Source organism: Pseudaeromonas sp. HNCC25DJ180 (assembly GCF_055413345.1).
The window spans coordinates 1-57,671 of record NZ_JBVAYF010000010.1; the positions used below are offsets into that span (position 1 = coordinate 1).

Below are 57,671 nucleotides of genomic sequence, written 5' to 3' on the forward strand. Positions count from 1 at the left end.
ACCGCAAGGTCAGTCAGCGAGAGTAGGAGACTACTTCGCAGACACCCAATTCAGATATACGGTCAGACCGGATATCGCACGAGATACGTGCTGATATGGCTCAGTTGGTAGAGCGCACCCTTGGTAAGGGTGAGGTCCCCAGTTCGACTCTGGGTATCAGCACCACGAAAAGCAAAACCCCGCTTCGGCGGGGTTTTTGTTTTTCTGTTTTTGGGTGTGCCACCGAGGCAACACTCTTTATCGTGTCATCACATTAGCAGTCCGCTGTAGCGTCTCATAAGCACCAAGCAGAGCGTCGCCATTTAGATAACGTCTAAGCATGTCTTGGGCCGCGAAGGCGATGATCCCTTGGCGTAGCGTGGGATTTTGGATCCCGACCTTGAGCGTCTGCGCCGTACCCTGCTTCCCATCCCACAAGGCGATAGAAATGCCGTGCTCTGTTTCCGGACCGACTGCCAACGTTAGTTGCTGTTCACCTTGGATATGCTGTAGCAGTGGCCCAGCGTCCCCTGGCAGTGGCTCAAATCGGCCTATCAACTGAGGTATTACCATGGCCAGTGAGTGGAGCAACAAGCCGGCCGAACCCTGCTCATAGAGCGCGAGTGGCCGTGATCCGAGTTTGCCGGCCAATTCAGCGGGCAGATCGAGTTCGTCCCTGGCGACCAAGAAAGGGGTGATGACGTTTAGCAGTTGCTTCTCTGCCGTTGCAAAGTCGGTTTGTTCGGCCTGCTGACTAATCAGCTTCAATTCAATGATGGGCATGGACGAGCGATAACCCAGATCGATATGCTCCGGCCAAGGCAGGGTATCTAGGCTATCACTGAGCGATGATTCAGATATGCCAAAGGTGAAATAGCGGCGCACTTCTGTGTTGCCTTTTTGATGGCTAGTTGCAAGGTCGGGGATGATTTGCTCATCCACCATCACCTTGAACTCAGAGGGCACCCCCGGGGTAAAGTAGCAGCGGGCTTTGCCGATCCGCATGTGAAACCCGCAGGCTGTACCAATCGGGTTGGGGATGAGGGTTGCCCCGCTTGGCAGGCAGGCTTGCTTCTGGTTGCTCTCCGGCATGATACGACCGCGACCGGCGTAGCGCTCCAGCAACAGTTGTAGCCACTCTTGACGTAGCTCTAGTTCCACTCCTGCCGCCAAAGCGGCCGCTTCTGTGGTTTTGTCATCTGAGGTTGGGCCCAGGCCGCCATTGATGATGATCACATCGGCGACCTGGCCTCGTTCCTGAATAATGTCTACCAGATCATCCATGCGATCGCCGACCGTATGGCGGCGGCGAACCTGCCAGCCTCGCTCCAGGAGGCGTTGGCAGAGCCAGGCAGAATTGGTATCAAGGGTAAAACCGGTGAGAACTTCATCTCCGGTGGCGATAATTTCGATGATCATGAGCGGGTTCCCTGTGTAGCCGACAATCTGAGTGCTTTGATCTGAGCTGACCTGGTTGCGGCAGCCGATGTCATGCCCCCAGATTAAGGGGGGCTAGGAGTCATGCACAAGGTTATTTATGGGCGGATACGTTGCTGTGATCGAAATAGAAGCTGATGCGGGTGCGAGGATTCAGATATTCGAACACGGGAGCAGGTAAGCGAGAGGGGGTGATCACTTTGCCAATGGAGAGGCCGGCTTCTTCCAAATCAATAACAGCGGCTTCTTGGCGGGGGATCGCGGGATCATAGACCAGCACGCTGGGATAGAGCAGGCGCTTGGAGTTGACGGACATGACCAAGCCCACCTGGCCATTGGAGAGTTGCACCACACTACCAGGGGGATAGATGCCCAGCTGTTTGACCAATAAACCTATGTAGTCCTTGTTCAGTTGCTTGGTGCGGTTCTTGAACAGAAATGAGAGCACCACATGGGGCACTTTGGCTTTAGCCTGATCCTGGGGATGGCAAAGCTCATCGTACTCGTCCACCACGGCTACCATCTGGCTCAGTTTATCGATTTGTGATCCTTTTAGCCCCTCCGGGTAACCTGAGCCATCCTGGCGCTCATGGTGACGCTGCACCACAAACTTGGCTTCAACCGGGCACTCCTTGGTGAGTTCCAGTAATTCCAAGCCGTAGCGTGGATGTTGCTTCATCAGATTAATTTCGGGGGTGGTCCGGGGTTCCGTTTTGCGCAGTATCTGAGTGGGGATACGCAGCATGCCGATGTCATGAAACAGGGCGGAAAAGCCAAGCAGCTTGATCTCGGCCTCGGTGAAACCGGCCTCCTTGGCCAGTATCATGCTTAAGATCGAGACGTTGAGCGAATGGTAATAGATGCTCTCGCCTTCCGGGCAGTCGGCCATCAGATGGAGCACCATATCTTCTGCCTTGAGTAACTGATCGGCTATGCCATCCACCAATTCGCGGGCCTCGGCCATGGCGGTCAGGGGGCGGGTTTGCACCTTATTCATCAGGTTACGCAGTTGGCTCAGGGAGCGCTCGAACGATTTCTCGCTGCGCTGCAAGTTGCGACGATACTGTTTAAGCAGCTCGATACGCCGTTCTTTTTCGGCCGTCAGTTGACTCTGTAAACTATCCAGATTGTCACTGCTCTCATCTGATTTATCGCTGCTACCCTCTTCTGCCAAGGGCTTTGGGGGGGCGTCGGAGCGATCGGGAAAGATCATCACCTGCTTCAGGCCAAGACGCCGAATGAGATCGATCTGCTCCTGGTTCTTGATCATGAAACTGGAAAACAAGAAAGGGTGTTCCTTCCAAGTTAATGGCAGCTTGACGTAATTCCCTACCTGCAGTCGATCGACCGAAATCTTGATGCCAGCCATTAGTCTCTTATTGTTATTCAGCTACACGCTTATGCTAGTCAAAGGGGCGGTGAAATTAAAGCAGCAATATGAAACCGACATCAGATTACCGCAAAGGATGACAGGCGTTGCCGCTTGGTGTAGATTTCTGGATGTCCAGACGTTTTTACCGATGTAGTACAGGAAGTGCACCATGCCCATCAAGATCCCAGACGGCCTGCCAGCCGCCGATGTGCTTGGCGAAGAGAATATCTTCGTCATGACCGAGAGTCGCGCCTTGCACCAGGACATTCGCCCACTGCGTGTACTCTTGTTGAATCTGATGCCGAAAAAGATCGAAACCGAGATCCAGTTGATGCGTATGCTCTCCAACTCGCCGTTGCAGGTGCATGTGGATTTGCTGCGCATCGATGATCGCGAATCAAAGAATACCCCTAAGGCGCACCTCGATACCTTTTATCAGGACTTCGCCCAGGTGAAGCATAACCGCTATGATGGCCTCATCATCACGGGGGCACCGCTGGGACTGACGCAATTCTCGGATGTGGTCTACTGGAATACTCTGGTGGAGATCATCGAATGGTCCCATCAACATGTCACCTCGACTCTGTTTCTCTGTTGGGCGGCACAGGCGGCGTTGAAGGTTTTATATGGCCTGGAGAAACAGACCCGCGAGGTGAAGCTCTCCGGTGTCTACGAGCACTGTCGGTTGGTGGAGTTGGATCCGCTGGTACGCGGTTTTGATGATAACTTCCTGGCGCCCCACTCCCGCTATGCCAGCTTCGAGGGAGCGTTTATCCGCGCCCATACCGATCTGCGGGTGTTTGCCGAGTCGGAAGAGGCTGGAGTTTACTTGGCGGTGAGCCCGGATTGTCGTCAAGTCTATGTGACGGGCCACCCGGAATACGATGCTGACACTCTGCACAACGAGTATCAGCGTGATACCAGCGCCGGGATCAATCCACAGTTGCCGAAGAATTACTATCGCAACGATGATCCATCGACTGAGCCGAGTGCCACCTGGCGTAGCCATGGCTACCTGCTCTTTTCCAACTGGCTCAACTATTACGTCTATCAGAATACGCCCTTTGATCTGCACAAGCAGGGGTGAGGCTTTACCCCTGCCAGCCGTAACGGCACAGATCCAGCGGTGCGGAACCATCCAGCCCTTCGGCGCTCAGCAGCGCTTGCTGTTGTCGCCGCCCCTCGTCTTGCAATGAAGAGGTGCCAAAGCGGTTGACCACTCTATGCCAGGGCAATCGGCTATCGGCCGGTAGCCGGCAGAGTATGCCGCCCACCTGACGAGCGACCCGCGGAGAGCCTGCCAGGCGTGCGATCGTGCCGTAGGTGGCAACCTGGCCATAGGGGATGGCTGCCACCACCTGGTAGACCCGTTGTTGAAAGCTATCCGTGGCGTGAGCGGGTGAGGGTCGCATACTCATCTTCCGATTTTTTATCCTGACCCCCTTTCTAGCGCGGGCGAGTCAGGTTGTCGAGCCGACCTTCAGGTATGATGAGGGTCATGCTCAACCCAATTCAATAGGCCAGGCCCTCGAGGGCTGGCATCGCAGTAAAGAGGACCAGCCAGTGGCACTACATGCGCAAGGAACGCCCATTCATACTCAGCTCACTCAATGTTTGCAGGAGCGCATTCTGCTCATCGACGGTGGCATGGGGACCATGATCCAGAGTTATGAGCTGAAAGAGGCCGATTACCGCGGCGAGCGTTTTGCCGCTTGGCCTAGCGACCTCAAGGGCAACAATGACCTGTTGGTACTCTCCAGGCCCCAGGTCATTCGTGAGATCCATGAGGCTTATCTGGCCGCTGGCGCCGATATTCTCGAGACCAACAGCTTTAATGCCACTCGTATCGCCATGGCTGACTACCATATGGAAGATCTCAGTGCCGAGATCAACCGCGAGGCGGCGCGGTTGGCGCGTCAGGTGGCCGATGCGTGGACGGCCAGGGATCCAGCCAAGCCGCGTTTTGTCGCCGGTATTCTCGGCCCCACCAACCGGACCTGCTCCATCTCGCCGGATGTGAACGATCCCGGTGCCCGTAACGTCACCTATGACGAGCTGGTTGCTGCCTATATGGAGTCCACCCTGGCGCTCATCGAGGGCGGGGCTCATCTCATCATGATCGAGACCATCTTCGATACCCTGAACGCCAAGGCGGCGGTCTTTGCGGTGGAGAGCGTCTTCGATAAGTTGGGCCATCGCCTGCCGGTGATGATCTCCGGCACCATTACCGACGCCTCCGGGCGCACCCTCTCCGGCCAGACCACCGAAGCCTTCTATAACTCGCTGCGTCATGCCCAGCCCCTCTCCTTTGGTCTCAACTGTGCGCTGGGCCCGAAGGAATTGCGCCAGTATGTGGAGGAGCTCGCCCGCATCAGCGAGACCTATGTCTCGGTGCATCCCAACGCCGGTCTGCCCAACGCCTTCGGTGGCTATGATCTGGAAGCCGACGAGATGGCCGACCATATTCGCGAGTGGGCCCAGTCCGGCTTTCTGAATCTGGTAGGGGGCTGCTGTGGCACCACACCCGCCCATATCGCCGCCATGGCCAAGGCGGTGGCCGGTTGCCCGCCTCGCGCCTTGCCCGAGATCCCGGTGGCCTGTCGTCTGGCGGGGTTGGAGCCGGTCACCATCAGTGCCGATACCATGTTCGTCAACGTGGGCGAGCGCACCAACGTCACCGGCTCGGCCAAGTTCAAGCGCCTCATTCGCGAAGAGAACTACGACGAGGCGCTGGATATTGCCCGCCAGCAGGTGGAGAGCGGCGCACAGATCATCGATATCAACATGGATGAGGGGATGCTGGATGCCGAGGCCTGCATGGTGCGCTTCCTCAATCTCATTGCCACTGAGCCGGATATCTGCAAGGTGCCCATCATGGTCGACTCTTCCAAATGGGAGGTGATCGAGGCGGGGCTCAAGTGCATTCAGGGTAAGCCGATAGTCAACTCCATCTCCATGAAGGAGGGGGAGGAGAAGTTTATTGCTCAGGCCAAGTTGGTGCGTCGTTATGGCGCCGCCGTCATCGTCATGGCGTTCGATGAGCAGGGCCAAGCCGATACCCGGGCGCGTAAGTTCGAGATCTGCCAGCGCGCCTATCGCATCCTGGTGGATGAGGTGGGCTTTCCGCCGGAAGATATCATCTTCGATCCCAATATCTTCGCCGTGGCCACCGGTATCGATGAACACAACAACTACGCCATGGACTTCATCGAGGCGGTCAAGGACATCAAGAGCCAACTGCCTCATGCCATGATCTCCGGTGGCGTTTCCAACGTCTCCTTCTCCTTCCGCGGTAACGAGCCGGTGCGCGAGGCGATCCACTCGGTCTTCCTCTACTACGCCATCCAGAACGGCATGGACATGGGGATTGTCAACGCCGGTCAGCTGGCCATCTACGAAGACATCCCCGCCGAGCTCAAGGCGGCGGTCGAGGATGTGGTGCGCAACACCCACGCCGGTGCCACCGAGGCGCTGCTGGCCATTGCCGAGAAGTATCGCGGCGGGGCGCAGCAGGTGGCGGATCCGCGCGAGCAGGAGTGGCGCAGCTGGCCTGTGGCCAAGCGATTGGAGCATGCGCTGGTCAAGGGCATCACCGACTTTATTGATGAAGACACAGAACTGGCTCGTCAGGAGTGTGCTCGTCCCATCGAGGTGATCGAAGGGCCGCTGATGGCGGGCATGAATGTGGTGGGCGATCTGTTCGGCGCGGGTAAGATGTTCCTGCCCCAGGTGGTGAAGTCTGCCCGGGTGATGAAGCGTGCCGTGGCCTATCTGCAACCCTATATCGAGGCTGGAAAGTCCGGCAGCAGCAGCAACGGCAAGATCGTCATGGCGACGGTGAAGGGCGACGTCCACGACATCGGTAAGAATATCGTCGGCGTGGTGCTGCAGTGCAACAACTTCGAGATCATCGATCTGGGGGTCATGGTCTCCTGCGAGAAGATACTCCAGACCGCCCGTGAGGTGAATGCCGACATGATAGGCCTCTCCGGCCTCATCACTCCCTCCCTGGACGAGATGGTGCATGTGGCCAAGGAGATGCAGCGTCAGGGCTTTACCATACCGCTGCTGATCGGCGGGGCCACCACCTCCAAGGCCCATACCGCGGTGAAGATAGAGCAGAACTACGATGAGCCCGTGGTCTATGTCTCCAACGCCAGTCGTGCCGTCGGGGTGGCCCAGAGTCTGCTCTCACCCGAACTCAAGCCCGCCTTTGCCGCCCGTCTGGCCAAAGAGTATGACGCGGCCCGCGAGCAGCACAGCCGTAAGCAGCCGCGTACCAAGGCGGTGTCGCTGGCAAATGCGCGCGCCAATGGCTGGTCCTGCGACTGGAGTGCCTACCAGCCGCCCAAACCGGCCAAGCCCGGCATCCATGTGCTGCGCCAGGTACCGATTGCCACGCTGCGACCTTATATCGACTGGACCCCCTTCTTCCTCAGCTGGGAGCTGGCGGGCAAGTACCCGCGCATCCTCGAGGATGAGGTGGTGGGCGAGGAGGCCAAGCAGTTGTTTGCCGATGCCCAGGCCATGCTGGATCGCCTCGAAGGCAGCGGTGAGGTGGAAGTGACCGGCATGCTGGGTCTTTTCCCGGCCAACAGCGTCGGGGACGATATCGAGGTCTATACCGACGAGTCGCGAAGCGAAGTGAAGCAGGTGTTGCGCGGCCTGCGCCAGCAGACCGACAAGCTGAGCCAGGCCCGTGACGGTAACGTCTTCCCCAACTACTGCCTCTCCGACTATGTGGCGCCCAAGGCCAGCGGCGTCGCCGACTGGGTCGGTGCCTTTGCGGTGAGTGGTGGCTTTGGCGAGTCCGGGATCGCTGAGGCCTACAAGGCGGCGGGGGATGACTATAACGCCATCCTGGTGCAGGCGGTCTGCGATCGTCTGGCCGAAGCCTTTGCCGAATACCTGCACGAGCAGGTGCGCAAGGAGTATTGGGGTTATGCCGCGGACGAAGATCTCTCCAACGAGGATCTGATCCGCGAGAACTACCAGGGCATCCGTCCGGCACCGGGCTACCCAGCCTGCCCCGAGCACACCGAGAAGGGCACCCTCTGGCAACTGCTGGGGGTGGAAGAGGCCATCGGCATGACGCTCACCGAATCCTATGCCATGTGGCCGGCGGCGGCGGTCTCCGGTTGGTACTTCAGCCACCCGGAGGCCAAGTACTTCGCCGTGGCCGGGATCCAGCAGGATCAGGTGAAGGATTACGCCGAACGCAAGGGAATGACCCTCGAAGAGGCCGAACGCTGGCTGGGCCCGAACCTGGGCTATCAGCCGGAGTAATGGCGGCGTAGGCGGCTTAGTATGGTATCGACAGGCCCTCCCCGGTGGAGGGCCTGATTTTATCTAGCATTATCTTAATTTGGTTGTCGGGAGAGGCCATGTGGCAGCAAAAGGAGAGCCGCTTGCAGGCGCGGGAGTGGGGCTTTCATCTGGTGACGGAGGAGAGAATGCGCCAGGATTTCGAGAGCGTGTTCCATTGCCTGGTGCCGCAGGATGAGCCCTCCTCTCTCCACACCCCCTATTATCGCCACAACGATGAGGGGAACGACGATCTGCCCGCCCATATCAAGAGCTGCCTGCTGCTACCCATACGCCAAGGCGCCCTGGCGCTGGGAATCTGGTAGGGAATCTAACTGGGCGAGCTCCGGGATCACGGCGCTCGCCGCCGGTTAATCATCACCCTGCAGGGAAGTCGCCGACCTAGCGCAGATAGGATCCGCCGTTGATATCGATACAGCTGCCGTTGATATAGTCGGGAGCCTCGGTGGCTAGCCAGCCTATGGTATTAGCGATCTCGCCAGCTTGAGCAAAACGGCCGCTGACCACGCTCTTTTTGAACTCGGCCTTGCGTGCCTCGGGAATGGTGCTGAGCATATCGGTATCGACCGGGCTGGCGGCCACGGCGTTGATCTGGATGCCATGGGGGCCGAGCAGCTTGGCGTAGCTCTTGGTGGCATTGAGCAGTCCGGCCTTGGTGATGCCGTACCAAATGTCGGGATGGCCAATGTGCCCGGCAATGGAGGCGTTGTTGACTATGCGTCCGGCGCCCCGCGCCATCATCCCCTTGGCCACGCCATTGATAAAGGCCACCGGTGCCTCGATGTTGATCTTCAGAATATGGGCGATCTGCTCCGGTGGGTAGTGATCATAGGGCAGCGAAAGCATGATACCGGCATTGTTGACCAGCACATCGACGGGGCCGACCTCCGCCAGTAGCGGCGGGATCTGGCCCGTATCGGCAAGATCAAAGGCCATGGTGGTGAGCCGCGGATGGCCTGCCAGTTCGAAGGAGGAAAAATCCCGCGCCACTACCGTGACCTGATACTCCCTCTGCAGAAAATAGCGGGTCACTTCTAGGCCTATGCCTTTATTGCCCCCGGTGATCAATAGATGTGGCATGGTGTTCTCCCTGAGATGCATGCGCAAATAGTCTAATAGGTGGTGCGTAATAGCGAGCCTGTCATGCTGTATTGCGGGATAGAGAGCCGGCTTCTCAGACGTGACGCCTTACTTTTTCTCGGTTTTTGCCAAAGCCCTGAGCCAGTCACAGCAAGGTGATATGCTTACGGGAATAATCGGGCTCTTATGGCTGTGAATGAATTTAAGGAAGCATTATGCGTTATGTAGTCGGCCTCTGTGCCTTGGGGTTGGGAATGGTCAGTGTTGGGGCCTGGGCGAGTAGCGCTGGCGCGATCAAGCCTGCGGCACCACAGGAAAAAACGGAGGTCCAGGCTACGCCCACTCAATCCAAAGAGAATGCGGCCGCCTATAAGGAGCTGCTGGCCCAGTTTGATGAGCTCTCGCGCCAGCAGTCGCCTCTGGCATATGCCACCTTGGTCAGCAAGCCGCTGATGAGTCAGAGTGGCGATGCCATGTTCAAGCACTACCAGGCGCTGCTGCAGCCCCATATTGCTGAGGAGCCCAAGGCCGCGCTGCTCTATGCCGCCCTGCTGGCCACCCAGGCGCGCAAGCCCATGCTGCAACTGCCTGGGGAGGGGATGACACCCCAGCGGGAGGCCATGTGGCTGCAGTTGCCGTCCAACCCTCTGTTTCAGGAGGCCAACCGCCTGCTGGTCCAGTTGTGCGAAAAACAAAATCTGCAGGCGTGCATGGCGCACTTCTATGAGCTGTTCGATGCCGGTACGCCCGTAATGATGGGCCATGATCGCAAGGAGCAGGATGCCTTCGTGCGCGTGCTAATCGAAGCGGAGAATGAGGTGCGACGTATCGCCATCATGAATTACGCCAAGCAGCCGACGCCTGGGCTCGCCGGTTTTGTCGCCACCCTCTATACCCGCGGTTTGACGCCCTTCCCGGCCGAGCAGGCCAAGGGGATGGGTTTTGTGCGTGATGCCGACAAGGCTGCCCGCTGGCAGGAACAAGCCGGTCTCTAGCTGTTACCTCAGGCCGGAGAGCTGTCCGGCCTGACCCTCCTTCGTTTACCTCGCCGTTTTGCCAGAACAGTGGCTGCCTGAAACATTGACGTGTATATTTATCCAGTGCCATCGATATGATGACAGCCAATGCCTCTCTCTGTTCCTCTCTTTGAGCTGTCTGCTGTTTCTGCTGTTAAGGAGTGCCATGAACTCATTTCCCCCCGTTACCCCGCTGGTCGTATTGTTGATTGCCCTGGCGGCGCTCCTGCTGGGGGGGCTGCTGACCTGGTGGCGTGGTCAGCCGCGATCTGGGCTGCTGGCGCTGCAACGGCAGCAATCTCAGGAGGAGGCCGCAGCCTTGCGTCTTCAGCTGAACACATTGCAACAGCACAATCAGCGGCTGACCGAGCAGAAGGGGGGGCTGGAGGTGCAGTTGGGGCGGCTGGATCAGGAGTGCATCAGTCTGGATCAACTCCTGCTCCAGAAGCAGCAGGAGCTGGAGCGGTTGCAAACCACCCTGAGCCAGCACCATGGCGTACAATTGGCCGAACGTGAGCGGCGACTCCAGCAATTGGAGCAGGAACTGGATGGTGAGCGCCAGCGACACCAACAGACGGCCCAGCAGCTCATTCAGCGCGAGCGTGAATATGCCGAGCTCAGCACGTCACTGGCGGAGAAGCAGCACCATTTCGCCGCCCAGCTCCAACAGCTGGGCGAGAGCCGTGAGCTGCTGAAAACCGAATTCGAGCAGCTGGCCAACGAGATCCTCGAGCGCAAGGGGCAAGCCTTCAAGGCGCTGAACCAGGAGAGCGTCACTCAACTATTGCGCCCGGTGCAGCAAGAGATGCAGGGCTTCCGCCAGAAGGTGGAGAGCATCCATGTGGAGGAGCTCAAGCAGCGCAGTGAGCTGAAAAATGAGCTGGAAAACCTGCAGAAACTCAACCGAACCATCACAGAGCAGGCCGAGCGGCTGACAACTGCCCTGCAGGGGCAGAAGAAGACCCAGGGCAACTGGGGTGAGCTGATGCTGGAGAATGTGCTGGATGGCTCAGGTCTGCGGTTGGGCCAAGATTACCGCCGTGAGGTCTCCTTCAATACCGAGGAGGGGCGGTTGCGGCCCGATGTCGTGGTCTCCCTTCCCCAAGGCAAGCAACTCATCATAGATGCCAAGACGTCGCTCAGCGCCTACACCCGCTATGTGAACGCCGAGGAGGATCTGGAGCGGCAACAGGCGCTGGTGGAACATGCCCAGGCGGTGGGGGCGCGGATCCTGGAGTTAGCCGAGCGGGAATACCACAAGCTACCCGGCCTCAACTCCCCCGAGGTGGTGATCATGTTTATTCCCATTGAGTCAGCCTATGTGGCGGCGCTGCGTCACGATCCAGCCCTCTACCAGCGGGCCATAGAGCGCAATGTGCTGGTGGCGACTCCCACCACCCTGCTCACCAGTCTCAACATAGTGCGGCAACTCTGGCGCTTTGAGGATCAGAACAAACACACAGCCGAGCTGGCTAACCGTGCCGAGCGCTTCTACAACAAGCTGCACGCCTTTTTAGTCAGCATGCAGGAGGTGGGTAAACAGTTGGATCGGGCCAAGGGCAGCTACGACAAGGCGCTGGCTCAACTCTATTCCGGGCGTGGCAATCTCATCAAACAGGCGGCCGAGTTCAAGGAGTTGGGGGTCGCGGTGCAAAAAGAGTTGCCTGGTGAGCTGGTGGAGCGAGCCGAGTTGGAGCTGGGCGAGGGGCTCAATCTGGAGCTGGGCGAGGGGCTCAATCTGGAGTGGGGTCAGTTGGCCGATGGGAGTGAAGTGAGTGTGCTCTAGCGGCCGCGCGGCTTCTGCGTTGCCGATAGCCCCAGAGCAGGGCGACCAGCAGCGATAGGGCGCTGATCAACTCTCCGGCCAGCTCCTGCGGTAGGGGCGTCAGTGCTAGGTTCAGGCGATAGGAGCCTGCGGGTATGGCAAGTTGCAGCAGGCCGTTGGCATTGGGCCCCAGCGGCAGTCGCGTCCCCTCGGCCAAGCTGGCTTGCCAACCCGGATAATAGAACTGGTGCAGTGTCAGTTGGCTGGCCGTGGGGGCGGTCACTTGCACCGCTATGGCTCTGGGTTGCCAAGCCAGTAGTTGCCAGCGAGTGTCACTCTGCAAGCTCTGGATCTTGGCTGTATCGCTGGCGAAGTGGCCAATCTGCTGAAAGCTGAAGAGTTCGGGGGGAACCCAGCGGGGGCGATACTCCAACGGGCTGCGGGAGGTTAACAGCGATTGGCGAGAGGTCTCTTCGCTGACCGGTTGCATAAACATGGGCTGGATCCCCACCAGCAGTTCACTCAGCAGCAACAGGCCCAGTACGGCCCAGCCACAGGTTGCGGCCTTGGCATTGATCTTTGCATCCACTCCCGTGCTCGCCAGGGCGATCAGGGCGACGGTGGCCAGGGCCAGCACACCGCCGAAACGCCAGGGGAATTGCACCTTCTGCACTATTGGCAGCCAATCCCACACAGGTTTGCTGATGGGCCACATCATATAGAGCGCGCCTAGGGCAACCAGCAGCCAGAATTTATGCTCCCGTTGCCAAGCGGGGGCTGAGCGGCTTACCCACCAGGCGCAGCCACCCAGCACAGCCGTCAAGACCGAGATAAAACTCAGATAGCGGCGAAAGCTCCAGCCATTTTGGAAGTTGGGCCAACTGTCGAGAAAGCTGTTGGCATAGAAGAGAAAGCCCGTATACATGCTGGGCATGGAGACATGCTGCTGGGTGGTCATGGCCGGTAACCAGTAGAGGGCCGCGAGCCCCACCCCGAGCGCGCAGGCCAGGCCATGGATCAGCAGAGAGTGCACTCTATGTCGGGCGGTCGGGACAAACAGGGCGTGTCCTATCACCACAGGCAGGAAGAGGATGAAGCTGGGCAGATGAGTGAGGATGAGCAGCGCCAGGGCGAAGGCCAAGCCGATGGCGCTGCGGGCGCCCAAAGCCAGATGGCGGCTGTAGTAGAGGATCAGCGGCATCCAGACGAAGCTCCAGAACTCGGCGAAGGCAAAACGCATATAGAGATCGACCAGCAGGTGATAGGGCAGTGCCATATAGATCAGGGCGGCCAGCAGGGCATGGCGAGGGAGGCAGAAACTCTGTAACCAGAGATAGGCGGTGAGCCCCGAGGCGATGAGGGCCAATGTGGCACTGATCGCCAGTGGTTGCGTGCTGATGCCCTCTATCCAGAGGGGGGGCGAGAGCAGGGCCGTCACCCAGAAGGGCAGGGGGGCGTAGAAAAAGAAGACGGGGCTGCCGAAGCCGCCATTCATGTTCTGCAGCCAGCGCGGGTAGAGCTCCCCCTGCCAGAACTGTGCGGTGAAGTGATGGCTGAAGATGAGGTGGTGCAGTATATCGTGGCCGCGGGGACAGCCATTGAGCAGCAGCGGCAGTGCCAGCAGCAAGCCAACCGCAGCTATGATGGCCAGCCTGGGCCAATGGCTCGCCTGTGCTGTGTGCTGTGATGGCTGCATGGCTTTCCTCCCTGGAGTGCCGCCTGGCGCTACTAGCCCTGCCTGTGTGGTCAAGAAAGAGCAACGCGAGGTTCTCTTCTATGCAAAGCGTAGTTCAAATGGGAGGGAGAGGGGGTGGGCTGTGGATGTGCCAGCTAAAACAGGCGACGAAGCGTGTGGGCTTCCTGCCGGCGCACAAAAAACGAAAGGCTCACAGATTTCTCTGTAAGCCTTTGATTTATTTGGTGGCCCCTCCCAGGTTTGAACTGGGGACCAAGCGATTATGAGTCGCCTGCTCTGACCGCTGAGCTAAGGGGCCGAATGTGGGGAGGATTATAAAGATCCTGTTTCAGATAGTCCAGATATCAACGGGTTAGATGCTTATAAAAGCAGCAACCCGTTGCATCTAGACGCTCTCTGCGGGCTACTCGTCCAGGAAGCTGCGCAGAACCTCGGAGCGGCTGGGGTGGCGCAGCTTGCGCAGCGCCTTGGCTTCGATCTGACGGATCCGCTCGCGGGTCACATCAAACTGTTTGCCGACCTCTTCCAGGGTGTGGTCTGTGTTCATGTCGATGCCGAAGCGCATGCGCAGGACCTTGGCTTCACGGGCGGTGAGGCCAGCGAGAACATCCTTGGTGGCTGCCTTGAGGCTTTCTGCGGTGGCCGCATCAGCTGGCAGTGCCAAGGTGGTGTCCTCGATAAAGTCGCCAAGATGGGAGTCTTCATCATCACCGATGGGGGTTTCCATCGAGATAGGCTCTTTGGCGATCTTCAGTACCTTGCGGATCTTGTCTTCCGGCATACCCATGCGGCTGGCCAGCTCTTCCGGGCTCGGCTCGCGCCCCATCTCCTGCAGCATCTGACGGGAGATACGGTTGAGCTTGTTGATGGTCTCAATCATGTGCACCGGGATACGAATGGTGCGTGCCTGATCCGCGATAGAGCGGGTGATGGCCTGACGGATCCACCAGGTGGCGTAGGTTGAGAACTTATAGCCGCGGCGGTATTCGAATTTATCCACGGCCTTCATCAGGCCAATGTTGCCCTCCTGGATCAGATCCAGGAATTGCAGACCGCGGTTGGTGTACTTCTTGGCGATGGAGATCACCAGACGCAAGTTGGCTTCCACCATCTCTTTCTTGGCACGGCGGGCCTTGGCCTCACCTATGCTCATGCGACGGTTGATATCCTTGATCTGGGAGATGGAGAGACCGGTCTCTTCTTCCACCTGTTGCAACTTGGCAACGCCGCGTTCCACATCTTCGGAGACGTCGTTGAGGGCGGTAGACCAGGACTTGCCGCCACTGCGTGCCTGTTCAAACCAGGCCAGATCTGATTCTTTGTTGGTGAACAGGGAGACGAAGTTTTTCTTCGGCATCTTGGCCCGCTCGACGCAACACTTCATTATGATGCGTTCCTGGACCCGTACGCGCTCCATCATCTCGCGCATGTTGTTGACCAAACGGTCAAACTGCTTTGGCACCAAGCGGAATTGACGGAATACGTCGGCCAGTTTGGTGATTTCAATCTGGGTCCGCTTGTCTTCACGGCCGTGGGCCTTGATGGAAACGCGGGTTACTTCAGACTGGGTGCGCAGATCGCCGAATTTTTCACGGGCCAGTTCTGGATCGGGACCACCGTCATCATCGCTATCGTCGTCTTCGCTCTCTTCGTCTTCCTCTTCATCATCGTCTTCATCGGCCAGCTCATCTTCGCTGAGCTCGGAGCCGATGTGAGTGGCGGTCGGAGGCAGATCGTCTTCGTCCAGATTGACGAAGCCGGCTATGATGTCGCCCAGGCGAATTTGGCCTGCTTCGTACTTGTCATACTGATCGAGCAGATAGGTGATGGCCTCAGGATACTCGGCGACCGAGCTCTGTACCTGATTGATACCATCTTCGATGCGCTTGGCGATGTCGATTTCGCCTTCGCGGGTGAGCAACTCAACGGTACCCATCTCGCGCATATACATGCGGACGGGATCCGTGGTGCGGCCAATTTCTGACTCCACCGAGGCGAGCACCTGAGCGGCGGCTTCGGCTGCATCTTCGTCTTGGGCCGTTTCGGTCATGATCAGGTCATCGGCATCCGGGGCGCTTTCCACCACCTGGATACCCATGTCATTGATCATCTGGATAATGTCTTCAATCTGATCCGAATCAACGATATCTTGTGGCAGATGATCGTTCACCTCGGCATAGGTCAGGTAGCCCTGTTCTTTACCTTTGGCAACGAGGAGTTTAAGCTGCGACTGCGGGGTATGCTCCATAGAACTCATCCGGTTGGTGATGCGAGATTGCGCCAGAGTGCGCGGTATTGGCGCGCGAACCGCCGATCATACTAAAAATCGACCAGTTTTGCACGTTGACCCTGATGAATGCGTAAAAAGACCGTTGCCCAAGGCATTTGGCTGGGCTGAGCGGTCGGTTCAATTCTGTTATCTTCAATTTCTGGTGATAGTTCCCGTTAACCGGGCGTGGGGTATGGTATAGGGCCTGGCGGCCGGAATTGCAAGTCTGGATCGCATTTTTGCCCATTATTTTGTTATTTGCTCTCCGTCAGTAGCAACAGTAGCTCCTGCTTCTCCTCCTGACTCAGTCCTTCAGCTGAGGCCTTGTTCTGTAGATCCGTGACTCGTTGCTGCAAGAAGCGATCGATGAGGCGGGCGCAGGTGTCTTCCATCTCCTGCAGTATATTGTCGCCCACCGCTATCTCTTCCAGCATCGCCAGTCGTGCTAATCCTTCGCCCTCCTTGGTGCCACGCCAGTGCTCGAGCAGTTGTCCGGTCGTCATGGGCTTGTCGTGCAGCAGTTCGAGCAGTTGCAACAAAAAGCCGACACCGGGCTCCCGCAACCCTAGTAGCGCCTGGGGCAGCAGCGGCAGTTGTGCCGCGACTTGGGGGTGTTGTACCACCAGGGCTATGGTGCGCCGCACCAGGGTCAGCTTCATCTTGTTCTGTGTCGGGCGGCCAGCGGCTTGGCTCTGAGGCGCTTCGCTCTCCTGTTTTTCCTGACGCGCCATGATGTCTCGCAGGCGGCGCTCATTCTCGCCCCAGCGCAGGCGCTGGGAGAGTTTGGTGATAAGCCCTTCCCGGGTGAAGCCCTCTGGCACTCGGCGGATCAGCGCCACGGCTTTCTGGGCCAGCTCGTTCTGCCCCGCTTCGCCGGAGAGGTTAAGATCCCGGGTCAGGCGCTCAAACAGGAAGTCGGCAAAGGGCTGGGCTTCTGCCAGCTGCTGTTCGAAGACCTCACGACCATGAGCGCGGACGAAGGAGTCAGGATCATGCTCCGGGGGGAGGAAGACAAACTTCAGCTCCCGGCCATCCTGCAAGCCAGGCAGGGCATTCTCCAAGGCGCGCCAGGCGGCCTCGCGACCGGCATTGTCGCCGTCATAGCAGCAGACCACTTCCGGTGTGGTGCGAAATAGCAGGTGCATGTGATCGCTGGTGGTGGCGGTGCCTAGAGAGGCTACCGCATAATCGATGCCATACTGGCCTAGCGCCACCACATCCATATAGCCCTCCACTATCAGGATGCGGCTCGGGTTACGGTTCGCCTCCTTGAGTTCATAGAGACCAAACAGCTCCTTTCCCTTGTGAAAGATGGGGGTTTCTGGCGAGTTAAGGTATTTGGGGGTGCCATCTCCCAGTACGCGACCGCCAAAACCTATGATGCGGCCTCGACGATCGTGGATGGGAAACATGATGCGATCGCGAAATCTGTCATAGCTGCCCCCCTGATCCTTCTGGATCAACATGCCCAGGGTGATGAGTTGTTGTTCCAGCTCCCGATTGCGAGCCAGCAGTTGGCGCAGCCCATCCCACCCTGCTGGCGCGTAGCCGATGCCAAACTTCTTCACAACCTCGCCGCTGAGCCCACGCCCCTTGAGATAGTCGATGGCGGCGCTGGAGTTGCGCAACTGGCCTTGAAAGAAGCGGCTGGCCTGTTCCATCAGCTGATAGTGATCCGCACTGATCATGGGGGCGGATCCTGACGATCCACCCTGACCATTCTCTTCGCGCGGGACAGGTACCCCCAGGGTGCCCGCCAGCTCTTCGATGGCATCGGGGAAATTGAGGCCGTCATACTCCATCAAAAAGCCTATGGCATTGCCATGGGCACCACAGCCAAAGCAGTGGTAGAACTGCTTCTCCGGGCTGACCGAGAAGGAGGGGCTCTTTTCGTTATGGAAGGGGCAACAGGCCTGGTAGTTTTTGCCGGCTTTTTTCAGCCGCACACGGCCATCGATCAGGTCGACTATGTCGGTTCGGGCCAGAAGATCTTCGATAAAGGATTGCGGGATCTTGCCTGCCATGTCTGGATCTACTCGTTGGATGGGGGGTGACGCGCAGGGGAGCCATGGAGCGGCTACCCGAGTTTCAGACAGTAAGGTCGCACAAATAAATAAGCCGCGCCATCATAGGATGCGCGGCTTACTGGGATCGTCACGAATGGGTTAGGCCAGTCGCGCCTTGATCTTGGCGCTTACGACGCCCATATCGGCTCGCCCCTGGAGTTGGGGACGAAGTGCATTCATCACCTTGCCCATCTCCTGCATACTGGTTACAGAGAGTTGGGTTACGGCGTGTTCAATCAGAGCATCGATCTCGGCCTCGCTCAGGGGCTGAGGCAAGAAGGCTTGCAAGATCTGGATCTCGGCAGATTCAACATCGACCAGATCCTGACGACCAGCAGCGGCAAACTGGCTGATGGAATCCTTGCGTTGCTTGACCATCTTGGTCAGCACGGCAAGGATCTCGTCATCAGAGAGTTCGGTACGGGTATCGACCTCTTTTTGCTTGATCTCGGCCATTAACAGACGAATAGTTCCGACGCGCACCTTATCTTTGGCGAGCATCGACGTCTTCAATTCACTCTTCAGTTGTTCCTGTAGAGACATGACCGAGTCACTCCGTCAACGCGATTAGTACAGACGATTACGACGTGCGTTTTCGCGAGCCAGTTTCTTGGCATGACGCTTTACGGCAGAAGCCTTGGCGCGCTTACGAATAGTGGTTGGCTTTTCGTAGAATTCACGGCTACGAACGTCAGCCAGAACACCGGCTTTTTCGCAAGAACGCTTGAAGCGACGCAGGGCGACATCAAACGGCTCGTTTTCACGTACTTTAATTACTGGCATGTGCCTCTCACCTCAGAGATATTTTACGGCTGACCGCAATATGGTCCGCCCGACTAAAAATGGTGCGAAATTCTAATCTGATCGGGCGAGCAAAGTAAACCCTTATCAGAAGAGACTGGTGTAAAAAACGGGCGGAGGGTAACATACCGACCTCGATTTGACAGTGATTTTTTCCCTCCATGCGTGTTTTAGGTATTGAAAGCTCCTGTGACGAGACCGGGATCGCGATCTTCGACGATCAACTTGGGATCCTCTCGCACCAATTATATAGCCAGGTCAAGCTGCATGCCGATTACGGTGGGGTTGTGCCGGAACTGGCCAGCCGTGATCATGTCCGCAAAACGATCCCCTTGATCCTTGAGGCGCTGGCCGAAGCCCAGTGTGATCCTGACTCGATCGACGGCATCGCCTATACCGCAGGCCCGGGTCTGGTGGGGGCTCTGTTGGTCGGCGCCACCATAGGGCGCAGCCTGGCCATGGCTTGGGGCAAACCGGCAGTGGCCGTGCATCATATGGAGGGTCATTTGCTGGCTCCCATGCTGGAGACGCACGCCCCCGAGTTTCCCTTCGTCGCCCTGCTGGTTTCCGGTGGTCACACCCTGCTGGTGCGGGTGGATGGCATAGGCCGCTACCAGATTTTGGGTGAGTCGGTGGACGATGCGGCGGGTGAGGCCTTCGACAAGACGGCCAAGCTGCTGGGACTCGACTACCCGGGGGGGGCACGTCTCTCCAAGCTGGCCGAACAGGGGACGCCGGGGCGCTTTCTCTTTCCGCGCCCCATGACGGATAGACCCGGCCTCGACTTTAGTTTCTCGGGTCTGAAGACCTTTGCCGCTAACACCATCCATGCCCAGGGCAGTGATGAGCAGACCCGGGCCGATATCGCCCATGCGTTTCAGTGTGCTGTGGTGGATACCCTGGCCATCAAGTGCAAGCGTGCGCTCAAGGCGACCGGTCTCAAGCGTCTGGTGCTGGCCGGGGGCGTCAGCGCTAATCGCCAGTTGCGGGAGCAGTTGGCGCAGATGATGGATGAGCTCAAGGGTGAGGTCTTCTACCCGCGCCCGGAATATTGCACCGATAACGGCGCCATGATCGCCTATGCGGGCTTGCAGCGATTGAAGGCGGGGCAGAGTGTGGGGTTGGAGGTGTCGGTCAAACCACGCTGGAGCCTGGAAGAGCTGCCGCCCCTGTGAGTCATTGGGCGTGATGGAGAAATTCAAGGGCGGTGATCACTCACCGCTTTTTTTATCTTCACCTGTGGTGAGTTTCGTCTGCCGGCGTTGCGCGCGAGCCTTGCGGCGCCAGATCCTGTCCTCCTGACCATTGAGCAGGCGGTGGATATTCTCATGGTGCCGGTAGATGATGAGGCAGCAGAGCATGGATACCGGCAGGGTATATTCGGGTTTGAGCCAATAGGTGTAGAGCGGGGCCAGCAGGGCGGCGATCAGGGCAGCCAGTGAGGAATAACCCGTTCCGACCAGCACCAGCAGCCAAGTGGCCAACATCATGGCCCCCATGTCCAGGCCAATGGGCATCATGGTGCCTAGGGCGGTGGCGACGCCCTTACCTCCGCGAAAGTGGAAGAAGAGCGGGTACATGTGTCCCAAACAGGCGGCCACGCCTATGAGGCCCAGCGTGAAGGGGGGAAGTCTCAGATACCAGGCTAAATAGACCGGCAGGGTGCCCTTGAGCATGTCACACAGCAACACCCACAGGGCCGCGGTGCGACCACCCAGTCGCAGCACATTGGTAGTGCCGGGGTTGTGAGAACCATGTTCCCTGGGGTCGGGCAGGCCATAGAGCCGACTCACCAGTACGGCGCTAGAGATGGAACCGCCCAGATAGGCGAGAATGATCATGGCGAGACTGAAGGCTGTCATGGGCGCTCTAGGTTTGTCTTCCGGGTTTGCTGGAGTAAGATCCCGGCTCTGTCCCTGATCATAGGCTCAAATGAGCGGTAGAGGTATCCGACCTCCTGCCTGGGTGACAAAATCAGTCAAGCTGGCGAGATCGCTCGGCTCCAGACTCAGGGGAACTAGGCGCGAAATTACTCCGCCTGAGAGTACTATGTTTTAGAAGACGATGCGCGCCCGCTCCATGGGATGAAAGAAGCGTAGCGACAGATAAAAAATTAAAGAGGGTGAAATGGATAAGGTATTTATCTCCGGTTTAGAAGTGCTGTGTACCATTGGCGTTTATGAGTGGGAGAAGGGCATCACTCAGCGGCTGATCTTCGATCTGGAGATGGATTACAACACGCGTCCAGCGGGTGAGCAGGATGACCTGGCGCTGGCTCTGGATTATGCCTATGTGGCCAATCGGGTGACCGAGCTGGTGCAGGCTTCTCCGGTCGAGCTGGTTGAGACCATGGCTGAGCGCGTGGCGGCGCTGATACTGCAGGAGTTTGCTGTGCCTCGGGTCAAGGTGAGGGTAACCAAGCCCACCGCCGTGGTGACGGCGCGTGGTGTCGGGGTCGAGATAGTGCGGGAGGCGTGATGGCGCGTATTTACATCGGTCTGGGGAGCAACATAGAGCGGGAGCACTATCTGCAGCGTGGTCTGCAGGCCTTGGCTCGCCACTTTCCCGGTCTACATCACTCCACCGTCTATGAGAGTGCGGCGGTCGGTTTTGTCGGCTCCAACTTCTACAATTTGGTGGCGGGGGCCGATACTGAGCTGGAAGTTGAGCAAGTGCAGGCCCAATTGCGTGAGATCGAGTATGCCCATGGTCGCACTCTGGAGGCCAAAAAATTCTCACCCCGCACCCTAGATCTGGATCTGCTCACCTATGATCAGAGGGTGATGAGTACACCGGTGCAACTGCCGCGGGCGGAAATTCTGACCAACGCCTTTGTGCTGCGCCCCTTCGCCGAACTGGCCCCTGATTATTGGCATCCGGTCGTGGGGCAGACCTTGGCCCAACTTTGGCAGCAATATGACGCCAGTTTGCAGCCTTTAACGGCGGTAAGTTGGTAAAACTGCCCCAGCAGTTCTCAGTTAGTTAGCGGCGTTTGCGCTGGCTGGCTCGTATTTCATCCAAGGGAGCAATATGTCTGATTTACACGTACTGGTGTTGGCCTTGATCCAGGGCTTCACCGAGTTCCTGCCGGTTTCCAGCTCTGCCCATTTGATCCTGCCCTCCAAGCTGCTTGGCTGGCCAGATCAAGGGTTGGCCTTCGATGTCGCTGTGCACTTGGGGACCTTGGCCGCCGTACTGCTCTATTTTCGGCGTGATCTGCAAACGCTGACGTCGGCCTTTATCGACTCCCTGCATACCAAGCGCATGAATGAATCGGGTCGCCTGGCCTGGTGTCTGTTGCTGGCCACAGTCCCTGCGGCCTTGGCGGGTCTGCTGTTTAACCAACTGCTCAGCTTTTACCTGCGCTCCTCCTTGGTCATTGCCTTCACCACCATCAGTTTTGGACTGCTGATGTGGGTGGCGGATCGCTACGGTGACAAGCGTGAGGAGCTCCATAGCCTGACATTAAACCAGGCCCTGTTGATCGGTCTGGCCCAGGCGCTGGCACTCATTCCTGGCACCTCCCGCTCCGGTATCACCATGACGGCGGGTTTGTTGTTGGGGCTCAAGCCCCAGGCGGCGGCGCGTTTCTCCTTCCTGCTCTCCATCCCCATCATCTTGATGGCGGGGGGCTATGAGGGCATGAAGCTGCTGAATTCGGCTGCCGTGGTGGAGTGGCGTCAGGTGATCCTCGGCATGGGCATCTCGTTTCTGAGTGCGCTCCTGGTGATCCACCTCTTTCTCAAACTGCTGGCCCATGTGGGCTTGTGGCCTTTTGTTCTCTACCGGTTGGCACTTGGTATGGCCCTGTTGGTGTTTGTGGTCTGATGGGGCCTCCCCACGGCAATAGGAAGGCCCTGGAGTCGGTCATGCTCATCAGATAAAGCAGGGAGTGTTCCCATTGAGTCAACCGTTGGCAGCAAGGATGCCGCCATCGAGCCCCCAGGGATGGGTTTACGGCGTGTTGGCGAAAGGGAATACCCCTGCTTTTGTCTTCGATTACCCCGGAGTCAGTACTTTTGGTGATGTCTGTTCAGGGCGGTTAGCGCTCCAACCAGCGATCCCGCACGGCACGGATGGCCAGTTGGCGCTCGCGCCCCAGCTTCTGGCGGATGGCTTCGCCCTGGAAGCCCGCGGCTATGATGGGCTGGACCGGCACCGCTTGGGCGGCAGCAAAGGCCTCGGCGACATAGGTGGGTTCCGGATACTCCTTGTCGGCAAAACCCAGGCGACCATGAAAGTCAGCCCGACAGCAGGCCAGCAGTTGGGCGATGCGCTCCGGTTTGCGCCAGCCATCCGCCTTGTCGAAGAACTTGAGCAGGGTCGAGGTGCGCAACTCCAGGGCTATGTGGATGATGCTGTGGTATTCACTCACCAGCAGGGCCAGATCCCTATACTCGTTCGGTACCCGATAGCGCTGGCAAAAGGCACGGATGAGGGGGAGGCCCCGCTCGCCGTGACCATGATGGCTAGGCAGTATGGCGGCTGGGGTCAGCCCCTTGCCGAAGTCGTGACAGAGGGTGGCAAAGCGCACCGCCAGCTCCGGGCTCAGGAGGGCGGCCTGCGCTATGGCCATCAGGACGTGAATGCCAGTATCCACTTCCGGGTGCCACTGGGGGCGGGCGGGTATGCCAAACAGCCGATCCAGCTCGGGGAAGAGTACCTGCAGGGCACCGCAGTCGCGCAGCACCTGAAAGAAGATGTGGGGGTTGTCGCCGGTCAGCACCTTCTCCAGCTCCTTCCAGACCCGCTCCGGGGTCAGGTGTGCCAGCTCGCCACTGTGGCTCAGTTCGCTCATCAGGGCTTGGGTCTCCGGGGCGACACGAAACCCCAGATGGTGGAAGCGGGCGGCGAAGCGAGCCGTGCGCAGCACCCGCAGCGGATCTTCGCTGAAGGCAGGGGAGACATGGCGTAGCCACTTGGCTTGCAGATCGGCCTGGCCCTGATAAGGATCATGCAGGGTGCCATCCGCGGCCTCGGCAATGGCGTTGATGGTCAAATCCCGGCGCAGCAGATCTTCGTCCAGCGTCACCTCGGGCGCGGCGTAGCAGGCAAAGCCCGTATAGCCGTGGCCCTGTTTGCGCTCGATACGCGCCAGGGCGTACTCCTCCTTGCTGGTGGGGTGCAAGAAGACCGGAAAGTCGCGCCCCACGGCCACGAACCCTTGGGCCAGCAGCTCTTCGGCACGGGCGCCGACCACCACATAGTCCCGCTCCGTGACCGGGAGCCCCAGCAATTTGTCGCGCACGGCGCCACCCACCAGATAGATTTGCACACTCACCTCGTTACGATTCAGATCCGCCAGGCCCAATGCATTACGACTGGATTCTGGCCAAGGAAAACGACGACCGAGCCGTCAAGCCGGCGCTCGGCGTAAAAAAGCAGCAAGCGATGCAGTTTGCTGCCCGATGCGGCTCCCTATTGTCGCGAAAGTATATCTGCTTTGACATCCCTCTGTGCTGGCTTTAACCTGCCGCCTAGTCAGGAGATCGACCCGCAGCCGTAGTGGCTCTCATTCGTACCCTTGGGGGCGAAAAGCCCGCGCCAGGTGCGATCTCTGCAGGGAGAGGCAGTATGTACAAAGCGTTTTTTGGCCTGAAGGAGAGTCCCTTCTCCATCTCGCCCAATCCCAAATATCTTTACATGAGTGAGCGCCATACTGAGGCGCTGGCTCATCTTAACTATGGACTCCATGACGGCGGTGGCTTCGTGTTGCTCACCGGCGAGGTGGGCACCGGCAAGACCACTGTTTCCCGTTGCTTGCGCCAGCAGCTGCCTGCGGACAGTGATCTGGCTTTGGTGATCAACCCAACCCTGACCGAGCGTGAGCTGCTGGCCTCCATCTGCGATGAGTTCAAGCTGGGCTATGGCCCCGAGGCGGGCATCAAAGAGCTGTTTGATCTGCTGCATCAACACCTGCTGGCCAACAAGGCGGCAGGGCGCAAGACCTTGCTGCTGATCGATGAGGCCCAGCATCTCTCTCCTGAGGTGCTGGAGCAGTTACGCCTGCTGACTAACCTGGAGACCGATGATGCCAAGCTGTTACAGGTGGTGCTCATAGGTCAGCCCGAGTTGCAGCAACTGCTGCGCCAGCCCTTGTTGCGGCAGTTGGCCCAGCGCATCACGGCCCGTTATCACTTGCTGCCGCTCTCTCGGGACGATGTGGACGCCTATGTGCGTTTTCGTCTCCAGGTGGCGGGCTGTGTGCAACCCCTCTTCACCAGCGGCGCCATCCGCGCCCTGCACCGCCTGAGCGGCGGCATTCCCCGCATCATCAACCTCATCTGTGAGCGGGCTCTGCTGGGTGCTTTTGCCGAGGGTAAGCCCAAGATAGCCGAGAAGTTGCTGATCCAGGCGGCCTTCGATGCTATGGGCATTCGGGATCGTGACAATGGTAAGTTGGGGGCGGTGGCCTTTGCCCTCTGCGGCCTCTTGATGTTGCTGGCGGGTTGGTTTGGTTGGCAGAAGTGGGGTTTCTTCCCCGAACAACAGGTGACCCGCATCGAGGTGCCCATCAAGTTGCCACCCGATGCCAAGGTGATGAAACGCTTTGCCAAGGCGATTCAGCAGGCCAGTTATCAGGATGAGGCCATGGTGCAGCTCTATCGCATCTGGGGCTATGAGGCCATGCTGGATGAAGCTAATTGTGCTGCGGCGACGCGGGTTGGGCTGCTCTGTCAGCAGGGGAGTGCCAAGCTGGCTGATGTCGCCGCCATTGACCACCCGGTACTGATCCGGTTGTTCGACGAAAACGCCCAGGAGTTCTACGCCGACCTGTTGCGCCTGGACGACAAGCGTGCCGACCTGCTGATCGATGGCGAGAGCTGGAGTGTGGATCGTAGCTGGCTGGAGCAGGCCTGGGGCGATGAGTACACCCTGCTCTGGCGCTTGCCCAAGAGTGGCAGCCGTCTCATCACCCCGCGCAGCAGTGGCGCCGATCTGCAGTGGCTGGAGAATGCCCTGAGTCAGGCCTTCAAGGAGCGGCCGCGCAAGGTTAGCAAGTTTGATGGCGCGCTGGCTGACAAGCTCAAACGCTTCCAGCAGGCCGAAGGCTTGCAAGCCGATGGGGTCGCCGGGACTCAGACGTTGATCCGTCTCAATGCGCGTAGTCATGAGGTGATGCCGCGGCTGGATCGCCCCTTATCGAGCGATGAGGAGCCAGCGGATGAGCCCGGTTTAAGTCATGAAAGTGGCGTTGCAGATGAAGGGAGTGCCAGCTGATGTCGATTTTACTCTCCGCCAAGCGGCAAGCTGACAAACCCGGCAGCGCCTTTGAGGCCAGCTTAGGGCTCGGTGTCGAACGTGAGCGCAACTGGCTGGGCACCCTGCTCACCTGGGCTTTGGGCTTGCCGCTCTGTCTACTCTTGGGGGCGGCCAGTAACTATGGCTGGCACTGGTGGAACAACCACCCCCGCGAGGAGCGTATCGAGGTCAAGCAGCTGACCGCTTTGCCCTATGGTTTGGCCAGCCGCCAATATGAGTTCAACACTCAGCCCCTGCCGGTACCCGAGATGAGTGAGCCCGAGGTGATACTGCCGCCGACCACCACAGTGGCCGCGCCTACCCAGAGCGAGCCCAAGCGCAACCCCGAGTTGGATAAGCTCAACCTGGATGGGGTCTCCCCGACCCTGGCCAAGCGTTTCATGCAGGCGCTGGAAACGCCGGCGGGTGATAGCTCCATGCCGGAGATCCAGCCGCCCCAGGCTGAGACGCCGGCGCCTTCCGCTGAGCCGCTCTCCGCCCTGCCTGCCAGTGTCAGCGGCAAGGTGCCGCCACTGCGCTATAGCTCCCATGTCTACTCCTCGACCCCGGCCAATCGCACCATCACGCTCAATGGCCGCGATTACCATGAGGGGGCCGAGGTATTCCCTGGGTTAAGTTTGTTGCAGATCCAGTCTGATGCCAGCATCTTTCGCATCGGCAGCCAGAGCTTCAGCCTGCCCGCGCTCACTGACTGGAATGGTTTGGGCCGCTGAGCGAGAGCAACACGCATAAAAGCAAAAGGCCACTCTTCGGAGCGGCCTTTTGCGTACTTGGGGTTGTCACCTATTTCACGCTGGTGACCGGCGCTGGTTTCCGGCCATTCAGATCGTCATCGGGCCAATATTTATAGCCCTGAGCCGTGGCTTGCAGGGCTAGGCCGGCATTGGTCAGCTGGTAGACCTTGATCTTCTCATACTCAGGATGAGCGGCTTCGGAGAGGGCAGCCCCTTTCTTGCCGGACTTGGCTGCCGCATCGGCCTGCACATTGGCATCCCACCCCTGCTCCAGGAACTGGGTGAAGGCGGCTCTATCCTTGAACAGGATTACGGCCTGGAAGTCCTTGATGCCCAGTCCCAACCCTACCCCGACGCTGGCCATCTTCATGTAGGTATCTTTGCCGCTGCGATTGTCGTGGGCGACGCCGTAGCCGTTGCCACTGCTGACAAAGAGTAGATTATTGTTGATGTTGGAGAAGACGGCATAGCCCGCTGCCGAGCGGATCTCTTTGCGCACCTCGGGCTTGAGTTTATACAGTTTGCCCAGGGTATCGCTGCGCATGGCCTGGATGGCGCCGCGCTGTTGGCTGGGGGTATCCCCAGGGGCGGCGCAGGCGGTCAACAGGCTCAGCAGCAGGGGTAGGCAGTAGGCTAGTTTCATCCTCTTCTCCACTCGTCATTATGTTGGTTTAGGGTGTGCCGTGAACTCTCAGTTTAGCCAACGATCCTTCTGTCGGCGGCGAGGGCGGGGCAAATAGGGTACCAGCAGGCCAATCAACAGGCCGCCACCGGCAATCAAGCCGCCCTGGCGTAGCCAGTGGAACAGCTGATCCCGCTCCTGAGTGCCCAGGCTGGCCTTGAGCTCCTCATTCTCCTGCTTCAGTTGGCTCAGGATCTTCTCCTGGCTCTCCAGTTGTGAACTCTGCTGCTGCAGTTGGGCTTCCGCCTGACTCAGGCGCTCGCTCTTGCTCTTCAACTCCCGAGCCTGGTCAGAGTCTACGTTATCCAGTTGGTGTTTCAGCTGCGCCACCTCTTGCTGCAGGCGTTCGCTCTGCAAGCGAAAGCTCTCCTGGCTCTGCAGCTCTTCAGCCAGGATCCAGCCGGTGCGCTCTTTGCCATCACGCACCTGGGCATACTTGCCCTCCGGGCTCATGGCCAGTAGCTCGACCGCTTCTCCTGCCTTGATGCTGCCGAGGATACGGAACTGTTTGCCAGCCCCGGTGCGCAGGAAGGTGTAGACCTCATCGGAGACATAGCGAGTATCGGCGGCATGGGCCGACATGGCAGGGTACTGGCTCAATAGCAGGGTCAGCAGCAGGGGGCGGTACAGTGATTTCACACGAATGGTCCTGTCGAGATAAGAGTCTGCAGCATAGGGGGAGCGGCGTGTTAGGACAACCGAAAAAGTGCCCTGCCTAGGCAAGGCACTCGGTTAGTTATGCGTATAACCACTGCAGCAGATAGAAAATGACAATGGCCAGTATGCCGCCTGCCGGCAGGGTGATGACCCAGGAGATGACGATATTGCGCACCACGCCCAGGTTGATGGCGGCGATACCGCGGGCCAGGCCAACCCCCATGATGGCCCCCACCAGGGTCTGGGTGGTGGAGATGGGCAGGCCAGTGCCAGAGGCGATCACTACGGTACTGGCGGTGGCCAATTGAGCGGCAAAGCCGCGGCTGGGCGTCAGCTGCGTGATGCCGGTGCCGACCGTGGCCATGACCTTGTGGCCCATGATGGCCAGCCCCAGCACTATGCCGATGGCCCCCAGGGGCAGTACCCACCAGTCGATGTGGCTCTTGGCCGCGATCTCACCGGCGCTGCTGACGGTAGCGACCACGGCCGAGAGGGGGCCGATGGCATTGGCCACATCATTGGAGCCGTGAGCAAAGGCCATGGCACAGGCGGTGACCACCATCAGTACGGCAAAGACCTTTTCCACATTGGTGTAGTGCATATGGCGGTCGGCCTGGGGATTGAAGTTCAGACGATGGATAAACCACCAGCCCAGGGCGCCACACAGCAGGGAGATCACTGCGGAGAGCAGCAGGCTCTCCTGGGTGCTCATGGCTAGACCAACATGTTTTAGCCCCTTTTGCAGCGTGACTATGCAGATCACCAGCGCCGTCAGAAAGATATAACAAGGGGCAATGCGCTTGGCGCTTTGCAGGGGATTGGGGGTATTGAAGATCAGGCGCTGGACGCTGATAAACAGCAGGTAGGCGATCACGCCGGAAAGGGCAGGGGTGAGCACCCAGGAGCCGACTATGCCGCCAAACTTGTTCCACTGTACGGCGTCCGGCCCCACGCTGACCAAGGAGAAGCCGACTATGGCCCCTATGATGGAGTGGGTGGTGGAGACGGGCCAACCATAGTAGGAGGCCAGCACCAGCCAGATGCCGGCGGCCAGCAGGGCGGCTATCATGCCCAGCACCAACTGCTCAGGGTGTTGGGTAAAGGCCGCGGTGGAGATGATGCCGTCCTTGATGGTGGAGGCCACTTCGCCTCCCGCCAGATAGGCCCCCGCAAACTCGAAAATCATGGCGATGAGGATCGCCTGACGTATGGTCAGGGATTTGGTCCCCACCGAGGTGCCCATGGCATTGGCGACATCATTGGCACCAATCCCCCAGGCCATTAAAAAGCCGAAAGCGGCCGCAATCAGCACCAACTGGGTGCCATATTGGGAAATAATATCCATCTTTACTCTTACTCTTGTGGTCGGCGTTAACGGGCCAGCATCAGCTCAAGGCGGGCTCCGACACGGTCGGCTTGATCGGCGAGATCGCCCATGGTCTCCAGCACCTTGTAGAGAAACAGGGCGTCGATAGCACAGAGTTCGCCTTCTCGGGCGTAGAGTTGTTGACGCAGCGAGACTTGCAACTGGTCGGTATCGTCTTCGATCTCGTCCAGTTGATGCACCATCTGCTCGACCAGCTCCAGTTCGCGACCACGAAAGCCGGTCTCCAGCAGATCATCCAGCTCACCAATGGCGCTGGCGGCCAGCGCGGTGGCGTCCAGACAGCGCTCCAGATAGGCGATAAAGTCAGGGCCGAGATCGGCTGGCATGGCCAGTCGCCGCCCCAGCATTAAACCGGCGATATCCTTGGCCCGGTCCGCTATCTTGTCTTGCTGGGTCAAGAGCTCCAGCAGATCGGTTCGGGCCAGCGGCATGAATAGGCCTCGGGGCAGGCGTAGACGGATCTCGCGCTTGAGTGCATCGGCTTCACGCTCCAGCCGGGCTATCTGTAACTGGTGCTGTTCCGCGGTTTGCCACTCTCCAGCCTGGACGGCCGTGATGAAGGGACGTAATTGGCAGCAGCAGTTGTGAACTGTGGCCATATGTTTCTGCAAGGGCTTGATGGGAGACTTGGCAAACAGTCCCAATATGGTATTTACTGGCATTCATGCAACCTATGTCGGTGAATTTGTGTGCGTCCAGCTCTAGTGTCGGCGCATCGTAGCCGAAGCCATAGCGGGAAAGAACCGAGTTCCCTAATAGGCAGTCTAGCTGTTTAATACTCATTCAGCTTCCGACGCCCTACCCTGAATATTCCCTAGCGGACTTGTCTGATGACCACTGAAGTAGAACTAAAATTCCTGGCCAATCGCGATATTTCTGCCGAGTTGGCCGAAAAACTCTCCTCATACACCCTGTTGTCTCGCAGCGATCGCCAACTGGCCAACAGCTATTTTGATACCCCGGATCAACGGCTGCGTAGCTGGCGATGCGGCTTGCGCATTCGCAGCCAGGATGGTCAGCGCGAGCAGACCATCAAGTGTGGCGGGCAGGCTGTGGCCGGCCTGCACCAGCGACCTGAGTACACCACGCCGCTGAGTGGCGACTGGCCCCAACTGGCGGATTTTCCTGCCACCATCTGGCCACAAGGCACGGATGTGGGGGCGCTGCAGAATGAGCTACGCCCGCAATTTCGCACCGACTTTCGTCGTCAGGCCTGGAGCCTGCTGCTGAAAGATGGCAGCGAGATAGAGTTGGCCTTTGATCAGGGAGTCATAGCCGTAGACGATCGTCAGGAGCCCCTGTGCGAGCTGGAGTTGGAGCTGTTGCAGGGGAACCCTCAGAGTCTATTCACCCTGGCTGGCGACTTGCTGGCGTTGGGCGGCTTGCGGTTGGGCAGCATCTCCAAGGCCCAGCGCGGTTATCGCCTGGCGGGCTTGTCGCCCGAGCCCGAGGTGCAGCGCATGAGCTTCGCCCCTGTAACCGTGGCGCAGAGCGTGCGCGCCGCGCTATTTACCGTACTCAATTACGGTGTGGCTCATTGGCAATACCATGAGCAGCTCTTCATGGAGCAGCCCTCGCTGGCGGCCTTGAGTCAGCTACGCAATGGCATTGCTTTGCTGCAACAGGCGCAGCTGCTCTTCGGTGACGAGCTGATGATGTTGAGCCCGCGTCACTGGCAAGAGGATCTGAGCTGGTTGGAGCGCGAGCTGGCCTGGTTGGATGAGGCTCACGCCCTGGAGCGGCTCACCGCCGAACGGGGCCATTACTTCAAGGCATTGAAGGGGCATGATGAGTTGCTGCGGGTGTTGTTGATACGGCAGCAAACCCTACCCGGTTGGGCAGCCTTGCAGGCGCTATTCAGCTCACCCCGCTATGGTCGTCTGATGCTGGCATTGAGCCAGTGGCTCTATACCGAGCAGCTCAAGCCTGAGCGTGCCGATGTGGCTAGCGAGTCGCTGCTGGGTTATGCCCAGGCACAGTTGGAGCAGAGCTGGGGCGAGCTGCATGACGAGGAGATGGTGGTGCCCAGCCTGGATTATGCCCGCTACCTGGCCCTGGTGGGGCAACTGCGCCGCAACCTGTTGGCCGGGGTCAGCTTTGCCGCCCTGTTCGATGGCCAGCTACAGGAGGGGTTCCGCCTGCCTTGGCTCAATATCTTGCGCCACATGGAAGAGCTGGAGCTGTTCGAGGTACTGGATGGTGTGGCTGGTTCCCTCTCGACCTCGGCGCGCCTGGAGTTGGGTGACTGGCTGACGACCCGGCTCGAACCCCGACTCATAGAGCTGGATCAGGCGCGGCAGCAGGCCCTGACCATGGTTCCCTATTGGCGCCAAGTCGGCGATGACGTTGACACCCTCTAAGACCCCTTGATTAACCCGCACCTAGAGCGGCTTGGCTGTAAGAAGGATATGTGATGTTGCAACTACCTGCTCCGCTTCTGGAACTGGCCGAGCGCCAATGGCAAAGGCTGTGGGCCCGGCTGTCGGAGGCGCAGCAGAGCCTGCTGGCGCCCCATGAGGCCGAACTGCGCCTGATCTTTGGCCTTTCGGATTTTATTGCCGACTCGGCGGCATTGGCGCCGGATCTGCTGGTGGAGATAGTGACCTCAGGCTGGCTACAGCAGGCCAGCCGGCAGCAGGAGTATGGGTCGCGCCTGGCGGAGATGCTGGCCCCTATGCAGAGTGAAGAGGAGCTGAAAACGGCGCTGCGTCGCTTCCGTCGTCAGCAGATGATGGTCATCGCCTGGCGTGAGCTGTTGGGACGGGCCGAGGTGGAGGAGAGCTTTGTTCATCTCACCACGCTCGCCGATGAGCTGATCAGTCAGACCCTGGCCTGGCTCTATGCCAAGGCGTGCCGCGAGCAGGGCGTACCGACCAGTATGGATGGCCAGGCGCAGACCCTGCAGGTGTTGGGCATGGGCAAACTGGGGGGCGGTGAGCTCAACTTCTCCTCGGATATCGATCTCATCTTCTGCTATGCCGAAAATGGCGAAACCCAGGGTGGGCGCCGCAGCCTGGATAACCAGAGCTTCTTCATCCGTCTGGGCCAGCAACTCATCAACGCCCTGCATCAGCCCACGGCTGATGGCCAGGTGTTTCGCGTCGATATGCGGTTGCGCCCCTTTGGCGAGGCAGGCCCGCTGGCGGTGAGCTTTGCCGCCATGGAGGATTACTATCAGCACCATGGCCGGAACTGGGAACGCTATGCCATGGTCAAGGCCAGGGTGCTTGGCCCAGTGAGTAGAGAGGGAGCCGAGCTGCAACAACTGCTCAAGCCCTTCGTCTACCGCCGTTACATCGACTTTGGCGCCATTGATGCCCTGCGCAAGATGAAGGGGATGATAGCGGCCGAGGTGCGGCGTAAGGGGCTCAAGGAGAACATCAAGCTGGGGGCCGGGGGCATCCGCGAGGTGGAGTTTATCGCCCAGGTCTACCAACTTATTCGCGGCGGGCGTGAGCGGGCCCTGCAGATCCGCCATCTGCCAGCCGTCTTGGCCGAGCTGGATCGCAGCGGCGCCCTGGAGCCTGGTGTGGCGGAGGCGCTTACCGCCAGTTACCGTTTCCTGCGGCGGGTGGAGAATGTGCTGCAGGAGATAGGCGATCAGCAGACCCAGACCCTGCCCGAGTGCGAGCGGGATCGGCTGCGCCTCATCACAGTGCTGGGCTACCCGGATTGGGCCAGCTTCCACCAGGCGCTGGATCAGGTGATGAACCAGGTACACAGCGAGTTCGTCGCCGTCATAGGTGAGGAGCAGGGGGAGCAGGATGATGTGCCGCAGATCTGGAACGATCTCTGGCTCACCTCCCTGACCCTGGAGGAGAGCCTGCCCCTCTTCACCCCCCTGTGTGCCCAGGATCCCGAGACCCTGGCCCGCCACTGGCAGAGTTTTCATGAGGCGTGCCAGAAGCGAGCCATCGGCCCGCAGGGGCGCGAGGCGCTCAACCGCTTGATGCCACGCCTGCTGCAGGCGGTTTGCAACCATGCGCGTCCGGCGCCACTCTTTGAGCGAGTCCAGGCCCTGCTGGCGCAGATCATTACCCGCTCGGCCTATTTGCAACTGCTGGTGGAAAACCCCGGCGTACTCAACCAGTTGCTGCAGTTGTGTGATGCCAGTGAGGTGGTGGCCCAGCAATTGGCCCGTTACCCCATACTGCTGGATGAGTTGCTGGATCCCAAGCAGCTCTACCACCCCACGCCACTGGATCAGTACCGGGAGGAGCTGCGCCAGTACCTGCTGCGGGTGCCGGAGGAGGATGTGGAGCAGCAGATGGAGGCGCTGCGGCAGTTCAAACAGATCCAGTTGTTGCGGATCAGTGCCGCCGATATAGTCGGCGCCCTGCCGCTGATGAAGGTGAGCGACCATCTGACCTGGCTTGCCGAGGCGATCCTGGATGAGGTGGTGACTCAGGCCTGGGTGCAGCTCACCGAGCGTTATGGTCTGCCGCCGCATACGGTAGCGACAGGCGAACGCGCCTTCTGTGTGGTGGCCTATGGCAAGCTGGGAGGGATAGAGCTGGGCTATGGTTCGGATCTGGATCTGGTTTTCCTGCATGGCGGTGACCCGAATGGGGTCACCAACGGCATTAAACCGATAGATGTGCGCCAGTTCTATGTGCGTCTGGCGCAGCGCATTCTGCACCTCTTTGGCACCCGCACCCCCTCCGGCATCCTCTACGAGGTGGATATGCGCCTGCGCCCCTCCGGCGACTCGGGGCTGCTGGTCTCCTCCCTGCATGCCTATGAACACTATCTGCAGCAGGAGGCGTGGACTTGGGAGCATCAGGCGCTGGTGCGGGCCCGGGCCGTGGTGGGTGAATCGGCCATCACGGCTGAGTTCAACCGTATTCGCCAGGCTGTGCTCAGTCGCCATCGGGAGGCGGCACTGCGCGAGGAGGTGGTGGCCATGCGCGACAAGATGCGTGCCCACCTGCTGCGCGGCACCGCCGAGCAGTTTGATCTCAAGCAGGGGGCGGGGGGCATGACGGATATCGAGTTCATGGCTCAATACCTGGTGCTGGCCCATGCCGAGGCGCATCCGGCTGAGTTGACCCGCTGGAGCGACAATGTGCGCATCTTCGATGAGTGTGTGCTGTGCAGCCTGTTGAGCCAGGAGGAGGCCAAGCAACTCAAGCAGGCGTATCTGGCCATCCGCGATATGGCCCACCGCTGCACGCTCTCCGGCCAGAGCCGAATTGTCGAGGGGAACGAGCTGGTGGCAGAGCGCGGCTGGGTGAGTGCCCTGTGGCAGCGGTTGTTGCTGGCTCCGGCTGTCTAAGTCGGTGTGGTCTGAGTCGGTGTACCAAGTGGTCGCCTAGAGAAACGAGGTAAGAATGCGTGGTGGTGCGATAGGCCTGTGGACTCTGTTCCTGTTTGTCTTGTTACTGGTTGCCGGTGTGGGAATGGGCTTCTGGCCCTGGGTGCTGCCTTTGGGCTATCTGCTGCTCAGTCTGCTCACTTTCGGTGTCTATTGGCGGGATAAGCGGGCAGCTATACGCGGCGACTGGCGCACCCCCGAACGCACCCTACAACTGCTGGGGCTCTTGGGGGGCTGGCCCGGCGGTTATCTGGCCCAGCGCCTGCTGCGCCATAAGAGCAGCAAGCGCTCCTTTCAAATCGAGTTTTGGCTGAGTGTGGTGCTCAATGTGCTGGTGTTGGTCTGGTTGCCCAGCAGCACAGCGCAACGGCTCGTCACCCAGCTCCTTTAAACTACCATCTTGATATGCCAGCCTCTGTGGCTCTCTCTTGCACACAGCGTTGACCATTTGCTGAAAAAATGTGTGGGGGGGAGAGGCGCCTTCCCTTGAAAAACGAGGGAGCCGCTATTGCCAGTCCGTGCGCAGAGATAGCCATTTGAGCCAACCGTTGGCGGCAGGGATGCCGCCATCGAGCCCCCATGGAGGGGTTCACGACGCGTTGGCGAAAGAGGCTATCTCTTCTGCGACGCTGGCCTCAGTAGAGGCTGGCTTGCCCCTCTGGCCGGGTCTTGAAGCGGCGGTGTAGCCACATGTACTGCTCCGGCGCCCGGCGTACGGCGGCCTCTATCACCTGATTAGAGCGACGGGCATCCTGCAGCTCATCGCCCGTGGGGTAGTTCTCAAGAGGGGCGCCTATCACCAAGCGATAGCCCCCCTGCGGTAGCCGCAGGTTGTAGCAGGGGAGGACCACACAGTTTTTGACCCGCGCCAGGGTGGCGGTTCCGGTTATGGTGGCCGCCTGCTCCACGGCGAAGAAGGGCACGAAGACGCTGGCGTGGCGGCCATAGTCATGATCCGGGGCATACCAAAGCACTTCGCCCTGGCGCAGGGCCTTGATCATCCCCTTGATATCCTTGCGATCCACTAGCCCGTTAGTGCGAGTGCGACCGCGCACCTGAATATACTCCAGCACCGGATTGGTATTGGGGCGATAGACACCTGAGCCCGGTTGCAGCAGGCCAAACATCCGGGTATTGAGCTCCAGCGTCAGGAAGTGGCAGGAGAGCAGCAGCATACCTTGGCCCGCCGCCACAGCGGCGCGCACATGCTCCTCTCCCTCGACCTGCATCAGAGCGCGGATGCGGTGATCCGGCCAAAACCAGGCCATTCCAGTCTCAAACAGGGCGCAGCCCACGCTCTCGAAGTTGCGCACTAGGAGTTGTTCACGCTCCTGGTAGCCAAGGTCGGGGAAGGCGAGTTCCAGGTTGCGGCGGGCAATCTGCTGTCGGCGCTTGAGCAGCCTCATGGCTAGGCGTCCCAGGCTGCGGCCCAGTGCCATCTGCCAGCCATAGGGGAGTTGGACCACCAGCCAGAGCAGAGCCACGCCCAGCCAGTTAGCCCAGTAGCGGGGGTGCCACATGGCGGGTGTGATCCGAATTCCGGGTTGTTGGCGCATCAGAGACTCCATTGGCCAAGGATAACGAGGCGCCGATTTTAGCAGAGTTCGCCGGGTGGGTGCGAATCGACAGGGCGCTTGTGCTAGACTGCGCCTGGATTTTTATTTGTGAGAGTCGCGATTATGAAGATCACTCTGCCCGATTTTGACAAGGCCCGTGTCCTGGTAGTGGGCGATGTTATGCTCGACCGTTACTGGTCTGGCCCCACCAGCCGCATCTCTCCCGAGGCCCCTGTGCCCGTGGTCAAGGTGGAGCACAACGAAGAGCGGCCAGGTGGCGCGGCCAACGTGGCCTTGAACGTGGCAGCCTTGGGTGGCATGGCTACCCTGCTGGGATTGACCGGGCAGGATGAAGCGGCGGACGCCCTGCAGGAGAAGCTGAGTTCAGTGGGGGTGGCGACGGATTTTGTCGGTGTCCCTCATTTCCCGACCATCACCAAGCTGCGGATCATGAGCCGCAACCAGCAACTGTTGCGTCTGGATTTTGAAGAGGGGTTCCACGGCGTGGATCCCGAGCCGCTGCTGGCCAAGTTGCAGGCGAAGCTGGGGCTGTGCGATGTACTGATCCTCTCCGACTATGGCAAGGGCGCGCTCTCTGCTGTGCAGCAGATGATAGCCCAGGCCCGGGCGGCCAAGGTGCCTGTGCTGGTGGATCCTAAAGGTACTGATTTTGACAAGTATCGCGGCGCGACCCTGCTGACTCCTAATATGTCCGAGTTCGAGGCTGTGGTGGGCAAGGTGAAGGATGAGCAGGATCTGGTCAAGAAGGGGCTGGAGTTGTTGCGCCGCTTCGAGCTGGAGGCGCTGCTGGTCACCCGTTCCGAGCATGGCATGACGCTCATTCGCGAGGGGCAGGATGAGCTGCATCTGCCGGCTCAGGCCCATGAAGTATTCGATGTGACCGGTGCCGGCGATACGGTGATCGGCACCCTGGCCACGGCGCTGGCCGCAGGCAAGAGCCTGGATGAGGCGTGTGCCCTGGCCAATACCGCTGCCGGCATAGTGGTGGGCAAGCTGGGAACCTCGACCGTGAGTCCGGTGGAGCTGGCCAATGCCGTTTATGGTGACAGCGAATCGGGCTTTGGCGTGGTGAGCGAGCAGCAGTTGAAATTTGCCGTGGACGCGGCCCGTCGCCGGGGCGAGCGGGTGGTGATGACCAATGGCTGTTTCGACATACTGCATGCCGGTCACGTCTCCTACCTGCAGAATGCGCGCAAGCTGGGTGATCGCCTGATAGTGGCGGTCAACGATGATGCCTCCGTGTCACGATTGAAGGGGCCGGGTCGTCCGGTGAATACAGTGGATCGCCGCATGGCGGTGCTGGCCGGTCTGGGCGCCGTGGATTGGGTCGTGCCCTTCAGTGAAGACACACCGCGGCGTGTGATAGCCGAGGTGCTGCCGGATCTGCTGGTCAAGGGCGGCGACTACCAGCCCGAAGAGATAGCCGGCTTCGAAGAGGTGACGGCCAATGGCGGTCAGGTGCTGGTGCTTAACTTCGAGGATGGCTGCTCTACCAGCGCCATCATCAAGACCATACTGGAGCGGGAGTCTTAAGCGCTTACGCTGAGTCACTTGCATCAACCAAGGCCAACCCAAGTGTTGGCCTTGTTTTTTTCTGGGGATCAGCGGCTAGCTTAGCAACTGCTGCATGAAGTTGGGCAGGGCCAGGCAGGCCACATGGGTCTCGGCGTTGTAGTAGTGCAGCCCCTGGATCTGACGCTCGGCCAGGCGTTGGGCTATCGCCGGCGTGTCTAGCGCCTTGGGATCCCAGAGTTGGCTGGCGCAGGCCAGGGACCAGAGGCCGCCGTAGAGCAGCACAGGGGTCAACACGGGGCGCACACAGGAAAATACCGCGCGCAGCGCCTGCATCAGCTCCACGCAACGTTGGGGTTGTAGCTGAGGTGAGCCCAGGTGCAGACTGAGCACCCCCTGCTCGCCCAGCAGACGTTGGCAGTGGCGCAGACTCTCTACTTGATAGAGGGGGGCGGCGAGCCCTTGCGGATCGGTCAGATCGAAGATGATGAGATCGAAACACTCCTGGCTGTGTTGCAGATAGGGCAAGCCATCGCCAATCACTATCCGTACTCGCGGGTCATCCAGCGCGCCTTGATGGACCAGGGGCAGGTAGTGCCGCGCCATGGTGATCACCTCGGCGTCCAGTTCACACAGCACTATCTCCTGCAGCGAAGCGTGCTTGAGTAGCTGGCGTGCCGAGCCGCCATCGCCGCCTCCTATGATGAGGGCGCGTCTGGGTTGGGGGTGAGTCATGGCAGGGATCTGGTTCAGCGGTTCATGATAGAGCCACTCATCCCCCTCACTGGTCATCAGCTGATCATCCAGGGTGAAGAGGCGACCAAACTCCCCGGTCTGCCACACCTCTATCTTCTGGTAGGGGCTGGTGATGCGGGTCAGACGGCGGGCCAGGGGCCAGCGCAGGGCCAGCTCAGGACTCAGCCATTCATGCAGTTCATCGTTCATGCTTGCTCCCAGGGCCATGGGCTCTTTTATAGAGTCTTGTTGTTGCGGTGCCAGGAAGCAAGGTGCGAGAGGTAAGGCGGGGCGCAGCACAGAGGCCGCGCCTGCAGGTCAGGCTGCTGGGGTGGCGGCGGTTTGTCTGGCATACATGGCCAGCAGGGCCAGGGTCAGCGCATCATCACCGAAGAAGGCGCGCGCGGCTTCCAGTGTGTCGACGGTCTGTGCCGTGTAGACCTTCTCTTCATCGTCGATCAGCATCATGCGCTGACAGACAAACTTGTTATAGCGAGTCTGAAACAATTTTAGATAGGCGATGCGGCGATCGTTGCTGACGGCGCGCTCCTCCACGTTGGCCACTTGCCAGCCGAGAAAAGTGATATCCCGTGAGCCATCCCGGCGTACTGTCTGCTCGGTCGCTTCACTGTCGAGGAGGGCGCAGAGATCGGGTCGCTCCTTGATGAGGGCGCTCTTGTGGTCAGTTGGCGAGACCTTGTGCAGGCTATCTTGCGGTGTATTCCCGGACAATTTCTGGATGGCGCTCTTGGCCATATCCCATAATGTCATATTTCCCCCTTGGCCCTAATGGCCTGCCATGCGGCGAATTTTTTGCCGATGTCCTCAAGGTATCGGGATTGGTGACCAGGAAATGGGATCCCTCTCGAAAAGCATGAAGAAGGTATGAGGCAGGGTCTCATTTGCAAGATAAACAGGCACATTGATCATGTTTAGTGTGGCACTGGCAGCCGTAAGCTGAGGAGAGTGTGAGCAGTCTCTTGCTATCAGGAAAAAGTAGCCAAGTGGCTATAAATGCGCGTGACACTTTTGCCGAGTGTAGTCATGGTTGACGTTAACCACACTAATGATATGGCATTATGAATCATCATCTTTCACGTCAACTTACTCTGCTTGCCAGTTTCGTCGCCGCAGCTCTGCCATTGGCCGCCTGTCGGGATAACCAGCCCTATCAACAGACCAAAGAGTGGCCTATCAGCTCTGTCGTGTTCACCACTGCCGAGCAGCAGATCCAGCCTATAGCCGTCAATCCGGAAGCCCCCCAGATCAACCCCAACGCTGTCGCACTTTACAGCCAGTACGGTTATAGCCGTTGGCAGACGGGACCCGGATTGGATTATATGCAGCGCACCGAGCTGGCGCCGGATGCCAGCGATACCACTCCCGTGGCGCGGCTGCTCTCCTTCTTTGCCATCACCGACATCCATATCTCCGATGAGGAGTCACCTGCCCAACCGCTCTATTTTGGCTGGAGTGCGCTCTACGGCCCCAGCTCTGCCGGTGCATCTTCGGCCTACTCGCCAGTGCAGCTGGGCTCGACTCAGGTGCTGGATGCGGCAATCCAGACTGCCAATGCTCTGCATCAGAAAACCCCCTTCGACTTTGCCATCTCCTTGGGAGATAACGTCAACAACACCCAATACAATGAGTTGCGTTGGTTTATTGATATTATGGATGGTGGTGTGATCAACCCCAGTTCCGGTGCTCATGCCGGAAAAAACAGTATCGATTACCAGATGCCCTTCAAGGCCAAAGGGTTGGATAAGAGCATTCCCTGGTATCAGGTCATCGGTAACCATGACCAGTTCTGGATGGGCAGCGCCTACGAGCAAGAGAAGACCCTCGCTGTCCATATCGGCGATACAGTGCTGAATATGGCGAATGACCCGACGCCCACACCGACCGGCGTCTATGGCCATGGTGTCTATGGTGGTGTGGTTGATGGCTCGACTCCTTTGGGGGATATCATCAAGGATGGTCTCGAAGAACTCTTTACGACCCCGCCCACCGTGGTGGCAGACCCCAATCGCCACTCGCTGGCCACGCTGGAGTCCTCCAGTCACGACTGGATGGAGCAGTTCTTCCACACCAGCAGCCAACCGGTGGGGCACGGCTTTAGCCAGAGCAATCTGGACGATGACGTCGCCAGTTACGTGTTCCAGCCCAAGGCCGACTTGCCACTCAAGGTGATTTCTTTAGACGACACCTGCAAGGGGCTCGGCCAACATAGCTATGCCGCAGCCTGTCTCGACAGCGAGCGTATCTCCTGGCTCAAGGAGCAGTTAGACATAGGGCAAGCCAATGGCGAGCTGATGATCATAGCCGCACACATCCCCATCAATCCGCAGAACGATATCGACGATAAGACCCCCTACTCGCTGCCGCTGTGGGCACCTAGCCCGGTCAAACAGGACGATGTGCTGGCCTTGCTCCACCGCTATCCCAATCTGATCCTCTGGATCTCTGGCCATCGCCATATCAATGCCGTCACACCACAACCCTATAACGCCGCCGATCTCACAGACCACCCGGAGCTGAGCTTCTGGGAGGTAGAGACCGCCTCGCTGCGCGATTTCCCCCAGCAGTTCCGCACCTTCGACATTCGCCGCAATCAGGATGAAACCCTCTCCATACGGGTGACCAATGTGGACCCGGCCGTTAGCAGCAATCCCGACGATAGCAGCAGCCCGGCCGCCAAATCCCGGGGCTATGCCATCGGTGCGGCGCGGATCTTCGGTGCTACCCCAACCAGCATTGCCGACATTCGCTCTCATGCCTACAACGCCGTTCTGGTGAAACAGTTGAGCTCCGAGATGCAGGCCAAGCTGGCAAGCTACGGTACCCCCCTTAATTGATGAGCCACCCAACGGAGCGGTGACGACCCAGAGATCGCCACCGCTCCGCTGTTCACCTGATTCGTGATTGCACCACGCCAGTGATGGCATCGGCTATTTTCTTGTGGAGATCCAGCATGCAATTTCAGACCTTCCCTCTGACCCAGACCCAGACTCATGCCTTGCCCCGTCTCACGGCGGCCGGGAATCGTTGTGCCGTGTATCAGCTGGATGGGCCATTGGATGAGACGCGGCTAGAGCTCGCTATCCAGACCACGCTGCGCCGTTGTCCACCGCTCTCTTACAAGTGCCTGAAGCTGGATGGTGGTCTGCAGATTATGCAGAGTCAGGACGAAGAGAGTCCGCTGCAAATCATTGATGTGGCCAGCGATGACGCCCTCTATACCCTGATTGAAAATTATCGCCGTCGCACCTTCCGTCTGGACGGCGGAGCCCCCTATCTCTTCTGTTTGCTGCGCGGCAAACGGTTCAACCACCTGCTGTTTGTCTGCCACCCCTGGCTGCTGGATCGCTTCTCCTTGAAGCCCTTCTTCTCGGCGTTGTCGGCTGCCTACCGTGGGCCCGTGGAAGAGTGTTCTCTGGGCTTGTCTCAGGAGACCTTGCTGGAGGATGAAAAGGCCCGGCTGGCCAGCCCCCAGCGCAGCGAGGGGCTGCGCTTCTGGTTACAACTGCTGCGCGACAGCTCTTTCGAGTGGCGCCCCGCCCGCAGTGAAACCCAGCTCTCGGAAAATTACTTCAGCGTTCAGTTACCGGTGGAAGCTCAGGCGGCGGTGAGCCGAGCCGCCCAGCGCCAAGGGCTGCCCGTTGCCGATCTACTGCTCTTTTGTTTTCACCTGTTTCTCCATCGCCTGACCCGCAATGAAACCATCATGACGGTGCATAGCCACCGGATCCGCTCTGGCCTGGCCGAGCAGGTGGGATTTAGCGAAAACAAGCCATTGCTCTGCAGCCTGTTTGAGCCACAGATGACGGCCGCCAGCTACTTTACCCAGGCGGCCCGCTTGTTGCGTCAGGTGCAGCACCACGCCGATTTGCCTTCCGGCCTGGTCTCACCCGAGCTGTTACGCCTGCAGCCCGATTATCGCTGGCCCACCAATATCTTGTTCAATGAAGACACGCTGCCCTACCGCGAGCTGGAACTTGATGGCATCACCGCAACCTTGCTGCCGCACTTTTCCCACCGACTGGAAAATGAGGATATCGCCGTCTATTTCGATATCCAGCAGCAGATTACCTTCCATGTGCTGGCCCGTTCACCTCAGGAAATTGCCGGTCTGCGTATGGCCTTCGATCACTATCTGGCTTTGCTGGGCCAGATCGATCGCGATCTGGATAAGCCGATTGCCGAGGTCGGACTTCAATCCGTAGCCCTGCAAAACAAGGCGCTGGCCCTGGCGGATGGCGGCCCGCTGCCAATACCGGTAGAAGATGTGCTGGATGCCTTTGTGGCGCGGGTGCAGAGCACGCCTGACGCTCCGGCCTTACGTTATGCCGATAGGGCCCTGAGTTATCGGGATCTCTCGCTGTCGGCCGGGTCGATTGCCACCCATCTGCTGCCCTACTGTCGTGACAAGAGCGAACCGCTGGTGGGTATCTGCCTGAACCGTAGCGAGCGCATGATCCAGTCGGTGTTCGGGGTGCTGGCCGCCGATGCCGGCTACCTGCCGCTGGACCCCTCCATGCCGAGTGAGCGCTTGGGCTTTATCATCGAGGATGCCAAGCTGGCGGTGGTGATCGCTGACGCCGAGACCAGCGCCGTGATCGCGGGGCTGGTGGATTGTCCGGTGCTGAACGTCGAGACCCTGCTGCAGGCGCCCACGTTGGTGACAGCACCTAAGGCGCGGGAGGTCAGTGAGGTGACGGCCACTCGCACGGCCTATGTGATTTATACCTCGGGGACCACAGGCAAGCCCAAGGGGGTGGTCATCGAACGAGGCATGCTGGCTCACTTCGTTGCTTCCCTGGAGGGGGTCTGGGAGCGGGGGGCCGGTGCGCGCTGGTTACAGTTCGCCTCACTCAATTTTGATGCCAGCGTACTGGAGATCTTCAGTCCGCTGACCCAGGGTGGCGAGCTGGTGATAGCCCCCAGCGAGGTACGCTCCGACCCCGAAGCCATCTTCAACCTGTTGCAGAGCGCGCGGATCACCCACAGCTATATTCCGCCCGCCATGCTGCGTCTGTTGCCACGTCGCCCGCTGCCTGATTTTCGCTCCATCTGCTGTGGCGGTGAGGCGACCGATGAGGAGTCGGTGCGTCTGTGGTCGAAGACTCTTAAATTCTGTAATGCCTATGGGCCTACCGAAACCACTGTCATGGCGACCTGTAACATCATGGGTGGCTACAAGACGGCCAACCAGCTAGGACGCCCGCTGCCTGGCTATGTCACCTACATACTGGATAGCAATGGCGAACTGGCCCCTCTTGGTGGCATCGGCGAGCTCTGTATCGGTGGACCTGCGGTGGCGCGAGGGTATCTCGGGCGCCCGGAGCTGACGGCCCAGAAGTTTGATGCCAATCCATTCGGCCCGGGACGGATCTACCACTCCGGCGATCTGGCCCGCTTCCTACCCAATGGCGATATCGAGTTTCTCGGACGCGGTGACTTCCAGGTGAAGATCCGTGGCTTTCGTATCGAGTTGGGCGATATCGAAAATGCCATTGCCGAGCAGCCCGAGGTCAAGGGGTGCTATGTCGGTGTCTTCGATCGGCAAGGGGGGAAAACCATCCAGGCCTGGTATGTGGCACCCGGACTCAGCCCCGAGCAGTTGCGCGCGCGTCTGGCCAAGCAGTTACCCCAGTACATGATCCCGACGCTGTTGATGCCGATTGACGTATTCCCGCTCAACATGAGCGGCAAGGTGGATCGCACCCGGCTGCCGATGCCTGAATTGAAACCGGTGACCGAGGTGGTGCTCGATGAGCTCGATAGCCAGATCCGCGACATCTGGGCCACCACGCTGGGCATACCGGCCGCGACCATAGGGGCCGAGAGTCACTTCTTCCATCTGGGCGGCCACTCCTTGCTGGCGGCTCTGGTCTGTAACCGCCTGAACGCCCTGACCGGTGGCAGTGTGCGTCCCAAGGCGTTGTTCGAGCACCCGCTGTTTGCTCATTTCTGTCAGCAGGTGCGGGCCACGCCACCCCGACCAGCCGGCCGTTCACCGCTCTGCGCCACGGGTCGGCTGGAGGCGCCCATCCAGAGCCGGCTCATTCGACTCATCAACAGCAAGGTTATCCTGACGCCAGAGGACAACACCTACAACATCATGGCGCGGATCGACTTTTCGGCCCAGATCCATCCGGTACGGTTGCGCCAGGTGTTCTGGGAGTTGCTAGCAGCCCGACCCGAGTTTCGTATTGCCCTGGTCGAGCGCGGCGATGAGATCTGGATCCAGGCCGCCGAGCCAGCCGTATTGCCCGCCATACCGCTGCTGGATACCCAGTGTGCCGTCACCGATGCCCGCGTGATGGCCATGGGTGGCGAGGTGTTGGGCATTCGTCAGGCCCCGCTGTGGCGCGCCGAGGTGCACTGCCGCGAGGATGGCACCACCAGCCTGCTCTTTAACGTCCACCATGCCATTTTCGATGGTTGGTCCTTCAACTTGCTGCTTGCCGAGCTGGGGGAGCGCTATGAGGCGGCCATGGCCGGGCGAGCCTATCATCAGGAGCGTCTGACCTGGTTTGATTACTGCCACTGGGCTCGGGATCTGCCCCGTAGCGAGGCGTTCCAGGAGGCTTGTCGTTACTGGCAGAACAAGCTTGAACAGGTGGATGTGCATGTTGAGCTGCCCACCGATTATCACCAGAAACAACCCAATTCGAATGCGGCTCTGCCCTTGCGATTTAATCCGGAAGTGGTGGCTGCGCTCAAGGCATTTGCCGATGCCCAGGAGACCACCCTCTCGCCGCTACTCTTCTCGCTCTGGCTGGTCTGGCTGTGGCGGGTGAGTGGACAGGAGGCACTCTGTTGCGCCTACCCCTACGCCGGCCGCGATGAGCCCGGCAGTGAGTCCATCTACGGCATGTTCGTCACCATGGGGCTGCTCAGCCAGACCCTGCGCCCCACCATGTCGCTGGCGGAGCTGTTGCAGGCGGTCCATCGCCAGATGCTGGAGGATAAGGATCATCTGCAGGCCAGCCCCTTCGATACTGACCTGGGCAATCTGCAGCCGATGAATGTGGTCTTCAGTCTGCAAAGCGGGATTGGTCTGGAGGGGAGCTTCGGTGGTGCCAGCTACAAGGCCGAGGAGTTACCCTCACTGACCTCCAAGGGCGATCTGACCGGTATCTTCTATCAGGGGGCCGATGGCAGCATAGCCGGGCGCATCGAGTATGACGGCTCGCTGTTCCGCGAAGAGACCATGACAGGCTTCCTCAACGTGCTCGACACCCTGGTGCAATCGGCGGCCACAGCTCCGCAACTGCGCATCGGCGAGTTGGGTTATCTGGGTGAGAGCGAGCAGGCACAGATCCGGCAACTGGGCTGTGGCCCCGAGCTGACGCTGGCCGATAGCAGCATTCCGGCCCGTTTTGCCGCCATGGTGCAGGCTCATCCCGATCAGTGTGCGCTGCGCTTCGGCGAGCAACACACCAGCTACCAGCAACTGGCGGTCTGGAGTGATCAGATAGCCGCCGGCTTGCGCTCCTACCTGCAGCCGGGGGATCGGGTCGGGCTGGCGATGCAAAAGAGCGACACCCTGGTGGCGAGCGTACTGGCGATCCTGAAACTGGGGTGCGCCTATGTCCCCCTGGACGCCTCTTATCCGGCGGATCGGGTGCGTTACTTCGCCCAGAATGGCGCCGTGACCTGCGTGGTGGCCGATGAGGTCAGTCAGGCGGCGCTGCAGCAGATTGGCTTGACCGACCTGCGCTACCTGAACCCGGAACAGTGTGGTCGTGAGCCCGGAACGGTAATGTTGCCGCCCGTCGCCGCCGATGCCCTGGCCTATATCATCCACACCTCGGGATCCACCGGTCTGCCCAAGGGGGTGATGATCGAGCACTACAGTGTGGTGCGTCTGGCCGAGGCTACAGCCCTGGCGCTGGATTATGGCCCGGGCACAGTTGGGGCGTTAAATGCCTCCATGAACTTCGATGCCAGCGTCATCGAGATCTTCTCCATGCTGCTCAATGGCCACACCCTGGTCATAGTGCCCGAGGCGACCCGAAAATCTCCGGCCTTGCTGCATCAGGAGTTGAACACCCAGGGGGTAACCCATGTCGTGCTCTCGCCTGTGATGCTGCAGAATCTGCCGAAAGAGCCACTGCCAAGCCTGCAGCTCATGGGGTTCGGGGGTGACACCCTGGATGAGCAGACGGCGGCTTGGTGGTCCCGGCAGACTCGACTGTTCAGTCTCTACGGACCGACCGAAACCACTGTCATGGCCTCCTGCGGCCAGATAGTGCCCGAGGGCAACTCGCGGATCATCGGCAAGCCGCTGGCGGGATACCGGATCTATCTGCTCAACCGTGACAAGCAGCCTGTGCCCTTGGGGGCCGTGGGCGAGATCTGTATCGGCGGTCGGGGACTGGCCCGGGGCTACCTTAACCGTGACGAACAGACCCTGGAGCGTTTCGTGCTCGATCCCTTCGGTGGTTCACCCTATGCGTTGATGTACCTGACCGGCGATCTGGGACGTTTCCTGCCGGATGGCACCATAGAGTTCTTCGGGCGCAACGATGCCCAGGTCAAGGTCCGCGGTTTCCGTATTGAGTTGGGAGAAATTGAAAACCGTCTGGCATCCTTCCCTGAGATCCGGCATGTGGTCTGCGCTACCAAGGGTGAGGGGGATAACCGCTATCTGGCGGCCTACTATGTGGCCGATGCCGAGCTGGATGAGGAGGCGATACGCCAGCATGTGGCGGGCTTCCTGCCCGATTACATGGTGCCCTCTTTCTTCGTACGCCTCGAGCAGTTACCCGCCTCTCCCAGCGGCAAGGTTGACCGTAAGGCGTTGCCCGCCATTTCGGGTAAGAGCAGTACCAATCCGCCACTGCCCGGGCTAGAGCAGCAACTGGCAACCATCTGGGAGCAGATCCTGCGCTTCCGTGGCATCGGTCGGGACGAGAGTTTCTTCCGCGTGGGCGGCAACTCCCTGCTGGCGGTGCGGATGCAGGTTGAGGTGCAAAAACAGCTGGGGCTGCAATTCACCATGGCCGATTTCTACGGGGCGCCAACGCTGGCGGCCCTTGCTTCGCGGCAGAGCATGGATTACATCCAGATGGCGATCCGCGACTCCCAGGCTCCTATGCCACGGCTTGAGCCCGCCACCGACTTGGCTCATCAGCCACCCCAGAAGGTGTTGCTGACCGGCGCCAGTGGCTTCCTCGGCATCTACCTGCTGGCCGAGCTGTTGGCGAAAACCCGGCAGGTGTTCTGTCTGCAACGCTGTCACGACGAGGGCCATGGCCTGACGCTGTTACGCCAGCAGGCAGACAAGGCGGGGCTGACGCTGGAGTGGGAGCGGGTCCGAATTGTGCGGGGCGACCTGGCCGAGCCGGATCTGGGCTTGACCCCAGCCATCCGGCAGCAACTGGCCGGTGAGCTGGATGCCATAGTCCATTGTGGCGCCTTCGTACACCACCTGCATAACTATCAGACCATGAAGGCCGCCAACGTCGACAGCACCATCAGCCTGCTGCAACTGGCGCTGGAGAGCCGTCGCAAGAGTTTCTGCTTTGTCTCCACCCTCTCCTTGGCCTCGATCCTGGCGGGAGTGAACGCCGCCCCCGAGGCCATAGTCGAGAATTTGCCCCAGGTCGATAGCGGCTATCTGCTCACCAAGTGGGCGGCAGAGCAGTGGGTGGCCCGCTTTGCCCGTGACTATGGGTTGAACGCTGTCATCGCCCGGCCGGGCAATATCACCGGCAGCAGCGACAGCGGCTTTAGCAACTATGAACACAACCACTTCTGGCTCTTTAATCAGGGCTGTCTGCAGCTGGGAGCCTTCCCGCAAATTCAGGCCGAGGTCGAGATGACCCCTGTGGATCGGCTGGCGTTTGCCATCACGGCACTGGCACTGGCACCACGGCAAGGATTGGCGGTGCGCAATCTCTCCAATCCTCAGAGCATGAGCCAGAGCGAGTTCTTCGGGGCATTGTCCATGCTGGGCTTCGACATTCATGGTGAGGAGGCCAAGAGGTGGCAGCTGCGTCTCAACGATCTCGATGAACAGAACGGCCTGAGCCAGATCAAGGAGTTCTATACCGGCGAACTGGATGGCCCCTCGTTCCCCATTGAGCAGAGTGAGACCCTGGCTGAGCTGGCGCGGCTGGATGCCTCGCTGGCAGTGGACTACGGTCGTCTGCTGCCGCTCTATGTGGCTTATCTGCGGCAGGTGGGCTTCTTGTCATGAGAGCAGGCATGAGCGCAGGCGTAAGAGCAGGCATGAGAGCTGGCCTGAGACCCGTCGCCCCTTGCGTTCCAGTGGGCGGCGGAGCCTGGAGCGTCAGCCACCTCGGCGGCGTACAGGTGCATCTGCTGGACACCCGGCGCCTGCCGCTGGGTATCCGAGGGTTGTCCGGCCTATCCCTGGCCGAGCGCCAGGAGTGGCGGGCCATCCGCTCCCGAACGGCGGCTCGGCTCTTTCTGGGCAGTCGGGCCATGGCATTGCCCATGGCTCGGGCGTTTGATCGGCGCAATCGACAAATCCGGCGTCTGCCATCCGGTCAGCCTGTGCTGCGCCACGGACATATCAGCATCAGCCGCTGCTACCCCTACGTCGCCTTTGCTCTTTCCCTCAGACCTCTGGGGCTGGACCTGGAGCGCATCCGCTACGATGAGGAAGTAATTGACGGCGTGGCCACGCTCTTTTCGGCGGCTGAGCAGGTGGTACTGCGTCACCCTGCGACCCGGGCCAGCGCCTTTTGTCGCATCTGGAGCCGCAAGGAGGCGCTGGCCAAACGACAGGGGTGTGGCATCTGCACCGATCTGGCCGCTCTCGATACCCTGCGTCCATCTTGTCATTTCCATCCTTCCGGTCGCCTGCACTCCCGACGCCTGCGCGGTGGCTACTGGCTGAGTCTGGCCTGTTAGCCGGAGAGGTAACTCATTCCTGCGGTTCTTAACTGGCGCCTTAATCTGTGCCCGATCCCGTGTGTTTGATGTCTCATTTATGCAACAGACCCGGACTTAGGCATCTGACAACGCATAGAGCGTGATAGCCGTTTCAACTTTGCCATTTTCCTACTGATAGAGTGCCGACTAAGCCATATGGCTGATGAAGTGCTCTATGTTTAACTCATGGGGACTCCAACTTTCGGGGTTCCTTTGTAGTAGGAAAGGATAAGCGATGGCACTGATCATTACCGCCCAGGGTGAGCAAGTGGTGTCCGCCATCAGCGGCGAAGTATTCCTGGTTATCGATCCGCAACAGGTGATGTTGTTGCGGCCGGGAGATCACATTCCAGATGGCGCCCTCTTGATCTGTCATGATGGGGCGCGGATACGCCTGGTGGCGTTGTTTGATCCCCTGCTGGGGTCTGCATCGGAAAATCAGGTGCAGAGTTGGAGTGAGCCTCTAGTTCAGCAATTGCTGCAGCACTATCAGCCGCTGCGTGCCACGGATTACCCTGCGGAACGGTTGCACGCTCACGCCACCCATGACTTCACCTCCGCGCTATCAACTCATGCCGTTGGCCCCGCTCCGGCGCTTGCTGGCCAGCTCGCATCCTCCTCGCTTGCCCCACTCTTTGTTGCACCCGCCCCATCCCTGGCCCAGCATGATATTCCCTCCTCCAGTAACACTCTGGCCTTTGCCATCGAGCGAACCGGGGCCCATATCTTGGCCAGTGCCGGTTTTGATACGGGTCATGCCTTAGTGGGCAGCGGCCACCTTCCCGATGCGCCGATGCTCTTTGCCCCGGAGATCCAGGGGGCGATGGCGGGCGGTGTGCAGGAGGATGTTCGGCTGCAGAGTGAGGGGCAGGTGTGGCTGGCTCATGCCTCTGTGGATGCCCGCTTTACTCCGGTCACCCTGAGTGGACACTACGGTGAGTTGCAGCTGGACGCCCAAGGGCAGTGGCGCTATCTGCTGAATAATGGGGCCGCCCAGGTGCAGGCCCTGCAGGAGGGTGAGCGGCAAGAAGAACGTTTTACTCTCACAGCCGATCACGGTGCGCTCACTACCGAACTGGTGGTGAGTGTGCTGGGTAGTAACGATAGCCCGGAGGCCCAGAGCCTGGTCCTGACGGTCGCGGAGGGGAGTGAGGGCTCCCCACTGGGCTTGGTCGCCCCCACGGATGTGGATGGCGATCCCCTGGCCATCACAGTTACCCTGCTGCCAAACCTGGGGGTGCTCACCCTGGCGGATGGCCGCGTGGTGAGTCTGGGACAGAGCCTGAGTTCGGCCGAGCTTTCCGGGCTTAAGTACAACGCGCCCAGCGACTATGACGGTGTGGCGACCGTCGGTGGCTTCGGCTACTCGGTCGATGATGGGCAGGGCCAGGCCAACAGCCAGGTGACTGGCAGCGTCACCCTCTCTGTCACGCCCATCAATGATGCGCCGCAGGCCGATAGCCTGACGCTGACGGTCGATGAGGAGAGCGTGGGGACGGATCTGGGACTGGCTGCGCCCAGGGATGTGGATGGCGATCCCCTCGCCATCACTGTCACCCAGTTACCCAGCCTGGGGGCCATCACCCTGGCGGATGGCGGCGTGGTGAATCTGGGGCAGAGTCTGAATTCGGCTCAGCTCACCGGGCTTAAGTACAACGCCCCCAGCGACTATGACGGCGTGGCGACCGTCGGTGGCTTCAGCTACTCGGTCGACGATGGGCAGGGGCAGGCCAACAGCGTAGCGACCGGGACTGTAACAGTGAGTGTGACGCCCATTAACGATCCTCCGCTGGCCGATAGCGGCACCTTGAGTGTGCTGGAGGGGAGCGGCAGTACGCCGTTGGCCTTGTCGGCACCCAGCGATGTGGAGGGCGATCTGCTCACCATCACTGTTATCAGTTTGCCTCAATTGGGGGCTCTGCAATTTTCAGATGGCACTGTTGTCGGGCTGGGTTCGGTGATCTCGACTACCGAGCTGCAGAGCTTGCGCTACATGGCGCCAGATGACTATCGAGCGGGCGATCCTGTCGGTACTTTCGATTACCTGGTCGAGGATGCTCAAGGGGGGCGTACTCATGCAGGCGTGACGCTGAGTGTCATCCCGGTCAATGATGCGCCTGAGGTCGATAGTGGTGTGCTGATAGTGCAGGAGGAGAGTCTGGGCAACCCGCTGCGCCTGGCGCTGGGGAGTAACCCCGATGGTTCCTCTCGCCCCATCCATCTGCCTGGAGATGGGGATGGCGATGTGCTCACCATCTCCATCTCGGCCTTGCCGACACTTGGGGTGATCACCCTGTTTGATGGTTCGCAGGCGTTCTTGGGGCAGAGTGTGACCCTGGAGCAACTGGCGGCCATCCGTTATGACGCCCCAGCCGATTACAACGGCGTGGATCTTGTCGGCGAGTTTGGTTACCGGGTGGATGATGGGCAGGGGCTGGCCAATAGCGTAGCCACCGGTACCATCACTCTGGTGGTGCAGCCCGTCAATGATGCGCCTGCGTTCCAATATAAATTTATGCAGGTCGAGGAAGCCAGCCAAAATACCCTGTTGGATCTGGGCCAACCCTTTGATGAGGACGGCGATCCCCTGACGCTAACCGTGATCGATCTGCCGATTTTGGGGAGTGTATTGCTGGCCAATGGTACGCCTCTACTCCTCAATCAGCAGGTGACGCAGAGTGAACTTCAGGGGCTGACCTATACGGCACCTGCAGAGTATAACGGCCAGGAGCGGGTGGGGAGTTTTACCCTGTTTATTGACGATGGTAAGGGGGGGCACTCAGTCAGCTTACTGGACTTGGGGGTGACGCCGCTCAATGACGCGCCCGTGGTGGATAGTCTGGCGCTGACGGTAGCCGAAGGCAGCCCGGCGCAGCACTTGGGGTTGGCGGCACCCAGCGATGTGGACAGCCCCAGCCTGACCATACGGGTGACCGAGTTACCCCTACTGGGCAGTGTGACGCTGGCCAACGGTACGCCCATAGCTCTGGCTCAATCACTGACCTCGGCGCAATTGACCTCGCTGACATATCTGGCACCCGATGAGTATGATGGCACTGCCCCTGTTGGGGCATTTCGCTACCAGGTAGACGATGGCGCGGGTCAACCAAACAGCCAGGTGACCGGCAGCGTCACCTTGCATGTTACCCCTGTCAACGATCTTCCTGTTGTTGCCAGTGGCGCTCTTACTGTCGATGAAGAGAGTGTCGGTACGCCGCTGGCGCTCTCAGCTCCCACTGATGTGGAGGGGGACACGCTAGTGGTGACTGTCACTGGCTTGCCGACGCTGGGGCGCATTACCCTGGCGGATGGCACCCCCCTGAGCAATTTGCAGTTGCTGACCCTGCCGGAGTTCAGCGGGCTGCGTTACGATGCGCCCAGTGAATACAACGGCAGCGACCCTGTGGGTGAGTTCCGCTATCAGGTCAGTGATGGTCACGGGGTGAGCGAGGGCAGCGTTGCCCTGACGGTGATGCCTATCAATGATGCGCCACTGGTGCAGAGCAAGAGCCTGGTGGTCAACGAAGAGAGTCAGGGCACGCCATTGGGCTTGAGTGCCCCTACCGATGCCGAAGGGGAGGTGTTGAGCATCAATGTGGTGACGGTTGGTGGTTTGCCAACCCTGGGGCAGATCACCCTGGCTGATGGCTCGCTGCTACAGTTGGGGCAGGAGTTGACGACTCAGCAGCTCACCGGCTTGAAGTACAACGCTCCCCTTGACTATAACAACGGTGATGTTGTGGGCGAGTTTCAATATCAGGTCAATGATGGCGCCGGTCAGGGCAACAGCGTGGTGACGGGTAGTGTCACTCTGCAGGTGCAGCCCGTCAACGATGCGCCTGTTGCCGCCAGTAAAAGCCTGACAGTGAATGAGGAGAGCCAGGGTAATGATCTGGGGTTAGACGCGCCCAGTGATGTGGATGGTGATGCCTTGATCATCACAGTGACTCTCCTGCCCGGCTTGGGGGGCATAACCCTGAGTGATGGGGGGGCCGTGACGCTGGGGCAGATCTTGAGTGTTGGCCAGCTCACCGGGCTTAAGTACAACGCTCCCGGCGAGTATGACGGGGTGGCGCCGGTTGGCCGCTTCGGCTACTCGGTCAACGATGGCCAGGGTCACGCCAACAGTCAGGCTAGCGGCAGCGTCCTACTCAAGGTCACGCCGATCAATGACGCCCCTGTGGCGAACAGCCTCACACTCACGGTCGCCGAGGCGAGCGAGGGGACAGCTCTGGGGCTGGTGGCGCCCAGCGACGTGGACGGTAACTCGCTGGCCATACGCGTCACGGGCTTACCTACTCTTGGGGCGGTCACCCTGGCCGATGGCACCGCCCTTAGCAATGGTCAGAGCCTGAGCAGCAGTGAGCTGGTGGCTCTCAAATACAACGCGCCAGCTGACTACAACGACGGTGATGGGGTGGGGAGTTTCCGTTACGAGGTGAATGATGGTCAGGGCCAGACCAACAGCACGGCAACGGGCGTAGTAACGCTTGGCGTCACACCGATCAACGATGCGCCAGTGGCGCAGAGCAAGAGCCTCACCGTTGATGAAGGAAGTGTGGACAACGATCTCCTCTTGACGCCCCCTACGGACGCAGAGGGAGACCCGCTTATCATTCAGGTCAACGAATTGCCTCTGCTGGGCCAGATCACCCTGAAAGATGGTACCGCCCTGACGGGTGGACAAATCCTGAGCCTGGTTCAACTGGCGGGGCTTAAATATACCGCCCCGGCCGACTACAACAGTGGCAGTGCCGTGGGACAATTTGGTTACACGGTAAGCGATGGCTTGGGTGGCATTACGGTGGGGAGAGTGACGCTGGGGGTCACTCCGGTTAACGATGCACCCGTGGTACAGAGCAAAAATCTAACGGTAAACGAAGAGAGCATAGGCACCGCGCTTGGGCTGGCGGCCCCCTTTGATGTGGATGGCAATTCGCTGACTATTCACGTCACAGGCCTGCCTACCCTGGGGGTGGTCACCCTGGACGGCGGCAGTGTCGTGACTAATGGTCAAACCCTCACGAGTGGTGAGTTAACTGCGCTCAAGTACAGCGCCCCAAGCAACTACAACAGTGGTGATCCTGTGGGGAGCTTCCGTTATGAGGTGAATGATGGTCAGGGCCAGGCGAATAGCTCGGCAACTGGAGTTGTCACGCTCGGCGTCACCCCGATCAACGATGCCCCTGTGGCGGCGAGCCTGACGCTAACGGTCAATGAGGGGAGTGTCAGTACGCCATTAGGCTTGGTTGCACCGACGGATGTGGACGGCAACACTCTGACCATCAAGGTGAGTGGTTTACCGACTTTGGGGGCGATAATGCTGGCCGATGGTACGGTGTTGAGCGTCAATCGGGTGCTGACAGCGGCGGAACTCCTCGGGCTTAACTACGACGCACCCGGCGACTATAACGGCAGCGATGTGGTGGGTAGCTTTAGTTACACTGTCAATGATGGTCAGGGCGAGGGTAACAGCCAAGTGACAGGGAGCGTGCTACTGCTGGTCACCCCTGTTAATGACGCCCCTGTGGCCGAGAGTAAGAGTCTGAGTGTCAATGAAGGGAGTGTGGGCAACGCCCTTGCCCTGGCGGTACCGACCGATGCCGAGGGGAATACGCTCACCATTCAGGTCAACGAGTTGCCTCTACTGGGGCAGATCACCCTGGCCAATGGTACGCCGGTTAGTAGCGGCCAAGCTCTGGACCTGGTGCAACTGGCGGGGCTGAACTATAACGCGCCGGCCGACTACAACAGTGGCAGCGCCGTGGGGCAATTCAGCTACACGGTGAGCGATGGCTTCGGCGGCCTGGCGGTGGGAACCGTCACGCTGGGGGTCTCTCCGATTAACGATGCCCCAGTGGCCCAGAGCAAGAGCCTGACCGTGAGCGAAGAGAGCGTCGGTACCTCGCTTGGCTTGGCCGCCCCCTCTGATGTGGATGGCAATGCTCTGCTGATCACGGTGAGCGCTCTGCCTACCTTGGGTAGCGTGACCCTGGCCGATGGTACGCTCCTGCTGCAAGGATCGGTACTCGATAGCAGTGCCTTGCAGGGGCTCAGGTATAACGCGCCACTGGATTATGACGGGGTGGCTGCGGTTGGTAGCTTGAGTTACACAGTCGATGATCAGCAGGGGCAGTCCAATAGCGTGGTGAGTGGGAGTGTCTCTTTCACCGTGACCACCATCAATGACGCCCCCGTGGCCGCCAGCAAGAGCCTGAGTGTCAATGAAGGGAGTGTCGGCACCGCCCTCGCCCTGGCGGCACCAACCGATGCCGAGGGGAATGCGCTCACCATTCAGGTCAACGATTTGCCTCTGCTGGGCCAGATCACCTTGGCCAATGGCACCCCCATCAGCAGCGGGCAAACCTTGAGCCTGGCGGAGCTGGCTGGGCTTAACTATAACGCTCCAGGTGACTATAACAGTGGCAGCGCCGTGGGGCAGTTTAGCTACACTGTGAGTGATAGCCTGGGGGGCATAGCCGCGGGGAGTGTCACCCTCAGTGTCACCCCGATCAACGATGCCCCCGTGGCCCAGAGCAAGAGCCTGACGGTGGCAGAGGAGAGTTTGGGCACGAACATAGGGTTAGTAGCCCCCAGTGATGTGGATGGCAACTTGCTGACCATTACCGTCTCTGGCTTGCCGACCTTGGGGCGGATCACACTGGCCAATGGCCTGTCGGTCAGCAATGGCCAAGTGCTGAGCAGTAGCGAATTGGTTGGCCTTAAATATGACGGCCCACTCGACTACAACGGTACGGATGCGGTGGGCAGCCTTACCTACACGGTCAATGACAATCAGGGCCAGTCTAACAGTCAGGTCACGGGCACAGTCTCGTTTGGCGTGACACCAGTCAATGATGCGCCTGTGGCTGACAGCCAGAGCCTGAGTGTGGCGGAGGAGAGTGTTAATACCCCATTGCATCTGCTCGCCCCCACCGACAGCGATACGCTGCTCTCGGCTTTGTCGATCCAGGTAGTCGGTTTGCCTGCCGTGGGGCAGGTCACCTTGGCTGACGGTAGCCTGGTGGCTAATGGGCAGATGCTCAGTGCCGCTCAGTTGCAGGGGCTGGAGTATGACGCGCCACTGGATTACCAAGACACCACCACAGTGGGCCGCTTCAGTTATACGGTCAATGATGGCGTCGGTGGGGTGGCCAGTGGCTCGGTGACGCTGACTGTGACCGAAGTCAATGACCTGCCGGTGGCTGACTCCAAGGTGTTGGGCGCGCAGGCGGGTTCTGTTGATAATCCCCTTGGCTTGCTGGCTCCTAGCGATGTGGATGGTGACAGCCTGACTATCAAGGTCCTGGGGTTGCCGAGCTCGGGTGTGGTCACAGACGGAGCGGGTGTTGCGCTCGTGCTCAACCAAGTGATCGATGCGGCGACTCTGACCACGCTGCAGTACGACGCCGCCATGAGCTCAGGCTCAGTGGGGAGCTTTACCTATGAGGTGAATGATGGCCAGGGTGGGGTCGTCACAGGGGAGGTGCAGTTAGCCATTACCGCCAACGCCGCCCCCGTGGCCCAGAGTAAGAGCATCACAGTAACCGAGGCGAGTGCGGGCACAGACCTCGGGTTAATCGCCCCCAGCGATCTGGAAAGCGGTGTCTTGACCATACAGGTGACCGCACTGCCGCTGCTGGGGCGCATCACGCTGGCGGATGGTACCGCCCTCATCTTGAACCAGATCCTGACGGCGGCCGAACTGATAGGGCTGAAATACGATGCGCCAACCGATTATAACGGCAGCGATGATGTGGGGCGGTTTCGCTACACGGTCAATGATAATCAGGGTGAGCTCAACAGCCAGGTAACCGGAACCGTGACCTTGAGTGTCACGCCTGTCAACGATGCGCCACTGGCCGATAGCCATGCGCTGAGTGTCAATGAGGAGAGCGTGGGGACAGGGCTGGGGCTAAATGCGCCGACCGATGTGGACAGCAGCCCGTTGGCCATTACGGTGACGGGGTTGCCCACGCTGGGGGTGGTCACGCTCTCCAATGGCACAACGCTGCTCAATGGGCAGAGCCTCACCACGGCCGAGTTGTTGGGGCTTAAATATAATGCGCCTACGGATTACAACGGCACGGACG

Annotated in this window: 37 protein-coding genes and 2 tRNA genes (1 of these 39 running past the window's edge); 20 read left to right on the forward strand and 19 right to left on the reverse strand. The window is 59.7% G+C overall.

The features are described from left to right. The first annotated feature begins 89 nt into the window (after nt 1–89). Nucleotides 90–165: transfer RNA gene (locus ACZYTD_RS10375), tRNA-Thr, on the forward strand. 72 nt (nt 166–237) lie between these two features. On the opposite strand, the gene ACZYTD_RS10380 is transcribed toward ACZYTD_RS10375, so the two are convergent. Together ACZYTD_RS10380 and ACZYTD_RS10385 are read right to left on the reverse strand one after the other, a co-directional pair. Continuing rightward, the gene (locus tag ACZYTD_RS10380) at nt 238–1,398 is read right to left on the reverse strand and encodes a molybdopterin-binding protein (protein WP_463891827.1); all 1,161 of its coding nucleotides are present in this window, start codon (nt 1,396–1,398) and stop codon (nt 238–240) included. 112 nt (nt 1,399–1,510) lie between these two features. After that, nucleotides 1,511–2,785 carry an HD-GYP domain-containing protein gene (locus ACZYTD_RS10385; protein WP_463891829.1) on the reverse strand — a complete coding sequence of 425 codons (1,275 nt, stop codon included), beginning with the start codon at nt 2,783–2,785 and terminating at the stop codon, nt 1,511–1,513. Between the two features lie 172 nt (nt 2,786–2,957). Between ACZYTD_RS10385 and metA the strand changes: the two genes are divergently transcribed. Continuing rightward, nucleotides 2,958–3,875, forward strand: a complete 918-nt coding sequence (gene metA / locus ACZYTD_RS10390; protein WP_463891830.1) for a homoserine O-succinyltransferase MetA — start codon at nt 2,958–2,960, stop codon at nt 3,873–3,875. 4 nt (nt 3,876–3,879) lie between these two features. Here the strand turns inward: metA and ACZYTD_RS10395 are convergent, their stop codons facing one another. Next, nucleotides 3,880–4,206: an MGMT family protein gene (locus ACZYTD_RS10395; protein ID WP_463891832.1), complete on the reverse strand. Its 327-nt coding sequence runs from the start codon at nt 4,204–4,206 to the stop codon at nt 3,880–3,882. Nucleotides 4,207–4,351: 145 nt separating this feature from the next. Between ACZYTD_RS10395 and metH the strand changes: the two genes are divergently transcribed. Further along, nucleotides 4,352–8,074 carry a methionine synthase gene (metH, locus tag ACZYTD_RS10400; RefSeq protein WP_463891833.1) on the forward strand — a complete coding sequence of 1,241 codons (3,723 nt, stop codon included), beginning with the start codon at nt 4,352–4,354 and terminating at the stop codon, nt 8,072–8,074. Between the two features lie 98 nt (nt 8,075–8,172). Beyond that, complete coding sequence (locus tag ACZYTD_RS10405) at nt 8,173–8,418, forward strand: YjbQ family protein (protein WP_463891834.1); 246 nt, start codon at nt 8,173–8,175, stop codon at nt 8,416–8,418. A 76-nt stretch (nt 8,419–8,494) separates the two neighbouring features. Here the strand turns inward: ACZYTD_RS10405 and ACZYTD_RS10410 are convergent, their stop codons facing one another. Further along, complete coding sequence (locus ACZYTD_RS10410; RefSeq protein WP_463891836.1) at nt 8,495–9,193, reverse strand: SDR family NAD(P)-dependent oxidoreductase; 699 nt, start codon at nt 9,191–9,193, stop codon at nt 8,495–8,497. A 215-nt stretch (nt 9,194–9,408) separates the two neighbouring features. On the opposite strand from ACZYTD_RS10410, the gene ACZYTD_RS10415 reads away from it, so the two are divergent. Continuing rightward, entirely contained in the window at nt 9,409–10,188 is a 780-nt protein-coding gene (locus ACZYTD_RS10415; RefSeq protein WP_463891837.1) for a hypothetical protein, read from the forward strand. Between the two features lie 187 nt (nt 10,189–10,375). Next, the gene (locus ACZYTD_RS10420) at nt 10,376–11,995 is read left to right on the forward strand and encodes a DNA recombination protein RmuC (RefSeq protein ID WP_463891839.1); all 1,620 of its coding nucleotides are present in this window, start codon (nt 10,376–10,378) and stop codon (nt 11,993–11,995) included. Here ACZYTD_RS10420 and ACZYTD_RS10425 read toward each other — a convergent pair. The 6 genes from ACZYTD_RS10425 to rpsU form a co-directional block, all read right to left on the reverse strand. Beyond that, nucleotides 11,943–13,670, reverse strand: coding sequence for a hypothetical protein (locus ACZYTD_RS10425; protein ID WP_463891841.1), 1,728 nt, complete (start codon nt 13,668–13,670; stop codon nt 11,943–11,945). The genes ACZYTD_RS10420 and ACZYTD_RS10425 overlap by 53 nt on opposite strands. Before the next feature lie 222 nt (nt 13,671–13,892). Beyond that, nucleotides 13,893–13,968, reverse strand: a tRNA-Ile gene (locus tag ACZYTD_RS10430). A 105-nt stretch (nt 13,969–14,073) separates the two neighbouring features. Beyond that, nucleotides 14,074–15,927 carry an RNA polymerase sigma factor RpoD gene (gene rpoD / locus ACZYTD_RS10435; RefSeq protein ID WP_463891842.1) on the reverse strand — a complete coding sequence of 618 codons (1,854 nt, stop codon included), beginning with the start codon at nt 15,925–15,927 and terminating at the stop codon, nt 14,074–14,076. Between the two features lie 266 nt (nt 15,928–16,193). Beyond that, nucleotides 16,194–17,963 carry a DNA primase gene (dnaG, locus tag ACZYTD_RS10440; protein WP_463891843.1) on the reverse strand — a complete coding sequence of 590 codons (1,770 nt, stop codon included), beginning with the start codon at nt 17,961–17,963 and terminating at the stop codon, nt 16,194–16,196. 141 nt (nt 17,964–18,104) lie between these two features. Further along, the gene (locus tag ACZYTD_RS10445; protein WP_463891845.1) at nt 18,105–18,548 is read right to left on the reverse strand and encodes a GatB/YqeY domain-containing protein; all 444 of its coding nucleotides are present in this window, start codon (nt 18,546–18,548) and stop codon (nt 18,105–18,107) included. A gap of 24 nt (nt 18,549–18,572) precedes the next feature. Further along, nucleotides 18,573–18,788 (reverse strand): 30S ribosomal protein S21, encoded by a 216-nt coding sequence (gene rpsU / locus ACZYTD_RS10450; RefSeq protein WP_463891847.1) that lies wholly within the window; start codon nt 18,786–18,788, stop codon nt 18,573–18,575. A 179-nt stretch (nt 18,789–18,967) separates the two neighbouring features. Between rpsU and tsaD the strand changes: the two genes are divergently transcribed. Next, nucleotides 18,968–19,981 carry a tRNA (adenosine(37)-N6)-threonylcarbamoyltransferase complex transferase subunit TsaD gene (tsaD, locus tag ACZYTD_RS10455; protein WP_463891848.1) on the forward strand — a complete coding sequence of 338 codons (1,014 nt, stop codon included), beginning with the start codon at nt 18,968–18,970 and terminating at the stop codon, nt 19,979–19,981. Between the two features lie 36 nt (nt 19,982–20,017). Here tsaD and plsY read toward each other — a convergent pair whose 3' ends face one another. Next, complete coding sequence (plsY, locus tag ACZYTD_RS10460) at nt 20,018–20,668, reverse strand: glycerol-3-phosphate 1-O-acyltransferase PlsY (protein ID WP_463891850.1); 651 nt, start codon at nt 20,666–20,668, stop codon at nt 20,018–20,020. Between the two features lie 265 nt (nt 20,669–20,933). Between plsY and folB the strand changes: the two genes are divergently transcribed. The 3 genes from folB to ACZYTD_RS10475 all read left to right on the forward strand — a co-directional run bounded on the left by folB (nt 20,934) and on the right by ACZYTD_RS10475 (nt 22,634). Further along, nucleotides 20,934–21,284 (forward strand): dihydroneopterin aldolase, encoded by a 351-nt coding sequence (folB, locus tag ACZYTD_RS10465; RefSeq protein WP_463891852.1) that lies wholly within the window; start codon nt 20,934–20,936, stop codon nt 21,282–21,284. Then, complete coding sequence (gene folK / locus ACZYTD_RS10470; RefSeq protein WP_463891853.1) at nt 21,284–21,763, forward strand: 2-amino-4-hydroxy-6-hydroxymethyldihydropteridine diphosphokinase; 480 nt, start codon at nt 21,284–21,286, stop codon at nt 21,761–21,763. The genes folB and folK overlap by 1 nt, the downstream gene beginning before the upstream one ends. A gap of 73 nt (nt 21,764–21,836) precedes the next feature. Then, complete coding sequence (locus ACZYTD_RS10475) at nt 21,837–22,634, forward strand: undecaprenyl-diphosphate phosphatase (protein WP_463891854.1); 798 nt, start codon at nt 21,837–21,839, stop codon at nt 22,632–22,634. Between the two features lie 214 nt (nt 22,635–22,848). Here the strand turns inward: ACZYTD_RS10475 and ACZYTD_RS10480 are convergent, their stop codons facing one another. Then, nucleotides 22,849–24,081 (reverse strand): multifunctional CCA addition/repair protein, encoded by a 1,233-nt coding sequence (locus tag ACZYTD_RS10480; protein WP_463891855.1) that lies wholly within the window; start codon nt 24,079–24,081, stop codon nt 22,849–22,851. Between the two features lie 299 nt (nt 24,082–24,380). Between ACZYTD_RS10480 and ACZYTD_RS10485 the strand changes: the two genes are divergently transcribed. Both ACZYTD_RS10485 and gspB read left to right on the forward strand, forming a co-directional pair. Then, the gene (locus ACZYTD_RS10485) at nt 24,381–26,027 is read left to right on the forward strand and encodes an ExeA family protein (protein WP_463891857.1); all 1,647 of its coding nucleotides are present in this window, start codon (nt 24,381–24,383) and stop codon (nt 26,025–26,027) included. Further along, entirely contained in the window at nt 26,027–26,782 is a 756-nt protein-coding gene (gspB, locus tag ACZYTD_RS10490; protein ID WP_463891859.1) for a type II secretion system assembly factor GspB, read from the forward strand. The genes ACZYTD_RS10485 and gspB overlap by 1 nt, the downstream gene beginning before the upstream one ends. Before the next feature lie 70 nt (nt 26,783–26,852). Here the strand turns inward: gspB and ACZYTD_RS10495 are convergent, their stop codons facing one another. The 4 genes from ACZYTD_RS10495 to ACZYTD_RS10510 form a co-directional block, all read right to left on the reverse strand. Then, nucleotides 26,853–27,446, reverse strand: a complete 594-nt coding sequence (locus ACZYTD_RS10495; RefSeq protein WP_463891861.1) for a lipid-binding SYLF domain-containing protein — start codon at nt 27,444–27,446, stop codon at nt 26,853–26,855. A 48-nt stretch (nt 27,447–27,494) separates the two neighbouring features. Continuing rightward, nucleotides 27,495–28,124 (reverse strand): TIGR04211 family SH3 domain-containing protein, encoded by a 630-nt coding sequence (locus ACZYTD_RS10500; RefSeq protein ID WP_463891863.1) that lies wholly within the window; start codon nt 28,122–28,124, stop codon nt 27,495–27,497. A gap of 97 nt (nt 28,125–28,221) precedes the next feature. Further along, nucleotides 28,222–29,487 carry an inorganic phosphate transporter gene (locus tag ACZYTD_RS10505; protein ID WP_463891865.1) on the reverse strand — a complete coding sequence of 422 codons (1,266 nt, stop codon included), beginning with the start codon at nt 29,485–29,487 and terminating at the stop codon, nt 28,222–28,224. A 26-nt stretch (nt 29,488–29,513) separates the two neighbouring features. Beyond that, nucleotides 29,514–30,191 (reverse strand): TIGR00153 family protein, encoded by a 678-nt coding sequence (locus ACZYTD_RS10510; RefSeq protein WP_463891867.1) that lies wholly within the window; start codon nt 30,189–30,191, stop codon nt 29,514–29,516. 168 nt (nt 30,192–30,359) lie between these two features. On the opposite strand from ACZYTD_RS10510, the gene ACZYTD_RS10515 reads away from it, so the two are divergent. Genes ACZYTD_RS10515 through ACZYTD_RS10525 form a run of 3 tightly spaced genes read left to right on the forward strand, consistent with a single transcriptional unit; the run spans nt 30,360 to nt 35,234 of the window. Further along, nucleotides 30,360–31,889 carry a CYTH and CHAD domain-containing protein gene (locus tag ACZYTD_RS10515; RefSeq protein ID WP_463891869.1) on the forward strand — a complete coding sequence of 510 codons (1,530 nt, stop codon included), beginning with the start codon at nt 30,360–30,362 and terminating at the stop codon, nt 31,887–31,889. 53 nt (nt 31,890–31,942) lie between these two features. Next, on the forward strand, nt 31,943–34,804 hold the full coding sequence (glnE, locus tag ACZYTD_RS10520) for a bifunctional [glutamate--ammonia ligase]-adenylyl-L-tyrosine phosphorylase/[glutamate--ammonia-ligase] adenylyltransferase (protein WP_463891870.1): 2,862 nt from the start codon (nt 31,943–31,945) through the stop codon (nt 34,802–34,804). Nucleotides 34,805–34,859: 55 nt separating this feature from the next. Then, nucleotides 34,860–35,234: a DUF1294 domain-containing protein gene (locus tag ACZYTD_RS10525; RefSeq protein WP_463891871.1), complete on the forward strand. Its 375-nt coding sequence runs from the start codon at nt 34,860–34,862 to the stop codon at nt 35,232–35,234. Between the two features lie 244 nt (nt 35,235–35,478). Here ACZYTD_RS10525 and lpxL read toward each other — a convergent pair whose 3' ends face one another. Then, nucleotides 35,479–36,399: an LpxL/LpxP family Kdo(2)-lipid IV(A) lauroyl/palmitoleoyl acyltransferase gene (gene lpxL / locus ACZYTD_RS10530; protein ID WP_463891872.1), complete on the reverse strand. Its 921-nt coding sequence runs from the start codon at nt 36,397–36,399 to the stop codon at nt 35,479–35,481. Between the two features lie 123 nt (nt 36,400–36,522). Between lpxL and hldE the strand changes: the two genes are divergently transcribed. Further along, entirely contained in the window at nt 36,523–37,953 is a 1,431-nt protein-coding gene (hldE, locus tag ACZYTD_RS10535) for a bifunctional D-glycero-beta-D-manno-heptose-7-phosphate kinase/D-glycero-beta-D-manno-heptose 1-phosphate adenylyltransferase HldE (RefSeq protein ID WP_463891873.1), read from the forward strand. Nucleotides 37,954–38,028: 75 nt separating this feature from the next. Here the strand turns inward: hldE and speE are convergent, their stop codons facing one another. Further along, complete coding sequence (gene speE, locus ACZYTD_RS10540) at nt 38,029–38,877, reverse strand: polyamine aminopropyltransferase (RefSeq protein ID WP_463891875.1); 849 nt, start codon at nt 38,875–38,877, stop codon at nt 38,029–38,031. Between the two features lie 108 nt (nt 38,878–38,985). After that, nucleotides 38,986–39,438, reverse strand: a complete 453-nt coding sequence (locus ACZYTD_RS10545; RefSeq protein ID WP_463891876.1) for a hypothetical protein — start codon at nt 39,436–39,438, stop codon at nt 38,986–38,988. A gap of 308 nt (nt 39,439–39,746) precedes the next feature. Here ACZYTD_RS10545 and ACZYTD_RS10550 point away from each other — a divergent pair, with 308 nt between their 5' ends. The 4 genes from ACZYTD_RS10550 to ACZYTD_RS10565 form a co-directional block, all read left to right on the forward strand. Beyond that, the gene (locus ACZYTD_RS10550) at nt 39,747–41,522 is read left to right on the forward strand and encodes a TIGR03768 family metallophosphoesterase (protein WP_463891878.1); all 1,776 of its coding nucleotides are present in this window, start codon (nt 39,747–39,749) and stop codon (nt 41,520–41,522) included. 116 nt (nt 41,523–41,638) lie between these two features. Then, nucleotides 41,639–48,877: a non-ribosomal peptide synthetase gene (locus ACZYTD_RS10555; RefSeq protein ID WP_463891879.1), complete on the forward strand. Its 7,239-nt coding sequence runs from the start codon at nt 41,639–41,641 to the stop codon at nt 48,875–48,877. A gap of 32 nt (nt 48,878–48,909) precedes the next feature. Next, on the forward strand, nt 48,910–49,557 hold the full coding sequence (locus tag ACZYTD_RS10560) for a 4'-phosphopantetheinyl transferase family protein (protein ID WP_463891880.1): 648 nt from the start codon (nt 48,910–48,912) through the stop codon (nt 49,555–49,557). 256 nt (nt 49,558–49,813) lie between these two features. Beyond that, nucleotides 49,814–57,671, forward strand: partial view of an Ig-like domain-containing protein gene (locus tag ACZYTD_RS10565; RefSeq protein WP_463891881.1) — the 5' portion only. 5,939 nt of this gene lie beyond the right edge of the window; only the first 7,858 of its 13,797 coding nucleotides appear in the window; it begins with the start codon at nt 49,814–49,816; its stop codon lies beyond the right edge, outside the window.

Bases quoted from the DNA above. Each gene is read 5' to 3' on its own strand.
- ACZYTD_RS10380 (WP_463891827.1), bottom strand. From the start codon at position 1,398: ATGATCATCGAAATTATCGCCACCGGAGATGAAGTTCTCACCGGTTTT.
- ACZYTD_RS10385 (WP_463891829.1), bottom strand. From the start codon at position 2,785: ATGGCTGGCATCAAGATTTCGGTCGATCGACTGCAGGTAGGGAATTAC.
- metA (WP_463891830.1), top strand. From the start codon at position 2,958: ATGCCCATCAAGATCCCAGACGGCCTGCCAGCCGCCGATGTGCTTGGC.
- ACZYTD_RS10395 (WP_463891832.1), bottom strand. From the start codon at position 4,206: ATGAGTATGCGACCCTCACCCGCTCACGCCACGGATAGCTTTCAACAA.
- ACZYTD_RS10405 (WP_463891834.1), top strand. From the start codon at position 8,173: ATGTGGCAGCAAAAGGAGAGCCGCTTGCAGGCGCGGGAGTGGGGCTTT.
- ACZYTD_RS10410 (WP_463891836.1), bottom strand. From the start codon at position 9,193: ATGCCACATCTATTGATCACCGGGGGCAATAAAGGCATAGGCCTAGAA.
- ACZYTD_RS10415 (WP_463891837.1), top strand. From the start codon at position 9,409: ATGCGTTATGTAGTCGGCCTCTGTGCCTTGGGGTTGGGAATGGTCAGT.
- ACZYTD_RS10420 (WP_463891839.1), top strand. From the start codon at position 10,376: ATGAACTCATTTCCCCCCGTTACCCCGCTGGTCGTATTGTTGATTGCC.
- ACZYTD_RS10425 (WP_463891841.1), bottom strand. From the start codon at position 13,670: ATGCAGCCATCACAGCACACAGCACAGGCGAGCCATTGGCCCAGGCTG.
- rpoD (WP_463891842.1), bottom strand. From the start codon at position 15,927: ATGAGTTCTATGGAGCATACCCCGCAGTCGCAGCTTAAACTCCTCGTT.
- dnaG (WP_463891843.1), bottom strand. From the start codon at position 17,963: ATGGCAGGCAAGATCCCGCAATCCTTTATCGAAGATCTTCTGGCCCGA.
- ACZYTD_RS10445 (WP_463891845.1), bottom strand. From the start codon at position 18,548: ATGTCTCTACAGGAACAACTGAAGAGTGAATTGAAGACGTCGATGCTC.
- rpsU (WP_463891847.1), bottom strand. From the start codon at position 18,788: ATGCCAGTAATTAAAGTACGTGAAAACGAGCCGTTTGATGTCGCCCTG.
- tsaD (WP_463891848.1), top strand. From the start codon at position 18,968: ATGCGTGTTTTAGGTATTGAAAGCTCCTGTGACGAGACCGGGATCGCG.
- plsY (WP_463891850.1), bottom strand. From the start codon at position 20,668: ATGACAGCCTTCAGTCTCGCCATGATCATTCTCGCCTATCTGGGCGGT.
- folB (WP_463891852.1), top strand. From the start codon at position 20,934: ATGGATAAGGTATTTATCTCCGGTTTAGAAGTGCTGTGTACCATTGGC.
- folK (WP_463891853.1), top strand. From the start codon at position 21,284: ATGGCGCGTATTTACATCGGTCTGGGGAGCAACATAGAGCGGGAGCAC.
- ACZYTD_RS10475 (WP_463891854.1), top strand. From the start codon at position 21,837: ATGTCTGATTTACACGTACTGGTGTTGGCCTTGATCCAGGGCTTCACC.
- ACZYTD_RS10485 (WP_463891857.1), top strand. From the start codon at position 24,381: ATGTACAAAGCGTTTTTTGGCCTGAAGGAGAGTCCCTTCTCCATCTCG.
- gspB (WP_463891859.1), top strand. From the start codon at position 26,027: ATGTCGATTTTACTCTCCGCCAAGCGGCAAGCTGACAAACCCGGCAGC.
- ACZYTD_RS10495 (WP_463891861.1), bottom strand. From the start codon at position 27,446: ATGAAACTAGCCTACTGCCTACCCCTGCTGCTGAGCCTGTTGACCGCC.
- ACZYTD_RS10505 (WP_463891865.1), bottom strand. From the start codon at position 29,487: ATGGATATTATTTCCCAATATGGCACCCAGTTGGTGCTGATTGCGGCC.
- ACZYTD_RS10510 (WP_463891867.1), bottom strand. From the start codon at position 30,191: ATGCCAGTAAATACCATATTGGGACTGTTTGCCAAGTCTCCCATCAAG.
- ACZYTD_RS10515 (WP_463891869.1), top strand. From the start codon at position 30,360: ATGACCACTGAAGTAGAACTAAAATTCCTGGCCAATCGCGATATTTCT.
- glnE (WP_463891870.1), top strand. From the start codon at position 31,943: ATGTTGCAACTACCTGCTCCGCTTCTGGAACTGGCCGAGCGCCAATGG.
- ACZYTD_RS10525 (WP_463891871.1), top strand. From the start codon at position 34,860: ATGCGTGGTGGTGCGATAGGCCTGTGGACTCTGTTCCTGTTTGTCTTG.
- lpxL (WP_463891872.1), bottom strand. From the start codon at position 36,399: ATGCGCCAACAACCCGGAATTCGGATCACACCCGCCATGTGGCACCCC.
- hldE (WP_463891873.1), top strand. From the start codon at position 36,523: ATGAAGATCACTCTGCCCGATTTTGACAAGGCCCGTGTCCTGGTAGTG.
- speE (WP_463891875.1), bottom strand. From the start codon at position 38,877: ATGAACGATGAACTGCATGAATGGCTGAGTCCTGAGCTGGCCCTGCGC.
- ACZYTD_RS10545 (WP_463891876.1), bottom strand. From the start codon at position 39,438: ATGACATTATGGGATATGGCCAAGAGCGCCATCCAGAAATTGTCCGGG.
- ACZYTD_RS10550 (WP_463891878.1), top strand. From the start codon at position 39,747: ATGAATCATCATCTTTCACGTCAACTTACTCTGCTTGCCAGTTTCGTC.
- ACZYTD_RS10555 (WP_463891879.1), top strand. From the start codon at position 41,639: ATGCAATTTCAGACCTTCCCTCTGACCCAGACCCAGACTCATGCCTTG.
- ACZYTD_RS10560 (WP_463891880.1), top strand. From the start codon at position 48,910: ATGAGAGCTGGCCTGAGACCCGTCGCCCCTTGCGTTCCAGTGGGCGGC.